The organism is Acinetobacter sp. P1(2023) (assembly GCF_028367635.1).
GTDB lineage: Bacteria > Pseudomonadota > Gammaproteobacteria > Pseudomonadales > Moraxellaceae > Acinetobacter > Acinetobacter pittii_E.
Genome location: NZ_JAQNDD010000001.1, coordinates 173,014 through 230,684 on the forward strand (window position 1 = coordinate 173,014; position 57,671 = coordinate 230,684).

Below are 57,671 nucleotides of genomic sequence, written 5' to 3' on the forward strand. Positions count from 1 at the left end.
ATGAGTTTTTTCCTTTCCCTGCAACTGCCGTCTGTCTAGGTGGAACTTGACGTGTCGTCTTAGCTGCTGCTGTACTCGGTAATGGGGGATGCATATTCAACATTTGATTAACTGTTTTTTGAATTTCTGCAAACGCAGAATTCATATATTTTGGAGCATCTTTTTTTACTTGTTGAAGCATACGAATTACTTCGTTTACTTTGGGTCTACCCATTACTTGTTTTGCCAACCAAGAATCAAGAACATCTACAAATTCATCAATCATTTTATTGAGTAAAGAAAGGCATTTGTTTTTAAGTTGATTCCAATCCATTTCTTTTAATGCTTTTTTAGGATCTATTTTGGCATATTTACGCATAGCATCAAATACACGCTCTGCATTTGCACCACTTCTTGCAAGCTTAAACCCTGCTTTGAATGCATCTCCAAAACCAGGAATACATCCAATTAAAGTTATAACTAAATCTACCCATCCCATTATATTAGCCGGATTTGTGGCTACTAAGATAATTCCCTTAATTAAATCACGTAAATCAAATAATTGTCCTACAACCGGAACACATCCTAAAATTGCTGTAACAATAATTTGACTAGGCCCCGTACCGCTCCCATCTAGTAAGCCTAAAAACCACTTTCCCACATCATCATCTGCTTTTTTTAACTGCTGAGGTGTTACTCTTTGTGTTACAGGTTGTTTAGTTGCTTTTGCTGGTACAGAAGGTAAAGTCGCCATTAAATATCACCTTCTTGATAACTACGCTCGGATTCAGCTTCTTCATCTGTTAAATCTTTCGAATGCATTTCTTTATATGGTTTTGTCTCAGGTGTAATTTCATTTTCTAAAATATAATCATCATAGTAGTCATGTATTATTTCACTGTTATTTTGCATTTCTTCAATTTCATCATCAAAAAAATTATCTTTTAGATAAGCATTGTATGTATCAGAAAATGTTGCCCTCGCAAATAACACATCTTCTTCAGTACGTATTTTTTGCTCAGCAATAGGATTTTTCAAAAGATCTATAAAATGTTCTGGTTTAACTCTAATATCTTCACCATATAAAACTTTGGCTTTCTTACCTAACTCGATATTGTCAATTTTAGCGTAACCATTTGCATCCAACATACCTTTTTTACTGGTCCCATCTTCAAATAAAAGTTCATATGTTGCTTGTTTTACAGGAGATAAATCTTCATAAACATAATTAAGCTCTATTGAACCCGTATTTTTTCCTACTGCTGGCAAAGCAGGCAAAGTAGCAGAAGCACTCCCTCCCCCCATAAACAAATGCTGCCCAGCCTTCACCTCAAACTTGCCGCCAGTGACAGGGAAAATTCCCGAGCCATTAATCTTGATTTGAGACCCGCCTGCCGTGATAACAATTTCTTTAGAAGCACTAATTTCAATTTTGTCTTCTGTAGAAATAATCTGCACAGCTTTACGGGCAATTAAATCTGCGCCATCGCCTTGTGCTTGTATCTCAACTTTGCCTTTGCCTGCATAGAGTCTTGCCCCTTCTTGAGCCGCAAAAAGGCTGATCTTGTTTTGGGCATGCGCGATTAAATTCTTTTGGGTAGACAGGTTAATGCTATCACCAGCAGTTTGACTTAACTGAGCATCTGCGCTGAGGTGAATGTCTTCATTACTGGCTAGAGCAATACTGTTAGGTGCAGTTAATATCATCAAAGCTTGCTTAAAAGCGGCAGCTTTGTCTTGATCTTTTTCTTCAATTTGTTCTATGAACGTTTTTAAGTTCTCAAGAACTTCCAATGGATCAGTTTGCTGATTTTTGGCAACTTCACTGAGTGCCTTGGCATTGCTAAAGCCTCCTTCAATTTGTTGTTTGGCCTCATTTGCATCAAGATGTACACCTTGAGCTTGGTCCTGTTTGTGAGTACTAACGAGTAAGCCACTACCGGCTCGAACTGCACCCCACTGGTCTGTTCTGAGTTCGAAACCTTCACCACGACCGTCACTTTCCGCTTTGTCTTTTGGATGGCTTAAGTTACCGAGGTTTAATTGGCTTGCCGCATGGCTGCTTTGTAGCTGGGCACTGATTTGTCCTGTAGTGTCGTCAAAGCGTAGCTGGTTAAAGCCTTTACCATCGACTTCTTCTGAACGGATACCACTGAGTTTTTTAGTATCAGGTAATTGACCTTTCTGGTCGAACTGGGTCGGGTAACGTTCGGCTTCGTGAATACGTCCCACCACAAATGGGCGGTCAATGTTACCGTCAAAGAAGTCGATGACGACAATCTCACCGACACGTGGTAAGAAGCGTGCTCCATAACCTGCACCTGCCCACGGAGTGAGCACATCGACCCAAGCCGAGTCAGTGTCATTGTCGTTACTGCCTGCTCCACCGTCATGGCTATGGTCGTCAGCTCGGGTAAACAGGAAGCGGACTTTAATACGTCCCCATTGATCGACATGAATGCTTTCACCTTCCAACCCCACCACTCTAGCGCGCTGTGGGTAAGCTGCTGGACGGTGCTCTAACGGGCTATATTCAGGCACAGCTTTAACATTACGTCGAACAACATTCAGCTCAGCAAAGTGGCGTTGCTCAGGATTTTGGCTGTCGAGTTGGGCTGCTTTGAGCTTATCCTTTGGCAACAGACGCTCAAGTTGCTGTTGTAATTCTTTCGGTAAATTATTCTGGTTATAGTAGTGTTTGCTTAAAATTAAGAACTCTTTATCAGCACTGTCGTGTTGGTCGAGTTCTGGGTGATCATTCAGCTCAAACCAGTAACCTACCTGTGCATCACGGACGTTGCCTGAAACTGTAAATTGTTTCGAACTCAAGTGATGATAAGCATTAATATGCTGGTTAAGCTGTTCAATCTGGCTATTGCCTGAAGCAGTGGCTTGGTCTTCGCCTTTTAAGTCCTGCATCCACGCGGGGCTAACATGCCATGCATCTTCAAGGTTTAAGCTGGCATTGTCATAGTGTTCGCTGTGCTTTTGTGTACCTTGTACGCTGCCACTACCCTCTTCTTGTTGCAGGACATCGGCTTGCCAGCGTTGCACATGTACAGACGTCGGCTGTAAGCGGCGCTCAGCTTTAACTTGAGTAATGGTATCGAACTGTTCTGTCGCACTACTGCGTTGATAGCGTAGGCTATGACGTTCAAGAGCTTGATAGTGCTGATTATCGTCAATTAAGCGTAAGACTTGTGGCTGAATGGACGCATTCGGGTCAGCGACAAAAAGCTGAGATTCATCAACTAGCCAGTTAATGCCCTCGCTACGCCATAGACGGGTTAAAAAGTCATAGTCGCTTTCGTTTGACTGCATCACAAACGGACGCACATCGTAGTCTTTGCTTAAACCAGATGTGTCGAGCGTTAGACTTGAGGCAAACAGCGGGCTTTTGCCCTGCCATTCTTTAAACAGAATTTCGCTAATATCGCGCACGCTTTTATTCATAAACACGCGGCTATTACGGCGTTTATGCCAGAGTGCAGTTGGGTCTTTTAAGGTTAAGTTATAAATGGTGAGTGAGCCGTCGCTTTGCCCCTGACTCGCTTCGGTAATAATACCTGTGGTTCTAAAGAACTGACCTGTGTCAGTGACCTGATCGACAGCCACCTGACAGCCAATAAATTGTTTTAATGCAATATGCGCGTTCGTCGACAGACACAGTAATTCAGCAACGCTACCTTGGTTGAGCGTATGCTCGCCCTCAACGCGTTGTAAGAAGACTTGGTTATTTAATGATGCGTTGGAGAATTGCACATGAAGAACGCGGTTCTGTGCGACTAAACCTAAACTATCTAAAATTTGAAATATTTTATGGGACATCATTATTATAAAAACTGAGTCATAATCATCGATATTTTATAAAAAACAGACAGAATTGTCTATTTATATAAAATTGCTTATCTTCCACAACTTACATACTTTTCAGTTTATCTAAAAGAAAGATGGACTATTAAATAGTCTATAAATGCCCTCGTTTTGGCCGGTAAATTAGAGGTATGAGGATAAAGTAATTGAATACTTTGTAGAGGTAATGAAAAGTCAGGAAATAACCGAATTAAGCGATTTTGTTGAATATCTTCATCAACTAACCATGCTGGACAAATAGCAACTCCTAAAGAAGATAGAACCATTTGATGAATTGCAGTAACCGAGTTTGATTCATACTGACTTCGAATAAATGGTAATGAATATTGCTCCCCTAAACTGTTTTGCAAAATATATTGTGAATCTTGCCAATTTAATAAGGTATGGCCAATCCAAGGAACAGCCGCTAAATCGGATATATTTTCTATAGGATGGTCTTTTATAAACTGCGGAGTAGCCACAAGATAAATTGGATATTCTCCGATTTTTCGAGTTTTTAGAGAGGAGTTTTTTAAATTTCCTAGCCGAATAACTAGATCTAATTTTTCAGTCACTAAATCATCGAGAGATGAATTAAACGAGTACTGTAAACGTAAATGTGGATAAAGCCGACAAAACTCAGGAAGCAATGGCAGAATAAAACGCTGTCCAAACTCATTAGTTGACGAAAACCGTAAAGTGCCTGTAATACTTGTTCCTAAATGCTGACTACGTTCCAAAGCCTCAGCAATATGAAGTTGAATTTGCTTAAAATCTTCATAAAACTGTTGACCTATTTCCGTCAATGCAATGTTGCGGGTGTTACGAATTAAAAGGCTTGTATTTAACTGCTTTTCTAATTGTTTTATATCAATACTTACCATTGATCGGCTTAAGCCTAAAGTTTCAGCAGCCTTAGTAAATGATCCAGAATCAACGACCTGTAAAAAACTGGTAATTTGCTTGAGATTTTTTTGCACAATTTAGCCGATTGTTTGAAATTATTAAACAATGATTTTACTTCGCCTGTATCGACAATAAAAGTGCTGGATCTTACCCTGCCTGCTCGGAGGTAGGTATGTCTTATCGATATAAAATAGCAACGGTGTTTTTACTTGGGTTCTTTATTGATTGCATTAATATTTTTATGTCAGCAATCGCATTACCCAATATTTCAGCGTCATTTTCAATCAGCCAGAGTATGGTCGCTTGGGTAACAAATGCCTATATTCTAGGTCTGATTCTAATCATGCCAATGAGCTTATGGTTAGCCAGCAAGTTAGGAAATCAAAAGTTATTGTCTTATTCAATGCTTCTATTTTCTTTAAGCATCTGGCTTATTGGCTCAAGTGAATCGATTTATAGCTTAATTTTTTGGCGATTTATTCAAGGCATAGCAGGTGGTTTATTAATTCCAGTCGGTCAAGCACTGGTATATGCCTTATTCCCAAACCAAGAACGCCAACGCATTTCTACAATGATTATGGCAATTGCGCTTATTGCCCCTGCATTTTCACCAGCGATTGGTGGAGCGATTATTGATTCATTAAACTGGCGATGGGTATTTTTTTCAAATCTTCCCTTTTCTTTAATTGCTGCGGCTTTAGCATGGTTATGGATTAAAAAAACAGAGAATGTACCTAGCGTAAAACCTGATATTCGGGGCTTACTTATTTTTAATATAAGCCTTTTATGTTTATTACTCTCCTTTTCGTTTTATGGGGATTATCATAATGCCACGTTGGCTATAGGCAGTTTTCTAATTTCGGTCGGAATGCTTACTTTTTATCTTCATCATGCAAAGAAAACCGATCATCCAGTTCTCAACCTACAATTATTAAAAAATAAAAATTTACGCAATGCATTTATTATTTATTACGCTGTTCCCGGTATTTTTACAGGCGTTAATTTACTCAATATTTTTAATTTACAGATCAACTTTGGCTTTAATGCAAAACAAACCGGCTTATTTATGTTGCTCTATGCAGCCGGTGCATTGGTGGCGATGGTCAACGGCGGACTGCTCTACCAAAAACTGGGTAAAAAATATTTACTTATCATTGGAATTATATTGCATAGTCTTGGTATTTTCTTTTTAGTTTATATTTCCAATAGCAATCAATTCAGCCTTTTAATTTTCGCTTATTTATTGATGGGAATGGGAGGCGGACTAAGTGCCAATATTGCCCAAATTAGTTCATTGATTGATTTCACTGGAAAAGATTTATTACAAGGTAGCGTGCTCTGGAATATTAATCGCCAAGTTTCATTTAGTGTCGGCACGGTTGTTCTTATTTCAATATATAACTTGATGTCTTCTTCAAACGGCATAATCCGTTATCAACATACTTTTTTAATTGCAGCTCTACTCTGCATCATTTCATTAATTCCCATTTTAAAGGAGAAAAATCATGTCTAATCAAATGGATCAAGCTATTCAAAGTGTAATTGACTTGCATGTGTTGATCGAAAATGTATTTACAGGCCAAAATGCAGAACAAAATCTTAACCCACTTTTAGATAGTTTTGATCAAAATTTTAAGATGGTAACGGTTCAAGGGCAGAGTATTGGTTTAACTGAAGTGAAGAGTTTATTCAGCCAAAATATGGGCAAGAAACCTTCTTTAAAAATTAGCATTCTTAAAAGTGCAGCTTTATACGAATTTGAAAATTATTGTTGGGTGCAATATCAGGAACATCAGCAAACGAGTGAAACCGAAACATTACGCACTTCGACAGCCTGCATTAAAGTAGAAGACGAAAAATGTTATTGGGTTTACTTACATGAAACTTTAGTTCCACTCGGCAATTAAAAATCGATGCCAAATTTTCAAAAGCCTCTTCACATTAGTAAGAGGCTTTTGGACGATTAGAAATGGAATGATAAGACTAAGCATTTTAAGGAAGCAGAATCACCTTACGGCAGTCCTCTTCTCTTTCATTAAAAATACGATATCCCTCTGCGGCATCTTCTAATTTCATTCGGTGGGTAATAATCGTTTCAGGTGATAATTCACCACGCTCAATCAGTTCTAAGAGTTGCGGTAAATATTGATGCACATGGGTTTGGCCCATTTTAAAAGTTAAGCCTTTATCAAAAGCATCACCAAACAAGAAACCATGAATCGGGCCTGCATATACACCCGGTACGCTGACCACACCACCACGGCGAACCGCGGCAATGCATTGACGCAGTGCTGCACCACTTGAACCTTCTAGTTTTAAATTGGTGAGAACTGTCTCAATGATACTGCCTTTAGCCTCGAAACCAATTGCATCAATCACGGCATCGACACCACGGTAATTGTCGGTATGTTGAATGATAAACTCGGCCGCATCGACTTCATCAAAATTTACTGGAATGGCGCCGTATGTTGCCACTGCATAGTTCAATCGATAGTCATTGTGATCGACCATAAATATCTTTTCAGCACCAAGCATCTTGGCACAAGCAGCACTTAATAGCCCGACTGGTCCAGCACCATAAATTGCAACAGTTGAGCCACGTTTCACTTGGGCATTGGTCACTGCCTGCCAAGCAGTCGGTAAAATATCAGTCAAGAAAAGTACTTTTTCATCTGACAGTGAAGTTGGCACTTTAAAAGGGCCTTTATTGGCTTTTGGCACACGCACATACTCTGCTTGCCCGCCCGGTATACCGCCGTAAAGATGACTATAGCCAAATAAAGCTGCACCTGGTGGAATTTGTTTTTTATTAATAATTGCGCCGCGTCCTGTATTGGTGGTTTCACATGCAGCGGTCAGATCAAGCTGACAAAAGAAACATTCACCACAGGCAATCACAAAAGGAACAATGACTCGATCACCCTTTTTCACTGCGGTGACGGCGGGACCCACCTCTTCAACCACGCCCATAAACTCGTGCCCAAAGATATCGCCCTGTTCGGTTCTAGGGATTTTGCCTCGATATAAATGTAAATCAGAGCCACATATCGCTGTGGCAGTCACTCGTAAAATAATGTCATCTGGTTCTTGAATAATAGGGTCCGCTACAGTTTCTACTCGAACATCTTCTGCACCGTGGTAAGTAAGAGCACGCATATTGTTATTCCTCTATTTTCTATCATGTCATTTGATTATGAGGAGGCTTTCTTTACGGTTTGCAACGTTTCTTACCTTTCACGTAAGGCATATAGTTCAAATGCAACGCGATAGAGATTTCAGTAACATTTAATGAATGTAAATTAGTTTTTGCGAGAGCTGTTTTTGTTATTTAACCCAGCAAAAAGCCAATCATCCATACACTAAAATGATTGGCTTTGTCTTAAAGATTTGACTTAATCAATTTTAAGTTGCTGTCTGAGCTTTAAGATATCGACCAGACCTTTGTCTCTAGTTTGGTATAAATCGACATCTTTATATTGGTTTAAAAGCTGATTGGTTTCTGCTTCCAATAAATCTGTTGTCTCGTCTGAATGTTGAAATGCGTGCATATCATTCCACCATTCTGTCATTGGTGGGCCTAAATGATGAATTGCCTCTTTAAACCCCTTTTGGTTTGCAAGCTGCATATTAATATAGGGACCAAAGAGCGCCCATCTTAAACCCGGCCCGCTGGTAATCGCGACATCGACATCTTCGGCAGAGCACACGCCTTGTTCAACCAATGAAAAAGCTTCTCGCCATAGCGCAGCCTGCAAACGGTTTGCGACATGCCCTTTTACTTCTTTATTTAAAACAATTGGATTTTTGCCCAGTTGTTTATAGAACTCAGAAGCCTGTTTCAAAATTTGGGGATCTGTCAAATTACCACCAACGATCTCGACCAAGGGTAAGAGATGAGGCGGATTAAAAGGATGACCTAATAAAACACGTTCAGGATGCCGCGCCTCTTTTTGAAAATCAGACACTTTTAAGCCCGATGAACTTGAGGCAATAATGGTATGTTCAGGGCAATATGCTGTGATTTCTTGATATAACTGTTGTTTTACATCGAGACGTTCAGGGGCATTTTCTTGAATAAAATCTACATCTGAAACTGCATCTTTTAAGTGATTAAAGATTTCTAGATGAAGCAGCACATCTTGCGGAGAATAACCGTGTTCAGCATTTTCATCTAAAGCCAATAAATCGTTTAAATTTGCAGATATTCTTTTTTTAAAGACCGCTTCATCGATCGGATACGGGTCATAAACCTTAACTTTAAATCCTTTATATAAAAATAAGGCCGTCCAACTTGCACCTATTACACCTGCTCCAACAACACCAACCGTTTTAATGACTTCCATATTTTCCTCGTAAAAATGTTGTTTTATTAAGAAATTTCTTTTGTTCCATTTCATGCATATAATAAACATAGCAGATTCTAAGAATCACTGCTCTAAATGGATATTGACGGTGAAAGATATGAAGAACTCATCTTCTCATGCTTATGATGAAGCATCTCCCTCTGAAGAAAGTCTCTCCTCGGTTCACCCGGATTTACGTGTTGGATTTATTCTGATGAATAAATTCACCTTAGCACCTATTTCCGGTTTCGTTGAATCTCTTAGATTTGCAGCAGACAAGTCTTTTCGTAGTTTGCAAATTTACTGCAAATGGGACTGGATGACTTTTAATGATGAGCCAGTTACTGCAAGTTGCGGATTATCCGTTAATCCAACAACCTCACTTAACCTAAAAGCTTTAAAAGAAAATTATGATTACATTGTCATTGCAGGTGGTTTACTCACAGAAACACGCAATCCCCCAGAAAAATTATTAGAAATACTCAACGAAATACATAACGCAAAAATACCAATTATTGCCTTTTGTTCAGGCTGTTTTGTGTTAGGAAATGCAGGACTCATGGATGGTCGGAAATGTGCAATTCACTTTACGACCAGAGAAGAGTTTTCAGAAAGATTTCCTAAAGCAATCACGGTGGTGGATAAAGCTTATGTTGAAGATCAAGGTATTTTCACTTGCCCTGGTGGAACTGCCATAGATTTAGCTGCGGATTTAATACGGCGTCATTGTGGTGATATTCGGGCACAAAAAAGCTTAGAATATTTACTCATTAATACTGACAAACAAATCATTGATGAAAAAGACGAGATACATTTAGATAGCCCAACTACCTATGAAAATAATATTGTCTCTAAAGCTATAGCTTTTATGAGTGAAAATTTAAGTGCGCACGTTACATTAAAAGAAGTAGCAGAGCATGCGAGAACTAACCCAAGACAACTGCACCGCGCATTTTTATCGAGTACCAATGAACCACCATCAAATTATTGGCGTAAATTAAGACTCGAACATGCCAGAAAATTACTTGCCAACACCAATGCTTACATCACCAATATTGCTATTGAATGTGGTTTTTCTGATGCCTCTCATTTTATTCTCTGGTTTAAAAAACAATATGGCGAAACTCCTTTTACCTATAGAAAACGTCGTCATGAAGTAGAAAAACTCAAATAATAATTCTATTTAACCACGCTACTAAAACGCGATATTTTATATAAATTGTCCTATATAACCTATTTTTTGACCTTAAATTCTTTTAACCTGTGATGCTTCATGCTTTTTCTACTTCCTGTTAGCAGCTCAGTCCATTATTTGAGTTAGTCAGTTTTCCTATGTCAAAAAATTTAGCAACATTGATTGGTTTAAGCGCCATTCTCATGTGGGCATCTATGGTCGGCCTTGTTAAGCATATTACTGCCGCAATTGGTCCCGATATGGGTATTACGCTGATTTATACTTTCAGTGCCGTGCTATTGCTTATTATTTTTAGAGTTCCAAATTTTAAGTTAATTTCTAAAAAGTATTTAATTTTAGGTACTGCTTTATTCATTGCTTATGAACTTTGTTTTTCATTTGCAATTGCTTATTCCAAGACAGCTCAACAGGCTATTGAAGTGAGTATTGTGAATTACCTCTGGCCAAGCTTAACAGTTTTAGCCTTTGTCATTTTTAAAGAACTAAAGTTTAATTTTATTATTATTTTAGGTTTACTCATCTCAATTTCAGGCATCATTTTTATTCAGACCGGAAATGGTGATTTTAGTCTCAATAGTATTGTTGATAATTTTCATAGCAATCCTTTAAGTTATATTTTGGCCTTTGCAGGCGCTGTCATTTGGGCTTTTTACTGCGTGTTAACCAAGAAAATGAGCAATGGACAAAATCCAATTTCTATTTTCTTTATCTGTGTAGCGCTCACCCTATGGATTAAGCTATTTATCATAGGTCACGCAACTCTACCCTCTATCGATCTAGCGACATTTATAACTTTAGCGGTCGCTTCTGTTGCTATTGGTTTAGGTTATGCAGCATGGAATATTGGTATTATTCATGGAAATATTACCATGCTGGTTGTTGCATCTTACTTTACCCCGATCATTTCATCTCTTTTGGCAATGCTCGTTTTGCAAACTCAATTGTCTATGAGCTTTTGGCAAGGAACTGCAATGGTGACAGCAGGTTCCTTTATTTGCTGGATGTCTACAAACTGGTCAGTTATTCGTCCTTTTATTAGAAAGATGGCTAGAGAGATTCAATATTTCTTTACTTCAAACCGTTAGAAATTGAACTCAATTTTGAAAACCCCACTATCGGTTTTTAACGCTTCTGCCGCGTGGCAAGCCAACATAAAACCGAGCCGATGCATACCATAGCTGCCCCCTGCCAAAACGACGTTGAAAGCGGTGTTTGTAAAACGATTGCTGCCAGAGCTGCTGAAAACACAGGTATAAAATAAGACGCACCTGCCAAAATCGTTACATTGCCATGCAAGATCCCGACATTCCATGCGGCATAGCCAAAACCCATTGCCGCAGCAGCAAGCACAAGATAGATCACAGCATGGAAATTAAATACCATTGGCGCCCCGCCAATGAGGAGGTATTTCACCCATAACACCAGAGCTGTAAGCATAAAAAAGAGTGTTACACCATTTTTTCCGTTGGCGATTCTTGCAGTTACTGTACAGTAAGTGGCCCAAATTAATGCACCGATAAAAGCCAGCCCATAACTGAGCGGATTATCTTTTATATTTTCGAGCATGCTTGCCAAATCAAGTCCTTGCTCACCCCCAAGTACCCAGCAGATTCCCAAAATGGCAATCACAAATCCAGGAATTACTAACCAGTTAGATTTTTGATTATTAAATAAAATAGCCGCGACCATGGTTAAAGCTGGCCATAAATAATTGACCATTCCCACTTCAATGGCTTGGCGATTGGTATTTGAATAACCAATAGATAAGGCAAGACATAACTCATAGGAAACAAATAATAGACTTCCCCAAACTAAATAGCGCTTAGGGAATTCACTCAGTTTTGGAAATCCAATGCTAATCAGGAGAAAGATAGAGGCAACACTATACATCATGGCTGCACCACCAGTTGCTCCCAAACTTTCGCTTACACTACGAATTAATCCAACAATAGAACTCCATAGCAAAACTGCGATGAGCCCTATTAACGTTGCATTTCTCTTGCTTATCATATCTTTAAACCACTTCTCAAATTGAGAGTCGCTCTATTGAACGACTAAAACCAAATCCATATTTCTAACTTGCTTACCTGCACTCATTAAAACCTCCTGAACCACGCAGTCCTGATCAGCTTTAATGGCAAGCTCCATCTTCATCGCTTCAATGGTAAATAAAGTATCGCCTTTCTTGACAGACTGTCCCAGTTTCACAGGCACTGTACTAATCATGCCCGGCATCGAAGCACCGATATGTTTCGGATTTGTCGGGTCAGCTTTCGGATGAGCCGTCACTTCTTTTTGGCTTGCCTGTTTAATCTGCACCAGACGTAACTGACCATTCAGCTCTACAAACAGATCAATCATGCCATCTTTGGCTTCCGAACGGCCCAACAGCTTTATTTCCAGTGTCTTGCCGCGTTCAAGCTCAATTTCGACAGGGCTTTGCTCTTTTAAACCATAAAAGAAAGCTGAAGATGGAATGCTTGATACCGTGCCATATTTCAGTTTGTGCTTCATAAAGTCGGTAAAGACTTTTGGATACATCAAATATGACGCCAGTTCCTGTTCAGACAGTTGTTTCCCGAACATATTTTCAAGCATTGCTTTCTCACCCACCAGATCGACTGGCGGCATCACTGCTCCAGGACGATCACTTAACGGGGCTGCACCTTTTAATACCTTGTGCTGTAACTCTTTTGGAAAACCATGTGCTGGGGTGCCTAGCTCACCTTTAAACAGTGAAACCACCGATTCAGGGAAATCAATCTCAAGTTTCGGTTTTTTAATATCTTCTGAATTCAGGTGATTCGACACCATATATAAAGCCATGTCACCCACCACTTTAGAGGTTGGAGTAACTTTCACAATGTCCCCAAACAATAAGTTGACTTGTGCATAGGCATCGGAAACTTCAGACCAGCGTTCTTCAATGCCTAGAGAGCGAGCCTGTTCACGTAAATTGGTATATTGTCCACCCGGCATTTCATGGTGATAGACATCGGCTGTACCCGCACGCATATCTGCCTCGAACGGTGCGTAGATATGGCGGACACCTTCCCAGTAAGTAGAAAGCTGCTGCAGGTTGTTAGGGTTGAGTCCTGTATCACGATCGGTATTTTGTAAGGCTGCAACCACCGAGCCCATGCTCGGTTGTGAAGTGAGTCCACTCATGGCATCCATGGCGGTATCGACTGCATCTACACCCGCATCAATGGCAGACAAAATGCTGGCCGCGGCAATACCACTGGTGTCATGTGTGTGAAAATGAATCGGCAATCCGGTTTCTTCTTTCAATGCCTTGATGAGTTCACGGGCTGCGGCTGGCTTACAAATACCGGCCATATCCTTAATGGCAAGGATATTCGCCCCTGCTTTTTGCAGTTGCTTTGCCATATCGACATAGTAGTTAAGGTTATATCTGCGGTTGTTGTCAAAGATATCGCTGGTATAGCAGATTGCTGTTTCACACAGCATGCCAGACTCTCGAACTGCATCAATGGCAACCCGCATGTTATCGACTGCATTTAGCGAATCAAATACACGGAACAGGTCAACCCCACCTTGTGCAGCCTGTGCAATAAAGTGACGAACGACATTATCTGGATAGTTGGTATAACCCACTGCATTGGATGAGCGAAGCAGCATTTGAAATAGAATGTTCGGCACCGCTTCACGAAGTTGAGCCAGACGCTCCCACGGATCTTCTTTTAAAAAGCGCATCGACACATCAAAGGTTGCCCCGCCCCAACACTCTAGTGAAAATAGCTCACTGGCCATATGGGAATAATAAGGTGCAATCGCTAGCATATCTGCGGTACGCATTCGTGTTGCAAATAAGGACTGGTGGGCATCTCGCATGGTGGTATCAGTGACCAATACACGCTTTTGATCAAGCATCCAGTTTGAGAAACCCTCTGCACCCAGTAATTTAAACTGGTCTCGGGTTCCACTCGGAAGAGGCTGGTTTAAGTTAAATGTCGGTAGCTGTGCCGGAGCTGGAACGGTTTCAGGCAATGAACGCCCTTTGAGTTCAGGTTGTCCATTGACGGTAATGTCCCCTAAAAACTCTAGTAACTTAGTCGCACGGTCCTGCTTAGGTTTAAGGTTAAATAATTCAGGTGTGGTATCAATAAATCGGGTGGTACAGGTGCCTTGTGTAAATAAAGGATGGGTTACCACATTTTCTAGAAATGCCAGATTATTTGAGACGCCGCGGATACGAAACTCCTGTAACGCTCGTAGCATACGGGCATTGGCTTCATCACCACTTGCACCGCGAACCGTGACTTTAGCGAGTAAAGAATCATAATATGGCGTAATGACTGCACCGGTATAAGCTGTACCACTGTCTACCCGCACCCCAAAACCGGTTGCACTACGAAATGCGGTCAGGCGCCCATAGTCCGGCATAAAGCCATTTTTAGGATCTTCGGTGGTGAGTCGACATTGCAATGCATGGCCTAAAAGTTTGATCTGCTCTTGTGGTGGAATAAAACTGCTGCCATCGCCAACCGCAGCTCCTTCGGTCACCCGAATTTGTGCCTTAACAATATCAATGCCAGTAATTTCTTCAGTAACCGTATGTTCAACCTGAATGCGCGGGTTAACTTCAATAAAGTAGAAGTCCTCTGTTTCAGCATCCATTAAGAACTCAACCGTACCCGCATGGGTGTAATCTACCGCACGGGCCAGTCTTAAAGCAGCGTCACAGATTTTACTGCGCTGTATTTCAGACAAATAAGGTGCAGGCGCACGCTCGACCACCTTCTGGTTGCGTCGTTGTACGGTACAATCCCGCTCAAACAGATGCACGATATTGCCATGGGTATCACCCAAGATCTGTACTTCAACATGGCGGGCATGGCGAATCAGTTTCTCTAAATAGACTTCGTCATTGCCAAATGCAGATTTGGCTTCACGACGTGCAACCGTAATTGCATCTTCGAGTTCACTTTCATTTTCAACCACACGCATGCCACGGCCACCACCACCCCAGCTCGCTTTGAGCATAAGTGGATAACCCACTTCAGCGGCCAGTAACTGACAGTCTTCAATACGTTCCGGTAGTGCCGATGTGGCAGGAACAACAGGCACACATGCAACCATTGCGACATTACGTGCCATTACCTTGTTGCCTAACTGACGCATCACTTCCGGTTTTGGACCGATAAAACGGATTCCCGCTTGGCTACAGGCCTCGGCAAACTCAGGGTTTTCGGACAAGAAACCATAGCCCGGATGGATGGCATCCACCCCTGCCTCAAGTGCAATACGGATAATATCTTCAATATCCAGATAAGCCGCGATTGGCTTTTTGCCTGCGCCTACCCGATAAGCTTCATCCGACTTGAAGCGATGCAGGGCAAATTTATCTTCTTCTGCATAAATTGCGACCGTGCGAATGCCCATTTCTGTAGCAGCACGCATCACTCGAATTGCGATTTCACCACGGTTGGCAACTAAGATTTTACGTATTGGTTTCATCTTTTTAACACTTTTAAATTACTCTCAAGCATTCTTGTCAGGTCTTCTTGAGAGCGTAGTTAATAGAAGTAATTGATCAGTTAAGGCGCAACTCTTAGAAGTTATAAACCAGCATCACATTTAAGAGCTTGTTCCACTTGCCATCATCACCCGCTGCAAGTGAGTTGCCCGTTCCACCCACAAATGGGTCATTTTTACTCATTAAATATTCGGTATAGAGCGAAACATTTTTGTAGTCCCATGCCACACCCACAATGTTGCGCTGTGAGTCATCAAAGTCTTGTTCTTTCTTGTTGAAACCACTGAACACTACATAAGGCGTAACATTGAGTGAATCTTTTACATTCTTAAAGGTGTAGCTCGTATCTACGGTGTAGAAATAGCCTTTATTGGCAATGTCGTATTCACTATCAAACGAACCAAAAGTAGAGCTTGCTGGACTTAAGGCATCTTTGTTGCTAATCGACTGTCTGCCACCTGTCAGTACCACATTCAGGTTTTTATAGTTGATACGGTTAAACACAGCCCATGTGTTTCGATTTCCATCGGCAGATGTCTTTTTATTTTCAATATCCGAATACCAGTAGCTTCCCCCAACCGATACTTTTAAATCATCTGTACTTAAAAACTTAAGGTCTTGATCAACACGTGCCATCCACATGTTTTTTTCATTGAGGTTGGTTTTAAGTGGATCGGATGAAGTGACTACATTGGCAGTATAGCGTGCAGAATCTTTACTTGTTCCGTGGTAGTTACCACCGTCAGTTGCGAAATATGCAAGATCAACTTTGGTCGCGGTTGGCATCTCAAAGTGATAGTTCACGCCTAAATCTAGAGCGTCTTGGAGGCCCATAGTATTATTAATACCCGCATAGAAGCTGCTATCCCAATAGCGGCCTGGACCAAAAGGAATTGGCTGTAAACCGACTGTAATATTATCGGTCGCATTTAAACGGTAACCTGCATAGGCCTGTACCAAGGTCGAGAAATCACAAAATTTATCGTATTGATAGCAGCGGTATTGGACCTTACCAAACCAGTCGGGTGATTCATAAGCCACATTTAGAATTGCCGCATCGAACTTAATTTTCTGATCAGAAGCAGATTCGCCGTAGTGTTTATCTTGATAGTTAGCCCGTAAAGTTCCAGAAACTGTAACTGCTCCTAGTTCAGTTTTTGGGTCACCGAAAGTTACACCAGCAAAAACAGGTATAGACATACCGACTACAAACAAGCCCATTCCCACTTTTTTGATATAGACATTATTCATTTACATTTCCTTATTTAAATGAATTTTGGATAAAACGATCCCTTCAAAAACTTTTTTGTTTTCGAATTAAAAGTTAACGTGTTTTTTTTAAACTCCCTTGGCTCCTAAGAACCAAGGGTTACAGAAGTTTTAAGACTCAGACACATCAATCCAGATGGTCTTTAATTCTGTGTATTGGTCATGTGCCCAAATCGATTTATCTCGGCCACCAAAACCAGACTCTTTATAGCCGCCAAATGGTGTCGTAATGTCACCTTCACCAAAACAGTTCACGGTCACTACCCCAGCACGAATAGCACGTGAAAGCTTGATCGCATTGCGTAAGTTACTGGTATAGACCGAACCTGCAAGGCCATAAACTGAATCATTGGCAAGTGCGATGGCTTCATCAATTGTATTAAATGTGGTCACCGACAAAATTGGACCAAACACCTCTTCTTTAAACAAGGTATCTGTCGCCTTAATACCATCTACTACGGTAGGCTGAACAAAAATATCTTGTTCTGTGTTGCCACCAAAAACGATGCTTTGTTTTTCAGCTTTTGCCTGATCGATATAAGACTTCACTTTTTCGTAGTGTGATTTGCTGACCATTGAACCTAGTTTATTGTTCGGATCAAGTGGGTTACCTATTTTCCAGTCATTTAGGTGAACACCGATTAAACCTAATAGTTCATCTTTAACATCAGAATGAACAATTAAACGTGAAGATGCAGAACAGTTTTCGCCCATGTTCCAAAAAGCGCCATTCACGATATGCTGTGCAACTTGATCTAAATCGTCGACATCATTCATCACAACAGCAGGGTTTTTCCCACCACACTCAAGAACAACACGTTTTAGATTCGATTCGGCAGCATATTGTAAAAATAGACGGCCTGTTTCAGTTGAGCCAGTAAAACTCACCATAGTGACATCCATATGTCTACCTAGTGGCTCACCGACTTCACGTCCACCACCCGGTAGAATATTGAATACACCAGCTGGAATGCCAGCCTCGGCAGCCAACTCAGCAACACGCAGCGCAGTTAAAGTCGTTTCCTTAGCGGGTTTAATCACCACCGAACAGCCTGCCGCTAAAGACGGCGCAATTTTCCAAGCCAGCATCAGCAATGGGAAATTCCAAGGTAAAACAAGCCCAACTACACCAATCGCTTCGCGCACCACAAGCGACAAAGTATCTGAACCTACAGGTGCTGTATTGTCATAAATCTTGTCGATCAGTTCCGCATGCCAACGAATGGTATGAATCATTTCTGGCACATCAGTTAACTGGCATTCACTGACTGGCTTACCACTGTCTAGACTTTCCATAACAGCCAGTTCAACTGTATTTTTCTCTAGAAGATCGGCAAATTTAAGTAAAACGTGTTTACGTTCATTCGGAGACAAACGATGCCAGCGACCATCCTCAAATGCAGCTTTAGCTTTAGCAACCGCAAGGTCCACATCTTGGCTGTTACATGCAGTAATTTCTGCAAGTAATTCACCTGTTGCAGGGTTGGTCGTTTTAAACGTTTTGCCTGAAACAGATGCCTGAAACTGACCATCAATAAAGGCTAAAGTCTGAAACGATAAGTTTTGGGCAATCGTTGCATATTCCGATGCAGTCAGAAGCTCAGACATTAAACACCTCCTGTAATGTCTGCAACTTCACGTTTAAGCTCTTCTACAATCACTTTGAAAGCTTGTTTCTTTTCTGCATCCATATCTTGTAACGGCGCACGAACACTGCCTGCTTTTAGGCCATTCAGTTCACAGCCATATTTAATGCACTGAATGAAATGACCAGTTTCGAGGAAATCCATTAATGGCATCATTGCAGCCATAATGCGGCGGCCTTTGTCGAAGTCTTTCTCAATCACACAAGCTTCATATAAGGCAATGTGTTCACGAGGTACAAAGTTTGAACCTGCACAAACCCAACTACGTGCGCCCCATGCAAAGAACTCAAGTGCCTGATCATCCCAACCGCAAGAAATTTCAAAAAATGGATAGTTACGCGCCAGCATATGTAACTGGTTCATATCGCCAGAACTTTCTTTAATACCGACAAAGTTCTTTGATTCGGCAAATACAGTGTCAAAAAACTCTTTACCCATGCTTACGCCCATACGAGCAGGATAGTTATAGAACATGATTGGTAAGCCTGCTGCTTTATCAATTGTTAAAGCATGAGCTGCAACTTCTTTTTCAGTTGGCAATGCATAAGGCGGAATAGTCACTAAAATACTATCGGCTTTAATTTCTTTAGCCACTTTTGCATATTCAACTGAATCTTCGGTACGAATTGCGCCTGTACCCACCATCAATGAAGTACGTGAACCAATAACATCTTTCGCATATTTAGCAAGGTCATAACGTTCTTCGGCAGTATGTGCGTAATATTCACCAGTTGTTGCAGCCACAATAATCCCGTGTACTTTTGCATCAATTAAATATTCTAAAACTTCTGCAAAAGCAGCTTTATCAATTGAACCGTCAGCAGCTAAAGGTGTGATTGCTGGTGTATAAATGCCTTCAAAAAATGTCATGATATTTTCTCCGTTTTAAAGTGTGTTGAGAGTTGCCATCATCAATTTGAGAACTTGGGATCATGGCAACTCGATCCATTGTTAATTTTTCAAAGAAGTTGCTTGTTCCAAACTCAACCCTTTGGTTTCTGGTGCCGTCATAATCGAAACAATCAATCCAAGTAGGGTGACGCCTGCTGCTACAAACATCGTGTTGCCAATACCAATCGTGTCTAATGACATCGGAACCAGCCATGTACCCACCGCTGCGCCGATTCGAGAAAATGAAGTTGCCATACCCACGCCAATCGCACGCATTTCTGTTGGAAAGAGTTCATTTGGATAAACCAATTCCAAGACTTGTGCCCCACCAATTAATACGGCGTATGCACAGAACAAAACCAAGACCAGCATTTGTGAACCATCAGCAAATGCACCCAGACCTAGCAATGCCAAACCTGACCATAAGAAACTGTGAATGATTAATTTACGACGACCCATCACATTGATCAGTTTGGTTGCAATGGCACAGCCCACCACGAACATTAAAGTAATTGCCACTGAACCATATTCAGCCCATGAGCCTTTGAGATTCATTGCATCTAAAACACGAGGTGCAAAGGAATACACTGCAAATACCGGAATCACGGCACACATCCAAAACATCGAGCAGAAAAATACGCGTTTGCCATAGCCCGAAGCCAAGATTTGACTAAGAGATAAATTTTTAACTTCTTTCTGAACAGGCACATTAGCAAGTGAAAAAGATGGTCCGTATACTTGTTTAATAATGGCTTCCGCTTCAGCATTACGACCTTTACTAATGAGCCAGCGTGGTGATTCTGGTGTACCTATTCGGATTAAAATTAAAATCAGACCAATCACGGCAGGACTCGCAAATACCCAACGCCAAGCTTCTGTAAGATCCATCTTTAAAATCATATTGCCGAAGAGATAAGCTAGCATCGCACCAAAAAACCACATGATTGTAAGCATTGCTAAACGAGGGCCACGTGCTTTGGTCGGTAGAAATTCAGTCAGTAATGACCCGCCTGCGGCATATTCAAAACCGACTGCGATCCCGATCATGAAACGACATAAAAATAATACCCATCCGGAATCAGCCCAAAGCTGAGCTACAGAACATAAAACAAATAAAGTTGGGGCAATGAAATACAGTTTCTTGCGCCCTATCAAGTCACTTAGCCAACCACCTAGAAAGCCGCCAAGAAACATGCCGAACAGAGCGGATGCCGCAATCATGCCTTGCCAAAAATTGGATAACTGTAATTGCGCAGCGGCCTGCATTAATGCAACGCCGATAATACTTAGAACATAGCCATCCAGTAGCCAACCACCACCTGTACGAATACTCAATAACTGATGAAATCCATTTACGGGCACATCATCAATTGACATATGATTCGTTGCCATTTTTATCTCCAATACTCGTCCACCGAAGTGGATGTGTTTCCTACACATTTAAGAAATTTAAGGTTGAATAGCCCCTGCGAAACTGAAAATTCAATTTCGCTACCTTCGCTGTTTAAAGCTGTTTACCTAATTAATCTGATAAAAAACCTATAAGCCTAATGCCACTTACATCACTCTTCCAATCCTGCTTTTTTTTGCCCCCACCACAAGGTTGCATTGACACCAATGGATAAGAATGGCTCAGGTGGAACTTTATTTGGACCTGAGGTTTCTAAAAGAAAATCAATCAAGTCACTACGCTGGCCTGCAATCCAGTCAGCTAACAACGTACCTGTGACTGTTCCGCGGGTAATTCCCAGACCGTTACAACACAATGCACCATAAACATTTGGAGCAAGCTGACCAAAAAAGCCTTTATGGTTTTGCGATAATGCGAGTGAACCACTCCATGTATATTCAAAGTTAACGTCTGGCAACATTGGAAAACGGTTATCAAACGAACGCTGATGTTTATAAATAAAACGCTCTAGACAATGCGGTTTCGGTTTTCCATTTGGGTTAAAACTAAAACTGTTGCGCATTAAAATACGGTTGTCGTGGGTACGGCGAACGGTACTACCAAACGGGTCTGATGGAATCACACCCCAGAAATCCTTACCGCCTAATTCAGCTTGCTCACTTGGTGTTAAGGGACGAGTCATACTTGCATATAAAAAGACTGGCAACATGGTGCGTTTTAACTGTGAAAAACCAAAACGTTGCCCAAAAGCATTGTTTGCCAAAATCAACTTATCCGCAGTGATTTGACCAAGGTCGTGCTTCAATACAACTTTATCGCCGTATTCAACTTCAGTGATTGCTGTATTTTCATATAGGGTCACATTCGACGGTAAACTGTCTGCTAAACCTTTGACTAACGCTGATGGTTGAAGCAGCATTGTTCCTGGTGTGAACAGTGCTTTTTTATAAAATGATGTTCCAATATGACTCGGTAATTCTGAACCATGAATGACTTGGTACTCTTGCCCAAGTTTATCTAAGCCACGTTGATAAGCTTCCAAAACCTTAATACCACGGTCTTCTACCGCACCTTGATATTTACCGCTTGGACGCATGTGACAATCGATTGCGTGTTTTTTTACCAAGTCATGCAAAATAGACTGACCCAACAAATTTAACTTCAATGTTGTTTTGGCAATGTCGATATCACCGATATAGTCTTCGGCACCAATATCATGTGGAAGATCAATTGCAAAACCCGCATTTCGACCAGCCGTACCAAAACCAACTTCTTGAGCTTCAATCAAGATGACTTCATCATTCGGAAAATTAAGTGCCAATTGACGTGCTGCCGCCAAGCCCGTATACCCTGCACCAATGACTGCCCAGCGCGCTGTACTTTTACCTCTATGGCTTGGTTTAACCATTCGTTTTGGGCTCAAGTGATACCATGCACATCGCTGGTCATCGGCAGGTAAGGCTGTAACTTTAGTCATTTCAAAAACTCCATTTATATTGTCCACTCACCTACTTTTCCTGTAAGTGAAAGTATTATTTGTAAAAGGTTTTTGCCTTTAATTAATAAGTCAGTGGAACATTAATACCTTCCGGAACAACATATTCAGTCATTCGACGGCGAGATAAATCCATGTGCACGCGGATTAGCTCACCGGCTTCACCTGCGTTGTGACGCTCTATGGCATCAATAATCTGGTCATGTTGAATAACCGCTGTATCAAGATCTTCTTGCATATCTGTTGAAGTCGGTTGGCGATAGAAAATCTTGCCCAAACGAGCATGATCAATCAGCAAACGCTCTAAACTCGGCATGAGATATGCGTTTTGGGAAATCTTTCCTATTTCCAAATGAAACTGGTTATTATAGTAAACACGGCCTTCCAAATCATTTTCATCAATGGCTTTACGAAATTGCATCTGGATTTCTTTTAACTGCTTAATATCAATTGAACTAGCATTAATTGCTGCCAATTGTGTCGTAGCGATATAAACCAATGGTGCAGCTAAAAAGAAATTACGTAATGATTGATGGCTCATCGAAGAAACACGAGCAGCACGATTTGCTTCAAGCTCAAGGTAACCTTCGGCGGCCATTTGGCGGATGAGTTCACGAACGGGTGATCTGGAAATTCCAAATTCTTCACTCAAGGATATTTCATCTACAATAGCGCCCGGCGCCAATTCCATACTAATAATGCGGCGTTTTAATGTTTCGGCTAAACGTATTTTCTTATCCATCTTCACCACTCCATCCTTAAGCCTGAGCTCGGTTCCTACCTGCTATGCAAGATGTCTACAATTTGTATAATTCTCCATTTCCCAAATAATACAATGTGTCTACAATCCAAAAAGATAAAGAAAAGGACAGAAAATATAATGGATTTACCTAAATGAATTTTTTTAGAGTTACCATAACTCCGACGAATTAGAATTCCGCCATTACACAAAGCGTGCTAGCATCCAAATTCTGACAATCACCAATGTCAAAATAATTTCTAGAGGAAATAAGATGTTTAAAACTCAAAAAATCAACATCGTACAAGAATTTGATGCACCCGTAGATAAGGTCTTTGCAACCTTAAGTGAACACGAAAACCTAAGTAAGCTTTTTGCCCCTGCTAAAGTGACTCGTATTAGCAACGGAAAAGACGCTCGTAATGGTGTTGGCTCTGCACGCAAGATGTCTATTCCGTTTACACCTTCATTTGTTGAAACAAATTTAGTCTATAAAGAAAATGAACTGATCGAATATGCAATCACGAGCGGCATTAGCCCAATTAAAGCTCACCGTGGTGTCATGAAATTTACTGACTTGGGAAATAATCGAAGTCGTTTAGATTACACCATTAGCTTTAAAGGCCGTGTGCCCTTCCTTGGTCTTATTATCAAAAAAGCTTTAGAAAATGGCGTGAGCCGTGGACTTAAAAAACTTAAGTTTTAGTCGTCACATCTAAAAGAAAAAGCCCTGTTACGGGCTTTTTTTTTAAGGTTTAAGTTGAATGCTCAGATAGCATAAATAAAAAGTAATCTAGTAATTTATCCCGTTCATCTACGCTATTGGCACTTAACAGCTGAACCATTGCCCCATCAATTGCAAATAGAAACATGTGCGCATCTTTTATTGAGGCGGTAGTTTTGACAGTAAGAAGTAGCTTATAAATCTCATTGATAAACCAGTTTCTATAATCAACAACCACCCGATAAGCCGTTGCATAACACTTTTCAATTTCAAAAATTGCTTTAAATGGTAAACGGTAAAACCCTTCTAAATTGGCATGTAAAAAGTAAATTTGCTTGAGTTTATCGAACACCATAAGTTCGCTGTATGAATTGATAATTGAAAGGACTTTTACTTTGAGCGCATCCGTTTGAAAGGTTAAACACATCTCGATGAGTCGTGCTTTTGAATGAAAGATGTTATAGAAAGTCGCTTTGGGAATTTTGGCCTCAGCAATAATTCGGTCAACCCCCACCGTGTTAAACCCATCTTGAGTAAATAAATCTTTTGCCGTGTGCAGCACTCGTAGTGCTCTAAACGAAGGTTCTAAATTGTTCGTATATACCGCTTAAAATAATTTTTTGTTGTATCTAAAAAAGATAGAAATGCCGTCACTCTTAAAATGAGTGCTAAAAACAGGCATGCAAAAGCCGCACAATAAAGATGTGCTTGCCTATCTCAGGTTTATTGTTGCTATGATTTTTGAGTCGTAATGATCTAAGGTTATAGAAAACTTAGAGTCGATTAAACCAATTTATAGACTGTTCAAACGGTATAAATAGAGAGATTTTGGCGTAGGCCAATAAATGAGAAGAATTAGTACGCATAGCGGACTCCTAGATGAAATAGAAGTTCTACCCAATCACTGTCAAATGATTATGGTGGCAGAACGAAGGCGGGTTGACAGACCAGTCATCTAGGAACCAGCACGCACAAGGCGTCCCACCTCCGTCCTACCGCTACAAAGGGGGACGAGCGAGTTCAACACCAAAAAATTACTTTTTTGATGTTCTAGATGATAGCAGCCTGTCAAAGCCGACTGGCGATGTAGGCCAGCACACAAAGGATAGTATTCGCACTTGTTGGCGTCAAGCACAGCAAATATAGTTTGTATTAAGTTCGAGCAGTTGGGAAATAAAAAGCTATTACGGTTTTGATTATGAAATATTGCAAATAATAAACATGATTATTTATTCTTTTCTTTATATGATATATAAAAATATTAATTTTATAGAAGTTCTTCATAAAATAGTTTTATCTAACTAGAACATTTTAGACATACAAATTTTAGATATTGAGGGAATTTAATGTTAATTTTTGAAGATGAATCTGACATATATTTATACCATTATACCAAAGCATCCACTGCGATAGATTACATCTTAAAAAACAAAAACTTACAACTAGGGAGTATGCTTAACACAAATGATCCAAAGGAATCAAAAAATTGGCTTTTTGAATTAGGTACCAATGAAAATGCTGATTTGGATAAATATGATCTATTTGACACCTCATCAAAGGTTGATTTTATTATTAAGTCTTCGACTTATATGCTTTGTTTCACCAAAGACAAGGAATTAACAGGTGATCATATTCAAGACATAACTAAAAGAGGATATGGTCATTCAAGGATGTGGGCACAATATGCAGCAAACCATACGGGAATATGTTTAATCTTTGATAAAAAACTTTTAGAAAAATCATTCATTGCAACTTTTAATAGTTATACATATTTTGCACAAGATGTAAAATATATAGATCGTTTTATTGGGGAAAGGGATTCTACTTATATTGTCAATGTTGACTATTTAGAAAAATTGGGTTTAGAAGACTATGCTTTGGCCCATGCAGAAACTTATAAAAATAGGCTTTTTTTTGAAAAATTAGAAGATTGGAAAAATGAAAATGAGTATAGGTTAATTCTTCAAGGATATAAAAATAAGCAAATCTTATTTCCATATGAACATTCTCTACAAGGTATCGTTTTCGGAGCGAGCTGTTCAGAAACAGATATACAGAATATAGTGGATCTTACTCACAATATGGGAATAGAATACATTCAATTAAAATGGCGTAATTGCAGTCCATGGTATGATTTTAGAAAAGTTTTTGTAAAATCAAATCATTTATAAAAAATAAAAGATAACCTGATTGAAGAAAAATCCAATCAGGTCTTTTGTTATAAATTCCGCACTAATCCATCAACTTTTTACGGCGATACAACCCGCAATTTCCAGAAAATAACGCTGCCAACAAACAAGTAATAATGGCATAAGTGGCAACATTCATTCCAAATAGCTCAATGGCTAAAATAATAGACGTCAACGGCGCCTTACTCGCGCCTGAAAAAAGGCTTACCAACCCTAGGCCTGCAAGCAATGAAATTGGTAGGTTTAAAACCGCCCCTAAAGCATTACCTAATGTCGCACCCACATAAAAGAGTGGCGTAATTTCACCACCTTTAAAACCTGAACCTAAAGTGATGGCGGTAAAAACGGTCTTGTTAAAAAAGTCGTAGAACTCAATCGGCACATAAAAAGATGAAATGATTTTATCTGTACCCAAACCGTTATATTGCTGATGTGCGGTGAATAAAGTAAGTAGCATAATGACAATACCACCGACCATGGTTCTTAAAGGCAAATAACGCACATATTTATAAAAGATGTCACTTGCAAAATGAATGGCGGCAATAAAGAAACGTGCAGCTAAACCAAAAATTAGTCCCGCCACAATTAAACTCATGAGTGTGCCAAAATGAATCGCTGGAAACTCACTAATCACATAAAAGATATGTGGATGAACAATATCGAATAGTTCAGGAATGGTCGAAGCAATCAACGCCGACACAAAACATGGAAAAATAGCTGAATATCTTAAATTACCTAAAGCTGTAATTTCTAAACCATAGATCGCGCCCGCCAAAGGCAAGCCAAACACACCTGCAAAACCAGCACCAATACTGGCGATTAAACAAATTTTTCGGTTATCTTCCGAGATTTTTAATATATGGCTCAAATGGTCAATTAAAGCACCCGAAAGCTGAACTGCTGGCGCCTCACGTCCTGCTGAACCACCAAACAACTGCGTTAAAATTGAGGTGATAAAAATGATAGGACTCATTCGTTTTGGAATAAACGACTTCGGCTGGTGAATTTCATCAATCAGTAAATGAGTTCCCCGTTCAATCGGCGATCCATATTTTTTAATGAGGTAACCAATACCAAAACCCACAAAAGGCAAAAAGTAGATGAGCCAGTGATGCAGACTTCGGACTTTGTTTGAAATATCGAAGGCAACGAAAATTAAGGTCGAGGCTAGCCCTGCTACGACTCCAATCACAATTGAGATGACGAGCCAATAGACGCTGTATTTTAGAATTTGATCATATTCAGATGAAGGTAGAATTTTCATTCGCTTTCTTCAATTCGCCTTTGAGTGGATGCCAAATTCTCAAATTATTTTTATGCTGCCAGCTCATTAAGTGAGAAATGCTTAAACTGGGCTAAAAATTAAAGCCCGCATATGCGAGCTTTCAATACAGTGATTAATTTTTGGTAACACCAAACTGTGACAAATATCTCATAATTGGCGCTATTTTTCAAGTTGAAAATGGTTAACGCGTATGATGAAAAGCGTTAACTCAGTTAATCAATAAGTATTAGATTTGACCACATTAAAGTCGCGCTCAATTAGGCCAAATCTCTTATTTAAATCTCAATTAATGCTAGCAATCACAGTTTCTGCATGACAGGTCGCGCCTTTCTCTGCACTAATCTGAATAACACCACTGCGATGCGCCAGTACCTGCACTTCCATTTTCATAGCTTCCATAATGGCAACCACTTGCCCTTCTGTCACTTGCTCACCATTTTCAACTTTCCAAGCGCTAATCACACCATTAATTGGAGCAAGTAAATGCTCGGCACTCACTTCTGGCTCGGCAGTTTGTGCCTGAACTGCGGTGGCTGGGCCTTGTGCAAACATGCCCGCAGGTAAACCTAAACGGTGTAACTTGCCATCAATTTCAATGTAGCTCAGCAACATCGGTTGTTGATGATTTGGAATGCCTCGTTTAGTTGGCTTTAACTCTTGTTTAAAATCGTTTTCGATCCAGCGTGTATGGACATTAAATTCATCAGTAAAGTCTGGTTCGTTGAGTACCGCGCGGTGAAAATCTAGAACAGATGCCACACCTTCAATTTTAAATTGCTTTAATGCACGTTTGGCGCGGGCAATTGCAACTTCACGGGTTGGACCAGTCACAATCAGTTTTGCCATCAGTGAATCAAAATGACTAGACACTAAAGAGCCAGTCCGAACACCTGTATCAACCCGTACTCCATGACCAAACGGCGCTTCAAATAAACTCAACACACCAAAGGCTGGAATAAAACCACGTGCTGGATCTTCAGCATTAATACGAAACTCAATTGCATGTCCTTGTGCTTTTGGTGTTTCCTTAATAGAAAGCACTTCACCTTGTGCTACGCGAATTTGCTCAACCACCAAATCAACTTTTGAGGTTTCTTCGGTCACTGGGTGTTCAACTTGCAAACGGGTATTTACTTCTAAGAATGAAAGCTTGTCATCACGACTCAGTAAATATTCAACTGTACCCGCACCCACATAGTTTGCGGTCTGACAAATGTTTTTTGCCGAGGTTAAAATTTGCTGGTAAATCTCATCGCTAATAAAAGGCGCTGGAGCTTCTTCGACTAACTTTTGGTTACGGCGTTGTAACGAGCAATCACGTGTACCCAGTACTACAATGTTTCCGTGCTGATCGGCAATCACTTGCGCTTCTACATGGCGCGGTTTATCTAAATATTGCTCGACAAAACATTCACCACGACCAAAAGCAGCTTTTGCCTCTCGTACTGCCGACTCATAAAGCTCTTTGACTTCTTCGAGTTTCCACGCGACTTTTAAGCCGCGGCCACCGCCACCAAACGCCGCTTTAATGGCAATCGGCAAACCAAACTGTTTAGCAAACTCTAAAGCTTCATCTGCATTATTGAGTGGATCTTGCGTACCTTGAACTAACGGTGCACCAACCGAAGCAGCAATTTTACGTGCTTCGATTTTATCACCTAGTTTTTCAATGGCACTTGGTGATGGCCCGACCCATTTTAAGCCCGCATCAATCACAGCTTGAGCAAATTCGGCACGCTCAGATAAAAAGCCATAACCTGGATGCACCATAGTGGCTTTCGACTTTTTTGCAACTTCGATAATCGCTGGAATATTTAAATAGGTTTCGCTGGCAGTTGCTCCCGCCAAGCCCCATGCTTCATCAGCAAGTTCGACGTGCATGCTGCCAATGTCGTCATCTGCATATAACGCGACCGAAGCAATGCCCATATCACGGCAAGCATGAATAATACGAACGGCAATTTCACCACGGTTAGCAATCAATAATTTTTCTGTATTCATCATTCATTCTCAAAATCTGTAAATTCGGCAATTTTTTTAAATTTGATACGGCAACCTGCCGGAATCTGTGCCACCAAGTCCCAATGGTGTTTAGCAATAGAAGCAATGACCGGATATCCGCCCGTTAAAGGGTGATCATTCATAAACAAAACTGGCTGCCCACTCGGTGGAATCTGTAAAGCACCAATGCATGTGCCTTCACTTTCCAGTTCATGGGTTATTTTGCGGGTCAAAGGCTGCTCACCTGAAAGTCTTAGCCCAACTCGGTTGCTTTCATTGGTCACGAGCCATTCTTGCTGACACAGTAGTTCAATACTGTCTTGTTCAAACCAGTCTGTGCGTGGCCCCATCACAATATCTAGCTCAACGACTTCGCCAGCTTGCGGCAAGTCACTTTTGCCCACTTCATTTACGCTAATGTTGGCTGCTTTGACCTGCCCTTGATAAATAGTATCTCCAAGCTTTAATGGTTCTGGGCCTAACACAGCCAAGCTGTCAAACGAAGCACTATTGAGTACTGGCTCAACGTCTATACCGCCACGAACTGCCAAATAGTTTCTTAAGCCTGCCGTCGGTGGCTGAATTTGAAATTCATCGCGTTCATCCAAATCAATCGGTTGATAGCTTGCAAAGTCTGCGGTTTGCCCGTCGGCAAATTTCACACGAATGTTTGAAATAGCACCTGCAACTGCAATAACACCTGCATGCTGCATTTTGGCTTTTAGGCCGCCATTTAAAACTTCAATGACAGGTGTGTCGGTTGGGTTACCCACGATACGGTTAGCACTATGCATGGCAGATAAGTCCATTGCACCCGCCACTCCAACCCCAATATTGGTCTGGTTTAAGCGCCCTTCATCTTGAATAAGCATTTGTAAACTTGGTGCAGTGATCGTAAATAACGGCACAGATTGTTTCGGCTCAACTGTACGCGTGATTTGCTGTGGTACATTTACAGTTGTTGGACTATGCGTGACATCTTCAAAATGTACGGTCATGCCCGGTAACAGCAAAGCTGGATTTTTCCGCTCTAAATCCCACATTTTTTCCGAGGTAGTACCAATGAGCTGCCAGCCACCTGGGCTGTCTTTTGGGTAAATACCAGAGTATTTTCCAGCCAAGCCCAAAGAGCCTGACGGTATTTTTTTACGTGGAACTGTTAAACGTGGAATATCGGTAAAAGGCTTATCGGGACTGCTCATATAAGCAAAGCCCGGCGCAAAACCAATAAAAGCCACATTCCACACGCTTTGGTGATGTTTTCTAATTACATCAGCCACAGACAAACCTTGTAGTTCTGCAACCTGTGCAAGGTCTTCGCCATCGTAACGAATCGGCACAATCACTTCTTGGCTGCTACGCTCAAATCCAGAATCAATTTTGAGCCTTTGAATTGAAGCAACCAGCGTTTTAAAGTTAGTTTCGATCTCGTTAAAAAAAACCAAAATTGTTTTTGCAGCGGGGACTAAGTCTTTAATTCCATTCAATTGCGTATTTTGCAATTTATTGTACAACGCCAAAGTTTCTTCAAGGCTCGTAAGCTCAATCAGAAAACAATCGGCGTTTACCGATAAAAAACGCATTTGCTTATCCTTTTAATTCTTCTTTAGCCCAATTAGCCAATCCAAGCACGGTCAGGAATGTCGGTAATAAACATGTGACCCGGTGCATGACTAATCGCAAAAGGAATTTTCGAGTTCATAACAGCTGCTTGCGGTGTTACCCCACATGCCCAAAACACTGGAATTTCACCTGCTTCAATACGAGAAGCATCACCAAAGTCAGGCTTGTTTACATCCAAAATTCCTAAGCTTTCAGGGTGACCAATATGTACAGGTGCGCCATGCACACTTGGCATACGTGAGGTAATTTTTACTGCTTCACTAATTTGATGCGATGGAATGGGCCGCATAGAAACGACCATGTTTCCTGAAATACGCCCTGCTGGTTCACACTTGATATTACTTAAATACATCGGCACATTGGTGTCGTCATGAATATGACGAACTTCAATCCCCGCTTCTTGCAAAGCAGTTTCAAACGAAAAACTACAGCCAATTAAGAAAGTCACCAAATCAGGATGGGCGTTGTAAATCTCGCTCGCATCGGTCACTTCATCGACCATTTCGCCATCTTTCCAAATACGATAACGTGGAAAGTCGGTTCGGATGTCTGAATCTGCCGCAAGCTTAGTTGCATAGATGCCTTCTTCGAGCACATCAAGTACCGGACAGCTTTGCGGGTTGCGATGTGCATAGAGTAAAAAGTCATATGCCCACTCTTTTGGCACCGAAATCATGTTGACCTGTGTCATGCCAGCCGCCATCCCTGCCGTTGGTTTATCAAAACCTGCACGGATTTTTAAACGTGCATCTAATGCGGCTTCGAGCTGAGCTGGGTCGACTTTAATATCCTTATACATTGTGCTCATCCTTATGCTTTATTTACAAACGGGCGTATTTCAATATTATTTTTTACAAGCTCGGCTTTAATGGCTGCCGACATCTCTAGCGCACCGTCGGTGTCGCCATGTAAGCAAATGGTGTCGGCTTGAATTGGGGTAAATACACCGTCAATTGACTCAACCCCACCATTTTTAAGCATAGACACCACACGGCTCGCAACAAATGCCGAGTCGTGTAAAACCGCACCTTCTAGACGGCGAGATACCAGTGAACCATCGCTGTTATAAGCACGGTCTGCAAATGCTTCTGACACAACTTTTAAACCAGCGGCACGTGCCTGCTCTACCAAATTCGACCCAGCTAAAGCCACTAAAACCAGCTCAGGGTTATACATTTTAATTGCGTCAATTACTGCTGCTGCCTGAACTTGATCATGTGCAATGGTGTTATAAAGTGCGCCATGCGGTTTAACGTATTGCACTTTTGAGCCTGCTACTTTAGCCAAGCCATCGAGTGCAGAAATTTGATAAAGCACATCGGCAATGAGTTCGTCACGCGACAAATCCATATTACGGCGGCCAAAGCCTACAAGGTCTGGATAAGACACGTGAGCGCCAATAGTCACACCCAGCTCAACAGCTTTACGAACCGTTTTTAAAATGCCGAGCGGGTCGCCAGCATGGAAGCCACAAGCAATATTGGCACTGGTCACGACAGGTAAGATCTGATCATCATTACCCATTTTCCATGAGCCAAAGCTTTCACCCAAATCACTATTTAAATCTACAAACATGGCATTATTCCTTTATCACTTCACGCAGTCTGGCTTAGAGCTTGGTCAAATAGTTAAACACTGTCGTAAACGACATATAGCCCATCCACCACGTCAACAGACATGTTAATCCACCCAAAATAAGCAACCATTTTGGATAGTTATAATTACCCATTAAATCTTTACGGCATGCAGCAACATACACAAAAATTGTAAGACCAATTGGCAACACCAAACCGTTAAAACCACCTACAAAAATGAGTAGACCTGCCGGAGTTGCACCCAATACCACATACAGCAATAAAGCCAATGCAATAAAGGTAATGGTCGTATAGTTGGTTTGCTTTGGGGTTAAGTTCTTTTTAAACGCAGTAAAGAATGACACTGAAGTATATGCTGCGCCAATGGTGCTACTAATCCCTGCTGCCCAGAAAATTAAACCAAATAATTTAAAGCCAAATGTACCCGCTGCATATTGGAATGCTTGAGCTGCCGGATTGGCGTCATGGCTGGCTAAATCAATCGTTGCACCGCTCACCACCACACCAAGAAAAGCCAAGAACAGCACATAGCGCATGATACCGACCACAACAATACCCTTGGTCGCAGCTCTAGCAACTTCATCAATATTTTCAGGGCCAACCGCGCCTTTATCGAGTAAACGGTGTGCACCCGCGTAGCAGATATAGCCACCCACTGTACCGCCGACAATGGTAGTAATAATGGCAAAGTCGATTTGATCTGGAGCGAAGGTTTGATGTACAGCTTGCCCCACAGGAGGCATTACAATAACGGCCACAATAATAATTAGTAGGATTTTAAGTAATCCCAACACAATCATGCTTTTATCCATGGCAAGCGTTGCTTTTCTTGATGCAAAAATCAAAATGGCTAACGCACCACTTAAAATACCGCCCCACTTTGTGTCTAAGCCAAAAAGTGCATTTAAGCCTAAAGCTGCACCTGCAATGTTACCGACACTAAAGAAAAAACCACCTAAAATCACCAAAAACGCCAGTAAATATCCACTACCCGGTAATGCTTTATTGGCAATATCCGATGCACGCATTTGGGTCAGTGTTACCACTCGCCAAATATTTTGTTGAACCACATAATCAATCAGAATGGAAACTAAAATGGCAAAGCCAAATGCCGCACCTAACTTGACTGTAAACACAGCAGTTTGGGTTAAAAATCCTGGCCCCATTGCAGAGGTCGCCATCATAAAGATCGAGGCCACAATGGCCCATTGGCGATCTGATAAAAAAGAAGATTTCAGTAAAGACATATTAATGCGTTCCTCATCCATTTGAGCTTAACAACGCTATTTTCAAGTTGAACCAAGAACACCATTTTTGTCCTAAACGATATTCTTTAATCCTTTAAAATGACAAAGATTCCCTGTTCCCCAATCAACACAATCGGTGATCAAATCTTGTAGCTAAAATAAAAACATAGCTAATCCCTACGGACAATAAGACTTTTTACCTTAATTCAAAAATACAAGTAATTGATTTTAAATATTTTATTCTTTAGTAAAAAATCAAGATAAGCTCTACTTATTGAAGTTAATAAGCTGCCTTTATTGTTTTACATACAAAACAGCTTATTTTTTTATTTGCTCATTGAGGCTTTTCATAGCACTTTCCGAGACCTTAACCGCCACATCAGTCAATTTTTCTTTCAAAGCCACATCGTTTCCTTGAATATAGATCGAGGTGAAATGAAAGGTTTTTAACTGAATAGGCGTATTTAATATTTCTAGTCGCCCATCGGTAATTTCTTTTAACGCCGTCAAGGTGGGCACCACAGCAATACCTAAGCCCTGCTCAGCTAAACGCAAAAGAGTTGCCAATGAATAACTGGTAATTGAAAGTGGTTCATCAATTCCCTGTTCTTTCATTCGGGCTTTTAATTCTTTATAGGGATAAGTAATTTTTGGATAAGTTAAAATGGTATGTGACATGAGCGTTTTAAAAGACATTTGAGCAACTCCGCCTTTAAATGACGGTGATGCCAAGAAGCTTAGTTCAAAGTCACACAAAGTCTGTTCAATACATTCAAAAGCTAAAGTTGGCCCAAGCAAGAATGCCATGTCTAAGTCGCCTGTCCGAACGCCTTCTTGTAAGTTAGGCGTAAGGTCTACCACAATTTCTACTGAAATTTTTGGGAACTCTTGTTGAACCTTTTCGATATATTCGACCAACCATGTATAAACAATAGTTTCGGAAACTCCCAAACGAATGGTGCCCGTCAGGTGCTGGTTTTCTGTTAGTTCTGCGACCAGATCTGTTTCTAGGCGCATAAATTTTTCGGCGTACTTAAATAAAGTTAAGCCTTTATGAGTCGGCTTAAACTGTCGATAGTTTCGATCTAAAACTTTAAAACCCAATTCATTTTCAAGAGATGTGATTTTTTGAGAGACCGCAGGCTGGGTGGTTTGTAATTTAGTCGCAGCCTTATTGAAGCTATTTAAAGTCACAACCCAATAAAATGCTTCCAGATTCTTTAAATTCACGTGTCATCCTGTCTTAAAAAACTTCCCTACTTTTATAGTATGGGAGTTGTTAGCGTGATTAGGCTACCCATTTATGCATTTTTATTTGAGTTTGGCCTATTTCACTCTCACAAAAATAATATCCAAATCTTTTTTAGGCACAAACTTGGTTTTGATCATTTGAAATTGAGTTCGGCTAATCTTTTTAACTGATCCATCCCAACAAAATGAAACCAGTTCATCTTTATCTCGCTCAATAGTGAGCTTAAAGTTTTCAATCGGCTTTGCCCAATTTGCACCCGTCGTCAAAATATAGCCCAAAGCACTAAACGGCGAATTTTCTGCACTGGCTTTTTTTAAGCCTTGCTTAAATTGTTTATCCATACAAAATTGCTGGTTATATTCATCTGGATAGAGAGCAACAGAACCACCCACCAAAGGTTTATATTCATGGTGAATTTTAGTCAAACTATTGGCTTTAAAGGTTTGTTTCCAGCTATAGATCACTTGAGATGACCAAGGAATTACATCATCTTTTTTAAAATTGGCTAAAATTTTCTGTATCTGTGGCTTATTACATCGTTTTAGCTTATCTACATAATATTCATAATCATAGTTATTACGTAACCACGGGTTTAACATATCTTTTTCACTAAACCCACACTGCTTAAATTCTTCTGTGGTATCAATCAGAGGTGATTTTTCATCTTTTTGAATAAACGTTCGCACATGCATCTCTGGTTTTATATTTTTACCATCTACCACAATCTTAAAACTTTTTAAAAGATGTTCGGTATGGGCAAAATCAGACTCAAAGAAATTATCAATACGCGGTAGCGGAAATAAGATCGTTTCTGTTACGTCCTTATTGCTTAAATTTTTATAGGCGTAGTCAACCTTAACCAGTTTTTTACTAATAAATAGATCTTCACTGTGCATGGCAATCTGCGAATTTTTGAGATATTGAATCCCACCTGTACCGACGTAACCGGTAGAATCATTGGCTAAACCATAGGTTGATAACTGACCCAAAACAGCAAAGGTTATTGCAAACTTTTTCATTTTAAAGTGCTCTATATCATTTTCTAATTATGAAATGTCGAACTGCAATAAAGCATAACTGTTTAAGCGTAAAAACTGTTAGTCTTTTAGTGATGACTCATATATCTCTATAAACTCTAATTTTTTAGTGAAAACTTAATTTCTGCCTCGTCATCTTTTTAGGCACACTAATTTTCCCAATAAAATTGGTTAGCCATAAAATGCATTCGTCACGGTATTCAAAATGAGGAATTAAACTGAGGTCAATTTTTATATCTCTATCGGCTACAGGCAAACTCAGACAATATTCAAAGTCGATAGAATTATATTTTAACTTCAGATCTTTTTCTTCAGCCTGTTTTTTGATTTCCGCCATAATACGGTTGAGATTAACAATCAAATTATTTGAAACTTGATTATTCTCATAAACACGTTCATAGACGTTCTCAGCAACGTCTATATATTTTATAAGCTCTGCGTTTTCATTCATATCGTTCATGCTCTCTTTTTTTAAAGATTATGAACAGCTAAATGTTTCATTGCGTTACGTGGCACATAGCTTATGTGAAAAATGTATATTTTTCTTTACCAAAAAATATAACTAAGATTTTGAAATTTAAAAACAATTAATCAGTATGTGCACATTTGTATACATTTAACATTTACTTAAAGATAGCTTTAGGGAAAGTAATAAATTGTGTTATAGCTATTTACAGGCAAAAAAAACCGCCCCAGAAGGCGGTCGCTGAGTTAAAACCAGCAGTATATAGAAGTAAGGTGGACATTCACTTCTATATTCTTTATGAAGGAGTTTTATTGGTTTTAATAAAATCCTCAGATTTAAAATAATTGATAATCATGTCTGCATGCTCTTCTTTTGGAGGAGTAACAGTCATAGGAAACGCATCTTTCGACATCTTAAAACCTGGTGGTAAAAAGTGTGAAATTGGCGGTAATTTAGGTTTTCCACCTTCTGTGATTCGCTCAATAAAACCAGCTAACCAAAGAAGATATTCCCCTTCATTTGCGAACTTTGGCATAACACTCAGATCAATTTGAACCTTGCACTCACTTAACGGCTTGGTTAAGTTTTCTTCAAAGTCTATATAGTTGAATTTGAGCTTAAACTCTGTTCCTTTAATAGCTTTTCGAATCTGACTAATTAAACAGTTAAGGTTCTGAGTAATGTCATCAGTGAATAAGCTATCTTTTTTTATATTTTTATAAACCTTTTCGGCTACAGCTAGATACTTTGGCATTAACCTCTCTCCGTACTATTGTTATAAAGTGCTGATCTATGAATGTTTTATGACTTTGATTATGCTTAAAGATATGTAAGTAAAGGTAACCTTATTAGCTTGGTTTGTAAGTAGTTAAAGCTTTATGTAAAGTGCACCAAAAAAACACCGAAAAAAATTATGGTTTTGATAACTCCTCCACAAAATAAACGCTTGAATAGAGATACTTTGAAATATTTTCTTTCATATTGATTTTTACCATTTGGTAAAATTAATATGTTTTCATCTGCTTATCACGTCGGACTAAACCAAGAACAGCTCTACGTACTCTTATTTCATCTTCGGAAAAAGGGAGATGGACTGTAAGTTCGTAAATTGAGAGAGAATTATTTTCTATCAAAAAGCAGTCTTGCTCTGTCGTCCAATGAGAAGTGGTTGTTGGAACTTGTTTAAGATAACGTTTCATATTTCCTAGCAGATCTGTTTGCACATATAAAAAGCCTGCCTTTGGGGCAAGCTTAGTTTAAATTTTGTGGTGATCATTATTATAGCAGTCTGTAGATAATATGTTCAGTTAATATTGTAGCTACCCTAACTAAATATTATAAAAAAGCCCACGCTCTGTGGGCTTCTTAATTGTTATTGCGCGGCATTTACCCCAACAATAAACTGGCTACAATGAGATCCTTCAGAGGCGTTACCTAATTGCTTTTCAGAGAATTTAAATTTAGAGGCAACTGACTCGTAATTTTTTTTAAGGCTTTGGCCTGTTAGCTCACCAAGTTCTTTCACTTGCTCTGGTTGCAAGATGCCATGTTCAACTGCTTGGTTTACCATGACACATGCTGTGGTCATTGCGTCATAACGTGCAGCAGTTTTAGAGTAGCCTAGAGCACCGATTACTCCACCCACAACCAAACCAATAATCACCGCTAAAGTTACGTGCATTTTATTCATTTTTTAAATACCTAAAAATCTAACTAAAAGAGGAACACTTCAAAAGGAGGTGTTCAAGTCCAATTAGGATAGCCGCATTTACAGGTTGTAAAAAGTTAGATTCTGTCACATTTATTGATAGAAAAAAATCAGTCCTTTCTACTTCGCTTTTGTTTTTTGCTTGGTACTTTTATAGGAATAGTCACCTTACCCGTACCTAATCCGCGGAAAAAATAATTAATGATATATAAGAATAAAAGCCCAAAATAAAAAATCGGGAAAATACTAAATAAGCTGACTGCTATTTCCCAGAACATCACCCCCACTCTGTAATTATAACTAAATGCTATAAGTCCACCTTTACGTCTAGGTCTGTGCTGAGTAATATCATCCTCAATAAAGTGAAAAATTCCCATGACAAAACAACCAGCAAATGTACTTGAGACTAAAGTCTTTTTAATTAGAGGCTTTTCTAACCACGGGTATTTTTTTGAAGATTCAAATTCGGCTTTAAAAAAGAATTTATAAATTTCTTCTTGATAAGCTTTGTTGATCCCGTGTTCTTTAATGAAAAAATAGCATACTGCACAGCCTAAAAAGAACATGACTATGGTTATGTAAATGCTATAGAGAATCGTAAAAAACGGTAATGGCCCTTTCGTACCAACAGTCACATGCATAATTTGTGTGATGTATTGATATAGCTCGTACTGCCATTCATTTTTTGGATAAGCAGGAAATACAAATAAAGGAATAATAAAAAGAATAGAGCATAAGACTATATTTCCTTTGTTTTCCTTACCTTTCAGTGCAAGCGTAGAAAGAAAATTTTTAGAAGCCATATCTATATCTTACAATTTGGAATCATGTGCTTAGCTTTATAAAACTCATCAAAAGCCTTCATATCATTTAACCATGGGGTTATAGTTTCTAGATAAAGTTGATTGATATTTTTTGATGCCGATAACCTTGGTGAAGAATAATTTTCTTGCTGAATTTTTTGATTATATTGTTGTACAAACATAAGCTTTAAACATAGTCCACGAATGCCCTTATTACCAAAATATGAATACTCAGAATATTTATTTAAGACATCTTTCATTTCTTTAGAGTCACCATTTCAAGTGTAAAATGAACTTAATCCATTCAGATCTTTAATATATATCTCATCATTAATTGGATTTAACTCTAGGCCTTCTTTTAAAATAATACTGTTTATTTCCACTTCATCAGATAAGTCCATCCAAAAAAAAGAAGCCATGACCTCTTCTGAAAATCTTATTCTGGCTTGCTCTGTATCCTTAGGATATACAATAAAAAAATAATACAATCCTAGAAAAATAATAAAACCTAATATGATAGAAAGTAATCTCCAAAAATTAGTACCTTTTATAATATTCATAACAATTCATTTGAATTAATAAATGTGAGTGAACTTTACTGCGTGTTTTAGATTAAATCAAAAAAGAGAGAGAGAAAAATTTCTTTGGATGAAATATATAATTATTTTATTTGTGCCCTTTCCTGTTGAAAAGAGCACTTTTAAAGGGAACTTTTAGATATTTCCAAGCTATCAAGTTAAAATTTAGTGACTGCCTAAGCCATAGAAAGATCGCTTATTTTTTCTGGGTAAGATGCTGAGTTACTGCATTAAAAAATAAGCTTTTTTCATTATCAAGTTGGGCAGAAGGCATTGCAGTTTCCCATGTACTCCACTGCATCATTACAATCTTATCTTTAGGGTTAATAGCTAGCATCTGCCCAAAGATACCCAATCCCCAAAAAGTGGCATCAGAATTTTGAGTCGTTAATGGTGAACCTTTTTTGGCGTGTGAGTTCCACCATTGAAAACCATATATTCCGTTTGGATAGTTTTCAGAGATAGAACCTTTCGCTTGATTCCATGCAGTTGCTTGTGCGGTCCAACCAGCAGGTAACATTTTTTCGCCATTAGAAACACGCCCTTCATTCAATATAAATTGTCCGAAACGTGCGTAATCACGCAAAGTTGCATTAAACCCATGGCCACCCATATCAACTTGATTGCGGGTATAGGACTGCCAAACACCTTCTCGCTCCATACCTACCCGTTTCCAGATAGTGTTTTCAAGATATTTAGCAATATTTTCATGGGTTGCAGCTTCTAAGACTTTACCCACCAGATATGCACCACCTGTGCTATATGACCATACCGTTCCTGGTTTATATTTAGATTTTAAATTTTTCACATTTTTATAGACACAAGCATCTGGATCCTTAGCTGCTTCACAATAAGTCATTTTTGCAAAATCTGAATTTGGATCTTTATAGTTTTCATTCCATTCAACACCTGAGGTGTGTTGTAACAGTTGTTTTAATGACACTTTTTCCCAAGCAGTTCCTTTCAAATCAGGTAAATATTGAATGATGGGATCATCTACCGATTTGATTTTACCTTGTTGAATAGCGACTCCTATCAGTGTTGCCACAATAGACTTAGCAACTGAACGAGAAGTCCATAGAGTTGTCTCATTATTGCCTTGGCCGTAGTATTCATAAGCAACTTTGCCATCTTTTAATACAATTAGACCTGCCACACTTTGGCTTTTTAAGTAATCATTTAAATTATAGTTTTTCCCGTCTACCGAATAATGAATATCCTTATTTTTTATACTGTTCTTTAATTTTGGTAGTTCAAGCACGTTTTTCTTATCAGGATGAAAAACACTGCCATCATAACTACGGAAGGTATTTCGAAAGCCAACCACCCTTTGTTGTTGTGTCCATGTCAACATATCATGTGGATCAGGTAATTTTTTATCAACTGTGGTTGGACAGTCTGTTAGTTCAAGCTGCTGACAACTATATTCAGCGCAAGCGACACTACTGACGAATAGACCTGTGAATAGCAGGCTCATTTTTGTAATCTTCATCTCTTTTTTCCCTTAGTAGAGCTTAATTTGAGTGACTAAACCCACAATCACATTATTGTTGAAGGTTTTTCCTGTAGAACGGTAGTAGTTATCTGGGTTCCAGATGTATTGTACGAATGGGCTTAAAGTTAAACGTTTGTAATTAATATCGGTATCTAAAGAAAGAAAAGAGGTTGTTTTATTATCATTACCATTAATTTTTTGGGTCATTAAAACATAATCATCATTGAGCTGAGACTGACCAAACTTCACACCTAAATGATTCTTACCTTGATTAATTTTATAGCTTAGCCCAAGTTCCCAATAATTTTTATAAGGTTGGTTTTTCTCATCAATATATGAATAAGCACCAAATACAGTTGGAATATTCTGATTACTAAAATCATGATTAAATCTAAAATTTAAACCATCTGTACCGTTATATTTTTCTTGAGTATATGCATTCCGATATTCAGAGTTATTATAAAAATATAATAACTCTGCTTTACTATTTTTGTCTTTATATCCCACACCATATACTTGGGTATAACCTAGTTGGTGATGAAAGGAGAAATCTAATCCTTTCTTCTTATAAACATAATCATCTGTGTTTACTTCAAAAATTCCTGCATGCATGTAGATATTATCTGAAAAATTATATTTGGCGTAACCGCCCCAATACGCATAGTTAGTAGGCAATGAACCCATTGCCCCTTTAATCGGGTCAGTACATAACAGAATATTTTGACAGTTGTTATAGAGGAAATATCTTCTTAGGTTAGTACGCCCAACAGAAGTATATAATGTCTTATCATTCCAATACTTATCCCAAGTGAGCAAACTAAGTTGGGATGAAGCCAAATCATTGGCAGCAATTGCGCCTCCGACATAACTTCCAACTCCTCCAAACCAATTGTTTGAGGTATTTAGCTGTGCATCATCATTTAAACCATTAAATACATACTGTGCTTTTAAAACGCCTAAATCATAATTTTCATTTGCTAATTTAATTTCAGTATTTAGAAATAAACCTGCTGAATTAGTAAAATTATCATCTACAGAACTTTCTTGGCTATACATGGCTAAATCAATAAAATTAGCTGTAAACTTAAAATTATCTTTTAGGTTAACTTCTGCATTTGCATTTATACTATATAAAAGCACGAGCGCACCTATACATCCTTGTTTAGGTATATACATAGAATCCTTTCCTTATGATTAATCCATTTTCAAGTCTTAGAACCTTCTAATTAATAACTTATTAAAATAATTACTTTTATCTCTCCTCGATATTTTAAAATCTTAGTATTTTTTTAAATATTTACCCCAATATATTAATAAATTATATTTAATAACTTTTATAATATTAGGGTTTATAATTCATTCCAATGACATCTGATAAATCTGATTTCAACATATTTATATATGGTCTAACTTGTGCATCAATGACATCAACTTTGTCTAAAAATGACATATCCTATTTAATAGTTAGGCATTAAGTAAGCAAAAAATTCTTAAATCCCTATCAAGAAATACTCAAGTAACCGCTCTCTTTCATCTGGTTTGTTTGGGTCTAAAAGTTGAACCATCGCCCCATCAATCACAAACAAGAACATGTGGGCATCTTGCTTTGTGGCAGTACTTTTTACTGTTAGAAGCAAGTTGTAGATTTCATTGATAAACCAGTTTCTATAATCAACTACAAGCTGATATGCCTTTGGATGTGATTTTGCAATTTCAAAAATGGCTTTAAACGGCAAATGATAAAGCCCATCTAAATCGGCATGTAAAAAGTAAATTTTTCGAAGTTTTTCAACCAATGTTAAATCTTTATCCACGTAAATAATCGAAATGACCGCATGTTTAAGCCCTTCCTTTTGAAAACTTAAGCTCATTTCAATAAGGCGCTCTTTTGAATGAAAGTAATTATAAAAAGTCGCTTTGGGTGTTTTTGACGACTCGATAATTCGGTCTATTCCAACATTGTGAAAACCGTATTTATTAAAAAGAAATCTTGAGGTGTGAAGCACGCTTAAAGCACGAAATGAAAGATCTGAATGTGGCATAGTTTTTACCGTTATAAATTCTTGTTGTTTCTAAATGAGATACTTTTTTGGGAGAAAAAAGGCATAGCAAAGCCCGTAAAGACTGTGCTTGGCACATCTCAAGTTTTATTGTTAGTTAAGTTTTTAAACGAAGCGATTTAAAGCCTGAAAACCTTACGGCGATCAAACTGCTTTAAAAGTTTAAGTTGTGTCGTTATAGCTTTTGGCAAAGGCTGCCAAGAAATAATGGATGTGCAAAACCAACTCCTTTTTAATTGGAGTCCTGCCAAAACATTATAAATTATGGTGGCAGAACGAAAGAGGGTTAGCAGACTGGTACGACAACCAGCACACCCGAGGGTGTCCCTCTCCCGTCCTACCGCTACGGGAGGAGACGAGGAGTCTACGCATAAGACTACCCCTCAGAAGGGATAAATTCTGATGCGGTCGTATACGGTCTGCTAAAACCGTCTGGCAATGTAGGCCAGCAAGCGCAGAATAATATTCACACCTCTTTCAGTCAAGCACACAAAATGACATTTGTTTTAAAATAGATCATTAAAAAGTAAGGATAAATAATTAAAATTTATTGTTAAATTGGGGTTTATAAAATTCCTATCAATCAAAGCTCTATCGATGTCTTAAGAGAGAAAACTTGCAAAAAATCATCTATGGCAATATTTTAGAGTAATTACTCTAAAATGAGATCTAATAATGAAAACTAAAAGAATTGGTTCGTATCACTGGATGCAAGCTACCAATGGTCAGCTCAGCTTCAAAGACAAAATTAAGTTAATTCAAAAAATTATGCTGCCAAGTGTTATGGCCTCTATAAAAATAAATTACTTTCGGTTCAAAACTTCTAGCGATTTTGATGTTAATCAGATCGTAATACCAGATACTCAAATGGTTAAAGTCGCGCTTGATGAACTAGGGGCTAAAGCAAATATATCTATCTACAATCATTCATGGCGGACTTATTTCTGGGGGGCTGCTTTAGGCAATATACAAAAACGGCAATTTGATGATGAGTCACTTTTAATAGCCTCACTTTTTCATGATATTGGATTAACTGAGCAACATATTCATAGTAAAGGTTGTAACTGTTTTACCTATGAGAGTGCTAATCAATTTGAGCAAAAGGCTAAAGAACATAGCTTCGATGAGAAAAAAAGTGAAGTTATTAAAGATGCTATCTGCTTACATATGAATGGCTATATAGATCATTCTGACCCAGCAGAAATTACGCTATTGCAGCAAGGTGCATCCTGTGATGTGATTAGCGACAGTCTATATAAACTCCCCCTATCTTTTCGAAAGGAAATTTTAGAAAAATATCCTAGAAAACAATTTAATAAAGAATTTATCGAGCTTATTAATTCAGAAACTAAGAATGTATCAAATTCTCGAACGAGTTTATTAAGTAGTCTTGGTTTACCCCTTATGATTAATTCAAACTTATTTAAAGAGTAGAAATATTAATATTTATAAAGTGTTTACACCAAGTATTGAAACGCCCTAAGTTGTATTCATTGTGACAAAGACAGATCTCTTATATTTAGAGTTTTGCCATAATATTAGGGTTGCCGAATTACCCTTTTATTTACTTTTTGAAATATGGCAATTGTTCCATAAAATCATTTAAAGACTTCGGGCAGCCCCATAAATAACCTTGAAACTCAGTGCAGCCATTATCTTTAAAAGTATTAAATTGTTCAGTCGTTTCAATGCCTTCTACCAACACTCGAAGGTTCAGATCTAGTCCAATTTTGATAATGCCTGTGACTAATTTATTACTGCGCTTATCCTCCAAAGCTGCCTGCACAAAGCTACGATCAATTTTGATTTGTTTAATCGGCATTTTCTGTAAATAGCTTAAAGATGAATAACCTGTACCAAAATCATCAAGAGAAAGTTGGATTCCATTTTTTGAGAGGAAATGCATTTTTTCAATCATGCTTACACAATTATTTAAAGCAATATTTTCAGTAATTTCTAAAATGAGCCGAGATGGATTTATGCCGTATTGCAGAACCAAATCAATCAACGTTTGCTCAAAGGTGGGCTGCATAAAATGATCAGCACTAATATTAATTGAAAGCGTAAGATCTTTGGTCTCGGCTTTTTTACTCCAATCTTGTAAAACTTTGCAGCCCTGAGTTAATACCCACTCCCCAATCTCTGGCATTAATCCATAATTTTCAGCTGCTGGAATAAAGTCTGGTGTTGGAACATAACCTAAAACAGGATGACGCCATCTGAGCAGAGCTTCCGCACCAATCAGCCTTTCGGAAGAATCTATTTGTGGTTGATAGAAAAGCTCAAATTGTTCTTTCGCAAGTGCTAAACGTAGGTCTTGCACCATCGAGTTTTCGGTTTGTATTTCTAATTGCATGGTATAGATTGAAATACAAATCATGAGTGTCGCTACACACGTTGCAATCCATCCCCCATGGTCACGAATATCTTCAGATAGCGGTATAGCACTCTCAAGATTAAAAGAGGTTCCACTAAAAAATATAAAACACCCAATCGACAATAAAATTAAAATAAATTGTAAATAGCTTGGATTTCTACGGTAATTTAAATACCCCAATATCGCTCCAGCAGGTAAAAACAATTGGGCCACTTGCGGACGGTCATTGGTTGCCACATCAAAAAATAAGCAAAAAATGACTGGAAAAACTAGCAAAACAACTTGAGATAAAAGAATGCCCGCTGAAATACGATTTATATAAATAAGACAAAGGCTAAATATGGAGATCAGTGTAAAAATGATATCCATACCCACAATTAACCACATTTGTGCGAATGCAAAATATATGGTCCAAAACAAACAAAAAATAATACAAATGAAGATATTTGCTTTTGCGGCGATTGTAAGCTGCTGATCCTTTACGGTACGGTAATTTTTTTTGCGTTTTTTAAAGTAAGACGAAGCTATCATAAATAAATCAACCATAAAATATTTTTTCATAGACCCCCATCTGGATCATTGATACCCCACTTCAAGATTCACCAATAAAACAAAATGTTTTATTCCTTGTTATTTATACGACTCATCTTGAGACTGTTGTTGTTTTATCGTGGTGGTATAGTTTGGTTGTTTAATTGAACGATGTTGCTTATCAAACACCTTATAATTTTAAAGGATCATCCCCTAACGATACATGTGTCTGCGACTAAGGTACAGGCCCTAAATAGCGAAAAATTAGAGCATAAGAATTTTTAGAATATAGATCTCTATTTATTGATATTAATAATAATTATCATTACTATTTAAGAATAATTTAACTGTGTGTTTAATTGTGCTACTCATTGCCAATTTGTGGACTCCGCTGCTATGAACCTCAATGTAGAGAAACAGGTATGGTTTAGCCAAATTTACCGTTCTCAGCAAACTACGCTTTTATCATGGTTTAAACACAAACTTCAGCACCATCATCAATCTGAAGACCTGAGTCAGGAAGTGTTTTATCGTGCTTTAAAAAGCGAATATTGTTTTCAAAAAATTAAGGAACCACAGGCATGGCTTATGGGGATCGCCAAGCACGTCATGATTGACTATTGGCGCCGTCAGCATATTGAAAACCTCTATCTAGACGCCCTACAGAACCTTCCAGAAGAATATTATCCCTCTGCTGAACATGAAGTTTATATTCAAGAAACCCTATATCAGGTTCATTTAATATTAGAAAAACTACCTCCCCGCACGGCTCAGGTCTTTTTGATGTCCCAACTAGACGGCATGACTTATCGAGAAATTAGTGAAAAAATGAATATTTCTGAAGCCACTGTGAAAAGAGATATGAAACACGCTTTTTTGGCTTGTATAGACCTCTATAATTAACCCCTTTAACGCGCTCAAATTTCTACTGTATGTCAGCTATTAAAAAAATCCCTCATCATGTTTTAGATGCAGCCGCAGATTGGTTGGTACTGTTACATTCGGGTGAAATGACAGCATTACAGCAGCAACAATTTGAGCAATGGAAAGCCGAAAAAAAAGAACACCAACTAGCACTCCAGCAAATGGAAAAATTTAGCCACGGTTTATCAAACCTTGCGGGTAACTTCCCTTCCGAAGCTTTAGTTCAGTCTAATCAAAAATTTAATCTTGCTGCAAAACGCAATATGCTGTTAAGCCTTTCAGGTTTGATGATCGTTGGCTTGTCTGCCTATTTCATACCTTGGGAAAAATGGCAGTCGGACTATCACACCAAAGTGGGTGAAATTAAAAAAGTATCGTTAAAGGATGGTTCTCAACTGATTATGGCAAGTGATTGCTATGTCGATGTAAATTTCACGCAAGAGAAACGTCAGATAAAGCTGATTGATGGAGAAATTTATATTGAAACGGCAAAGGATGCTCAACATCGGCCATTTATTGTCGAAACCAAAAATGGTTCAGTAGAAGCCTTAGGTACTCAATTTACTGTTCGCCAAGAAAATAGCAAACAAACCAAAGTTAAAGTTTATAAACATGCGGTAGCCATTGAGCCAGAGAACGCTTCTAAACGCCAAATATTAAAACAAGGTCAGCGTGCTTTTTTTGATGAAAAATATATCTCAAAAGCACTTCCTCTCGATAACGATCAGCCCTATTGGACCCAACAGCTTTTAGTCGTAGACCAATGGCCACTTCAAAAAGTGCTGGATGAGCTATTCCGTTATAAAAAAGGAACTTACCATCTCGACTCAGAATTAAAAAATCTAAAAATTTCTGGGGTATTTTCTCTAAAGAACCCCGAGCAAAGCTTAGAAACTTTGGCCTATAGTCACCAACTTGAACTGAATTATTACAGCCAATATTTGTTAAATATTAAAAAAAGATAAAAAATGTGACCCTTTTTTTGATCTGGTTCGACTTATAGAGAAATACACTCCCTGTCGAGAAGACCACATGAAGGATTATCAAGCAAAAAGTAAATTGGCTTTGGCTATACGTGCAGTGCTATGGAGTACGCCATTGGTGGTCACGGCGCTTACCTCAACGTCTATTTACGCTGCACAAACTTACAGTATTTCAATTCGCCAGAGCACGCTTGATCAGGCCATTAAACAACTGGCGATTCAAACAGGCACAACCATTAGCTACGATAATGCCAGTCTTTCAAAAACAAAAAGCAAAGGGCTACAAGGCAATTACGCTGTTGAAGATGCATTAAGTCTGTTATTACAAAGTCATCCATTTGAAGCTGTTAAGGTAAACAATGGCGGTTACAGCATCCGAGTGAAGGCTCCACCCGCTCCAATTGAACCCAAAGTTTTTCAGTTAGAAGCCATTAAAACTAAAGCAAATAACAATAATGAATTTGATACGGCAGGCAGTGAAACAGGTACGGCACATTTAGCAACGATTCATGTTAATGCTGATCATGGCGAAAATTTAATAACCGAAGGTTCTGGTTTATATACGGCGAAAGCGACCACTGCCTCTACTGGCTTAGCGTTAAGTTTGAAAGAAACCCCTCAGCTGGTCAGTGTCATCACCAATCAACAAATGAAAGATCAGAACTTAACGCAATTAACCGATGTTGTCAGTCAGGCAGCAGGTCTTTCTATTAAACAAGGTGGGAATATTGGTAGTGATAACTCACCTATTTATGCTCGTGGCAAAGAAGTAGATAGCTATTTACTCGATGGCGTGAAGCTCATGAGTTCATATGCAAGTATTTTCCAAAGTCAGGACATGGCTTTATTTGATCGTGTCGAAGTCGTGCGAGGTGCAAATGGCTTAATGACAGGTGCTGGCAGTGCAAGCGCAAGTATTAATCTGGTTCGGAAAAAACCATTACAGGACTTTAAGGCTTCGGTAAGTGCTGACATTGGTTCATGGGATTCTTATCGTACCGATATTGATGTTTCTACACCTCTTAATGAATCTGGAAGTATTCGTGGCCGTACTCTTTTTGCCTACCAAAAGTCAGACTCTTATATTGACCGCTACAACGAAGAACGTAAAGTTGCTTATGCAGTAGTAGAAGCTGATTTAACTGAACAAACCAAAACAAGTTTAGGTGCAAGTTACCAGCAAATTGATTTGACTGGGGTCGCTAGAGGTGGTTTACCAAGCTTTTATACAAATGGCACACTCATTAATTGGTCCCGTTCAGATTCAGCGGCAGCAAGTTGGACAGGTTCAGACCGCTCAACGACATCTTACTTTGCTGATATTGAACACCAGTTTAATGACCGCTGGAAATTAAAAGGTATGGTGTCTAGAACCATTACAGATTCGGATGAAATTGTAGGTTATACCTTCTCAAGTAAAGGGATTGATAAAGCTACTGGTAGCGGGGCAATGTTGTATGCAACCCGTTGGGATTATCGCCCTACTCAAGACTTATTCAATTTAACCTTAAACGGTTCATTTGATTTGTTTAATCAAATTCATGAGGTGGTGTTAGGCACAACTTACACAAAAAGCAAAAATAAACGTCCAACCTATTCGGGCTGGAATAACGGAATGACATGGGATGGAACTCTAAAAAATATTTTTGCTTGGGATGGCAGTACACCTAACCGCCCCGAAACAAAAATAGATGGTTGGTACAGTGGCGATGATCGTAGCCAATCTATTTTTGGTGCTGTTCGTCTTAAAGCAACCGACAATCTTGCAGTCATTTTAGGCACTCGAATTGAAGATTGGGAGCGCGTAACTGGCAACCATTCAGATGCTGATAATAAGACCACCTACACAACACAAGAAGAAAGTGGCAAGGTGATTCCTTATGTGGGCATTACCTATGATTTCACTGACAACTGGACTGCGTATGCAAGCTACACCAATATTTTTTCACCACAAGATAAGAAAGCTGTTACTGGCGAATACATAGACCCATTAATAGGTAATAGTACCGAGCTGGGTATTAAGGGTGAGTTTTTTGATAATCAATTAAATGTTGGCGCTGCTATTTATCAAACTAAAGAGGACAATACAGCGATTGCATTAGCAGATGTATTTGCTCCAGATGGTTCACAAGCCTATCGAACAGAATCTGGCACCAAAAGTCGCGGCTTTGAAATTGAAGCGACAGGTAAGTTGACTGATTTATGGCAAGTTTCCACAAGCTTTAGCCGTAACTTATCAAAAGATAGCCAAGACAACCGATTAAATACCGGTGTGCCAAATAACACAGTCAAACTGTTTACCACCTATACCCTGCCTTATCTTGATGAAGCCCTCACTATTGGTGGCGGTGTTCGTTGGCAAAGCGAAATTTATGAAAAAAATGCGGTCTCTGCAACAGGTCGGTTTACTCAAGAAAGTTACGCTTTAGTCGACTTAATGGCACGTTATAAGGTCAACAATAATTTAATGCTCAACTTTAATGTTAATAACTTATTTAATGAGAAATACCATTTAGCCACCACAAATAGCTATTACGGCGCTCCGACCAATTTCCGAGTGGGTGTTAAATATGAGTGGTAAATAAATTACCCGTCATTTAAAGACCTTACTTCAGAGGCAAATAATGTTCTTCTGAAGTAAGTCTAAGCTGGCTTAATAAATTGCAAGGGAATATTTTTGGGCTAAGCTCAGGCTATAATATTAGACATGCTCTATTATTTTATTTAATTCTCCTATGAAGAATGCGTTTTCTGACAGCAAACAAATTAGACAAGTGTCTAGTTTCCCTGAACTTGTAAATACAAAGTTTCAAGGAGAAACAAATGCGATTTGCTGGCACAGAAATTTGGTTGGCGACTTTAAAGAGATTGTGAATAAGCTTCAGTTAAAAGAAAATATTACAGAAGTTTCTGTTGAAGACCTTTTAGCGCTACAACTTTCAGAAAAAGGCAATCTGGCAAGAAAAACTATTTTAGAAGATATCGAGCAGTTAACTGATTTCGGCGCATCGCCAGTACTTAACTTACTTAAACATTATGAACGCGATGAAGAGTTAGATTTCATTTCAACAGATGTATATTCATTTCATGTTGATCGCTCGCCCATTGAAACCGATACATTCTTATGTACCTATCACGGCGCTACCAGTGATATTGTGCCCAATAATCAGGTTGAACAAAAAGTTTTAATTCCAGAAATTAGAGAAAAGCTCAAAGAATTACATGATGGCCCAGAAGCTGAATTTGAAGCCTTTTTGGCTGAGTATTTCTTTGATTTGCATTATCAGCCTAAACCGAATGCTCAACCTGTAAATTTAGGCACAGGACATATTTGGCGTTTGGCCGTAGATCATCCAACTCAAAAGGTTTTGCCTTGTGTTCATCGAGCGCCTGTTGAAAAAGATGGTGAATATCGATTGCTGTTGATTTGTTAAATGTTTAGGTGGCTCACTGGTCTTTAATGACTGAAATATATTGCCACCCCATGACTGGAATGGCTTGAAGTCACTTTATATCAACAATATTGGTTTTAAAGCCTCTTATCTGTCACCGAAAAGAGCAATCCCTAGACCTATCAGCATGACCAGTGTTCCACATAGTTTAAACATGGAAACTGGTCGTTCGGCCGCCCCTAATAATCCAAAATGATCAATCAACAATGACGAGATAATTTGTCCAGCAATTGCCAGCCCCAGCAGGGCAGATAAGCCAATTCTAGGCGCAAGGACGACATAGCTCAGTAATGCGCAAGAACCTAGAACCCCACCTAAAAGGGTCCACCACGGCTGGGTTGGAATAGCGATCAGCGAAGTAGCTATTCCTCCTCGCATTAGAGAATAAATCCCAAGGCATACGGCACCAGCAGTAAACGAGAATAATGCCGCTGCAACAGAATCTCCGCCTATACCTTTTGCCAGTTGGCCATTCAACGTGGTCTGTAGAGTAATTCCCAGCCCTGCAGCAAAGGCCATGAGGTAATAGATAACATTTATAGACATAGTGTTTGCTCCCTCTTATACAACTTACTCAAGAGGTAGAAACGTCTCGGCAAAAATATCTGGAGTATAACCAGCCGCAGCAAAAAGATGCTGGCGAGATTCATCAATCGCTGCACGTAGTCGCTCGCTGTCCACACCCAAAACTTTACCGTCTCGTTTAACGATTCGTCCGCCAATCATCACTGTATCAATATTGCTGCGCTCAGTTGCGTGAACTACCGTGCCAAATGCATTACCAGATGGATAAAGATTAATGTCGTCTGTTCGAATCAATATCAAGTCAGCCTGTTTACCAAGTTTCAGGCTACCGATTTTTTCTTGGAGACCTGCACAAGCGGCACCATCAGCCGTTGCAGCTTTTAGAAGGTTTTGCGCTTGAAAGGTCACTGGCGAATGTGCTGAGCCACAACATTTGTTTTGGTGCATGCCCATTACACGCTGTAAGTAAAATGCTACATGCATTTCCATAAACATATCGCCACTATAAGACGTTTCATTATCTACACTCAAACCAGGTCTAATGCCATGACGTAGAGCCGATTGCATGGCAAACATACCGTCTTCGATACCATAGTGAGCATCTGATCGTGGGCATACGTTTACTCGCACTCCAGCTTCGCGCAAAATTTCCCATCCAGCGTCTGGCAGCGAGGTACAGTGGTTAAAGATATTATCTGGTCCTAGCAGACCTTGTTGATGCAGACCCTCTAGTGCAGCAGCCATTTCCCCACCAAAAAATTCAGTAATGATTGGTAGCCCTAATCTGCGTGCCTCAGCCCATAATTCGGGTTCTAACTGAGCCATGGCAGCTAATGACACCAAACCGCTTTTACTATTTTTAAAATATTTTTCTTGAAGACGTTCGAGATTACTAGGCCAGTTCGCTCTATCCCAATCTCCTGTTACTGGTGCACCAGAAGCGTGTACAGCCCGAATACCAGCATCTAGTAAAGCTTCAACAGCCGCATCAGAGTGGGCCGCACTGCGACTATTGTGTGAGTTATCAATCAATGTTGTGATACCCGCATCTATACAACCTAGAGCTGTAAGCAAATTACCGATGTACATATCTGCTGGGCGATAATACTTGGCAAAAGAATAATGCGTCGCGTTGCAATAGTCTTCTAAGCTTTCGGCATTCGGATTAATCCGTCGTAATTGTCCTTCCCATGAATGTCGATGAGTATCAACCATACCCGGCATCGCGATCATATTGGATGCATCAATAATAGCTGCACCTTCGGCTTCTAAATTTTCACCAACGGCGATAATCGTACCGTTCTCGATAAGAATATCTCCGCGAACCATGTTCCCAATTACGCTATCCATGCTTAGGATCGTCGCCCCGCGAATCAGTGTTCTATTTGGCGAAGACTCAGTCAGCTGCACTATGTTTCTGTTGTAATCAGTCATCATTATTCCAACTTCTCAAATGTATGCTGAAAATCTATCTGAAGTGATAATGCTGAAAAAGCTGGTTAAACTGTTTTTATTATTCAGTAAAAACGAATAATCTAAGAGTGTGAGTATAGTATTGGGACAAAGGTATGAGATTAGATCGTATTCAGGCAATGCAGATTTTTGTTCGGGTGGCAGAAGCTGGGAGCTTTATCCACGCGGCAGAAGCACTTTCACTACCCGCTTCAACAGTCACCAGCACAGTTAAAAATCTTGAAAAGTATTTACAGGTACGCCTGTTAAATAGGACAACGAGACGGGTTAGCCTGACTCCAGAGGGAGCAGAATATCTCATCCAGTGCCGAGAAATTATCGACCTCATTGAACACACCGAATCCAACCTGACTAACGCCATCAAACAGCCACAGGGCCGATTACGAGTTGATATGCCTGCGGGCATTGCTCATTCGGTCATCATGCCCAATCTGCAAGAGTTTCAACAGCGTTACCCTGATATTTATCTCATGATAGGTGTCAGCGATAGACAAGTAGACCTGATTAAGGAAGGCGTGGACTGTGTAATCCGCATGGGAAATTTAGAGAACTCCACGCTGGTAGCCCGCCCTCTTGGTGAGTTTCACTGGGTCACATGCGCTTCAGCTGCATATTTAAAAGAAAATGGATTTCCACAAACTCCCAATGATTTGGAACATCACCGAGCTATTCATTATTTTTCAGGGAGCAACAGACACGCTGGTGAAATGCGCTTTGTACGAAATGAAGAAAAAAAAACCGTACAAATGAATGGTACTGTTGCCGTTAATGAAACTGAGCTTTATATCAAAATGTGCCTTGAAGGATATGGCCTCGCTCAACTTGCAGAAAGACTTGTGATAGATCACTTAAAAGAAAAACGACTAATCGCAGTATTACAAGACTGGTGTCCACCACCTGTTGCCGTGACTTTACTTTATCCACATCAGCGTTTTCTTTCACCAGCAGTACGGGTGTTTTCTGACTGGATAGACGAGCTCATTAGGAATTATTAAACCAACTCACTTTAAAAGACCTTTTTTTAAGATCTCGCAATGAAACTCAGGTAATTATTTAAATAAAGAGATAAATTCGAATATTTACTAAAGCGAAAATAATGAAAAAATATGATTTAAAGTAGTTGACCCTCACGTAACGTAAGCCCCTAGCATAAAACACGCCTAAGGAAGAAGGAGCTAAAAAGATGCTGTTAAAAGTTGGTGAATTGGCTAAGCAAACAGGACTTACTGTCCGTGCTCTTCATCACTATGACGATATCGGTTTACTTCAGCCTTCGGTCCGTTCCGATGCTGGTTATCGACTATACACCCGTAAAGACATTACTCGTTTGCATCAGATTCAAGCATTACGAGGACTGGGAATGTCGTTAGCCGAAATCCATACGGTTCTTGAAGACCCCAATCTTGCACTTTTACCGATTATTGATCAGCAGATTCAAGCAATTGATCAAAGGCTGACAGAGCAAAAGAAATTGCGAAATCAGCTCAGCAAACTTAAATCTCAGATCATAAGTGGTGAAGAGCTTGGTTTGGAGGATTGGCTAAAAACACTGGAGCTTATCGCGATGTTTAAAAAATACTTTACAAAAGAAGAGCTTGAAAAACTGACTTTCTTACAAGCAGGCACTAAAAGCCACCAAGAATGGCAAGGGTTAACTCAAGCAGCAAATGCACTATTTAATGCTGGCGAACCATCTAATAGCGAAGCCGCTCAAGACTTGGCTCGTAAGTGGATGAAAACTCTTGAGCACAATACGCGAGCTAACCCTGAATGGTTAGTTAAACTAAATGCCATAAACTCAGCCGAGCCTGAATTTCAGGAAAAATTAGGCGTAACGCCAGAAGTCGTTGAGTTTTTACTTAAAGCTTTTTCTGAGAGTAAGCTGAGTATATTTGCCCGTTATTTATCTGACGAGGAGTTTGCTTTTCTAAAAGAAAATTACATCCGTGAGATGAAAAAATGGCCTCAATTATTGGTCGATATTGAAAAATTGATTGATGCCGAGGTCCCTCCAGATAGTGAAGGAGCAAAGCGTTTGGCGCAACAATGGCTCTCTATGCTACAAGGCTATGCAGGCAAAAACCCAAGTACTCAAGAAAAAATCCGTAAAGCAATGCAAAATGAACCGAGCCTTGCTGACGGAACTTGGCTCAAACCAGTGACCCTACAATTTCTGGAAAAAGCAGTGGCAGCATTAATGCGTGGTGCTTAGTTTTATCGAAGCAGCTGGCTACACCATAATTTGGTGTAGCTTTAAAAAATTCTCCCTATCTCTGAAATAATGATTTTTTATCCATTACTTCGAATCATTGTTAATCTGCTTTTGAACCTTGCTTAATCATTCTGTCTATTCTCGCAATTGCATAAAAAAACTGATCAAAATAATATTCCAACAAATAGATTATAACTTCACATATTGTTTAGCTTATCGATTCAATATTAAGAAAACTATGAAGTTAAATTTAAAATGAATAATTCAGACCTTTAAAACCATCAATTTTTAATTTGAGAAAATATTGATATGAAAAAATATTTATACTTCCTTTTACTCAGCTTTTATTCAATTCATTCATTTGCTTCGGACAAACTACATGGCAGTGTTTGGAAAACGATTGATGACGCAACCAATCAACCAAGAGCACTGGTAAAATTTAGCGAAAATAAAAACGGCAACCTCTTTGCCAACATCGAAAAAATACTTGTTCCAAATGAAGCCAATAAATGTACGATGTGTGAAGGCACTTATAAAAACAAATCTTTAATCGGTTTAACTATCGTCAAGAATCTAAAATATGTGAGCCAAAATAAATATGACAAGGGATCTATTCTCGACCCACAATCAGATAAGACCTATCGCTTTAGCGTGACAGTATCACCAAGTGGTGAAAAACTTACCGCTCGTGGATACATTGGTATCTCTGCAATTGGCCGAAATCAAACTTGGTATCGCGTTAAATAAGCTTCGAGGGCTTTAAAACTCTTTATTTATAAATCGCATGGTTTTGATGTAATTCATTTATCTCATAGCCATGCAATTTTCTAAATTAATTTCAACTTTATCATTTAAAAATATTTAATCATTTAAGTGAACAATAGGCCTGTCCAATATCAATCTAGAAAAAAAACTACTAATCAAAAATTAATGAGGCGCAATTTATTTCGTTCTCTTATCAGTAATCAAGACTATCAATCTCAGATAAGAAATTAATGGTCCGTTGCCCTTCTCGTGCAATTGTTATCACTTGCGATTTCACCAGTTTTAGGTCTATACACGTGGATTTGCTCCACAATAAAGAAGCACTGTAAGAGTTATATAGTTTTCCTAAAAAATAAAAAATTCGATCTGTGCTTATCGTTAATGAAACTTTTTTAAACTATAGATATTAAAAAACCCGCTTCTCAATAAGAGAAACGGGCCACAAAAATAAAAACTTTCAGCGCAGTAATATATGAAATATATATTAAAAGTTTAAATATATAAATTCAATACATGTTTCATACTTTTTTAGAAAATTTAATTCCTTCTCATAGAAAGCTACACAAAACTCAGAGAAGCTTTTAAACCTCATCTTTATAGAAATATTGCCGAAGAATACTTTCTATAAATTCCAGTACAACTTTAAGATCAGATCCATTTGGTACTTCACTCCAAGTAATAAAGTTCTCGACAGTACTATTCAATGACACTGATTTAAAAGAAATACCTTTTAGATCGCTAACCACGGTTATAGTTGGTCCGTTATCACCAAATTCACTCCAACCTTCAATAAGTGGTAGTAAAATTTTTTCTATATCAAATGATTTTTCTTTGTTCAAAATAAAGTGATGAGCGACCAAAATTTTTGCAATATCTATAATTGCTTTATCTGCCATTTATTAACCTTTCATTATCTATATTTAATTTTAATACTCATTATTGAAAAAAAACCGCCCCAAGTGGCGGTAGCTGAAACAAATCAGCAGAATATAGAAGCATCATGGACTGACACTTCTATAATTTATGAAGGTACTTTATTTGTTTTAATAAAGTCCTCGGATTTGAAATAACTAATAATCATGTCTGCATGTTCTTCTTTTTGAACAACCTTCGCTAGAGGGATTGAATCATGAGAGAACT

General features: G+C 39.1%; 51 protein-coding genes (2 of these 51 only partly in view). 14 read left to right on the top strand and 37 right to left on the bottom strand.

What is annotated here, in order from left to right; genetic code table 11:
- The 3 genes from POD11_RS00770 to POD11_RS00780 all read right to left on the bottom strand — a co-directional run.
- Window positions 1-733, bottom strand: the start of a protein-coding gene (locus POD11_RS00770; RefSeq protein WP_262455972.1) for a hypothetical protein. It extends 839 nt beyond the left edge of the window; only the first 733 of its 1,572 coding nucleotides appear in the window; it begins with the start codon at window positions 731-733; its stop codon lies beyond the left edge, outside the window.
- Window positions 733-3,810: a DUF2345 domain-containing protein gene (locus POD11_RS00775; protein ID WP_262455973.1), complete on the bottom strand. Its 3,078-nt coding sequence runs from the start codon at window positions 3,808-3,810 to the stop codon at window positions 733-735. Before POD11_RS00775 ends, POD11_RS00770 begins: the two co-directional genes overlap by 1 nt.
- 104 nt (window positions 3,811-3,914) lie before the next feature.
- Entirely contained in the window at window positions 3,915-4,811 is an 897-nt protein-coding gene (locus POD11_RS00780) for a LysR family transcriptional regulator (protein WP_262455974.1), read from the bottom strand.
- Window positions 4,812-4,909: 98 nt separating this feature from the next.
- Here POD11_RS00780 and POD11_RS00785 point away from each other — a divergent pair, with 98 nt between their 5' ends.
- Both POD11_RS00785 and POD11_RS00790 read left to right on the top strand, forming a co-directional pair.
- Complete coding sequence (locus tag POD11_RS00785; RefSeq protein ID WP_262455975.1) at window positions 4,910-6,250, top strand: MFS transporter; 1,341 nt, start codon at window positions 4,910-4,912, stop codon at window positions 6,248-6,250.
- A complete protein-coding gene (locus POD11_RS00790) occupies window positions 6,243-6,644 on the top strand; it encodes a hypothetical protein (RefSeq protein WP_262455976.1) in 402 nt (133 codons plus the stop codon). The genes POD11_RS00785 and POD11_RS00790 overlap by 8 nt, the downstream gene beginning before the upstream one ends.
- Window positions 6,645-6,729: 85 nt before the next feature.
- On the opposite strand, the gene POD11_RS00795 is transcribed toward POD11_RS00790, so the two are convergent.
- Together POD11_RS00795 and POD11_RS00800 are read right to left on the bottom strand one after the other, a co-directional pair.
- Complete coding sequence (locus POD11_RS00795) at window positions 6,730-7,893, bottom strand: zinc-dependent alcohol dehydrogenase (RefSeq protein ID WP_262455977.1); 1,164 nt, start codon at window positions 7,891-7,893, stop codon at window positions 6,730-6,732.
- 236 nt (window positions 7,894-8,129) lie between these two features.
- Window positions 8,130-9,080 (bottom strand): 3-hydroxyacyl-CoA dehydrogenase NAD-binding domain-containing protein, encoded by a 951-nt coding sequence (locus POD11_RS00800; protein WP_262455978.1) that lies wholly within the window; start codon window positions 9,078-9,080, stop codon window positions 8,130-8,132.
- Window positions 9,081-9,198: 118 nt separating this feature from the next.
- Here POD11_RS00800 and POD11_RS00805 point away from each other — a divergent pair, with 118 nt between their 5' ends.
- Window positions 9,199-10,254: a GlxA family transcriptional regulator gene (locus tag POD11_RS00805; RefSeq protein WP_262455979.1), complete on the top strand. Its 1,056-nt coding sequence runs from the start codon at window positions 9,199-9,201 to the stop codon at window positions 10,252-10,254.
- 158 nt (window positions 10,255-10,412) lie between these two features.
- A complete protein-coding gene (yddG, locus tag POD11_RS00810; protein ID WP_262455980.1) occupies window positions 10,413-11,360 on the top strand; it encodes an aromatic amino acid DMT transporter YddG in 948 nt (315 codons plus the stop codon).
- Window positions 11,361-11,397: 37 nt separating this feature from the next.
- On the opposite strand, the gene yddG (POD11_RS00815) is transcribed toward yddG (POD11_RS00810), so the two are convergent.
- From yddG (POD11_RS00815) to POD11_RS00850, 8 genes are all read right to left on the bottom strand, one after another.
- Window positions 11,398-12,285 (bottom strand): aromatic amino acid DMT transporter YddG, encoded by an 888-nt coding sequence (yddG, locus tag POD11_RS00815; protein WP_271737513.1) that lies wholly within the window; start codon window positions 12,283-12,285, stop codon window positions 11,398-11,400.
- Window positions 12,286-12,318: 33 nt separating this feature from the next.
- Window positions 12,319-15,756: a pyruvate carboxylase gene (locus tag POD11_RS00820; protein WP_262455981.1), complete on the bottom strand. Its 3,438-nt coding sequence runs from the start codon at window positions 15,754-15,756 to the stop codon at window positions 12,319-12,321.
- Between the two features lie 94 nt (window positions 15,757-15,850).
- Window positions 15,851-17,026, bottom strand: coding sequence for a hypothetical protein (locus POD11_RS00825; protein ID WP_262455982.1), 1,176 nt, complete (start codon window positions 17,024-17,026; stop codon window positions 15,851-15,853).
- 129 nt (window positions 17,027-17,155) lie between these two features.
- A complete protein-coding gene (locus tag POD11_RS00830; protein ID WP_262455983.1) occupies window positions 17,156-18,652 on the bottom strand; it encodes an aldehyde dehydrogenase in 1,497 nt (498 codons plus the stop codon).
- Entirely contained in the window at window positions 18,652-19,560 is a 909-nt protein-coding gene (locus POD11_RS00835; RefSeq protein WP_262455984.1) for a dihydrodipicolinate synthase family protein, read from the bottom strand. The genes POD11_RS00830 and POD11_RS00835 overlap by 1 nt, the downstream gene beginning before the upstream one ends.
- 81 nt (window positions 19,561-19,641) lie before the next feature.
- Window positions 19,642-20,973 (bottom strand): MFS transporter, encoded by a 1,332-nt coding sequence (locus POD11_RS00840; protein ID WP_262455985.1) that lies wholly within the window; start codon window positions 20,971-20,973, stop codon window positions 19,642-19,644.
- Window positions 20,974-21,143: 170 nt separating this feature from the next.
- Window positions 21,144-22,469: an NAD(P)/FAD-dependent oxidoreductase gene (locus tag POD11_RS00845; RefSeq protein ID WP_262455986.1), complete on the bottom strand. Its 1,326-nt coding sequence runs from the start codon at window positions 22,467-22,469 to the stop codon at window positions 21,144-21,146.
- 82 nt (window positions 22,470-22,551) lie between these two features.
- Complete coding sequence (locus POD11_RS00850) at window positions 22,552-23,229, bottom strand: GntR family transcriptional regulator (RefSeq protein WP_262455987.1); 678 nt, start codon at window positions 23,227-23,229, stop codon at window positions 22,552-22,554.
- Between the two features lie 271 nt (window positions 23,230-23,500).
- Here POD11_RS00850 and POD11_RS00855 point away from each other — a divergent pair, with 271 nt between their 5' ends.
- Window positions 23,501-23,932, top strand: a complete 432-nt coding sequence (locus POD11_RS00855; protein ID WP_262455988.1) for an SRPBCC family protein — start codon at window positions 23,501-23,503, stop codon at window positions 23,930-23,932.
- Between the two features lie 49 nt (window positions 23,933-23,981).
- Here the strand turns inward: POD11_RS00855 and POD11_RS00860 are convergent, their stop codons facing one another.
- Entirely contained in the window at window positions 23,982-24,512 is a 531-nt protein-coding gene (locus POD11_RS00860) for a TetR/AcrR family transcriptional regulator (RefSeq protein WP_262455989.1), read from the bottom strand.
- A 784-nt stretch (window positions 24,513-25,296) separates the two neighbouring features.
- On the opposite strand from POD11_RS00860, the gene POD11_RS00865 reads away from it, so the two are divergent.
- On the top strand, window positions 25,297-26,121 hold the full coding sequence (locus POD11_RS00865) for a DUF2971 domain-containing protein (protein ID WP_262455991.1): 825 nt from the start codon (window positions 25,297-25,299) through the stop codon (window positions 26,119-26,121).
- 61 nt (window positions 26,122-26,182) lie between these two features.
- Here POD11_RS00865 and POD11_RS00870 read toward each other — a convergent pair whose 3' ends face one another.
- The 18 genes from POD11_RS00870 to POD11_RS00955 all read right to left on the bottom strand — a co-directional run bounded on the left by POD11_RS00870 (window position 26,183) and on the right by POD11_RS00955 (window position 43,271).
- Window positions 26,183-27,403 (bottom strand): chloride channel protein, encoded by a 1,221-nt coding sequence (locus tag POD11_RS00870; RefSeq protein WP_262455992.1) that lies wholly within the window; start codon window positions 27,401-27,403, stop codon window positions 26,183-26,185.
- A 303-nt stretch (window positions 27,404-27,706) separates the two neighbouring features.
- The gene (locus POD11_RS00875) at window positions 27,707-29,425 is read right to left on the bottom strand and encodes an acetyl/propionyl/methylcrotonyl-CoA carboxylase subunit alpha (RefSeq protein ID WP_262456279.1); all 1,719 of its coding nucleotides are present in this window, start codon (window positions 29,423-29,425) and stop codon (window positions 27,707-27,709) included.
- Window positions 29,425-31,008 (bottom strand): urea amidolyase family protein, encoded by a 1,584-nt coding sequence (locus tag POD11_RS00880; RefSeq protein WP_262455993.1) that lies wholly within the window; start codon window positions 31,006-31,008, stop codon window positions 29,425-29,427. Before POD11_RS00880 ends, POD11_RS00875 begins: the two co-directional genes overlap by 1 nt.
- 32 nt (window positions 31,009-31,040) lie before the next feature.
- A complete protein-coding gene (locus POD11_RS00885; RefSeq protein ID WP_262455994.1) occupies window positions 31,041-31,856 on the bottom strand; it encodes a putative hydro-lyase in 816 nt (271 codons plus the stop codon).
- 2 nt (window positions 31,857-31,858) lie between these two features.
- Window positions 31,859-32,623, bottom strand: a complete 765-nt coding sequence (locus POD11_RS00890) for a LamB/YcsF family protein (RefSeq protein WP_000496076.1) — start codon at window positions 32,621-32,623, stop codon at window positions 31,859-31,861.
- 34 nt (window positions 32,624-32,657) lie between these two features.
- Complete coding sequence (locus POD11_RS00895; RefSeq protein ID WP_224992589.1) at window positions 32,658-33,911, bottom strand: NRAMP family divalent metal transporter; 1,254 nt, start codon at window positions 33,909-33,911, stop codon at window positions 32,658-32,660.
- A 297-nt stretch (window positions 33,912-34,208) separates the two neighbouring features.
- Window positions 34,209-35,120: a LysR family transcriptional regulator MumR gene (mumR, locus tag POD11_RS00900; RefSeq protein WP_262455997.1), complete on the bottom strand. Its 912-nt coding sequence runs from the start codon at window positions 35,118-35,120 to the stop codon at window positions 34,209-34,211.
- Window positions 35,121-35,216: 96 nt separating this feature from the next.
- Window positions 35,217-36,161 carry a DUF4424 domain-containing protein gene (locus POD11_RS00905; protein ID WP_262455998.1) on the bottom strand — a complete coding sequence of 315 codons (945 nt, stop codon included), beginning with the start codon at window positions 36,159-36,161 and terminating at the stop codon, window positions 35,217-35,219.
- Window positions 36,162-36,285: 124 nt separating this feature from the next.
- Window positions 36,286-36,630 carry a hypothetical protein gene (locus tag POD11_RS00910; protein ID WP_032055899.1) on the bottom strand — a complete coding sequence of 115 codons (345 nt, stop codon included), beginning with the start codon at window positions 36,628-36,630 and terminating at the stop codon, window positions 36,286-36,288.
- A gap of 310 nt (window positions 36,631-36,940) precedes the next feature.
- Complete coding sequence (locus POD11_RS00915) at window positions 36,941-37,399, bottom strand: hypothetical protein (RefSeq protein ID WP_239969097.1); 459 nt, start codon at window positions 37,397-37,399, stop codon at window positions 36,941-36,943.
- 250 nt (window positions 37,400-37,649) lie between these two features.
- Window positions 37,650-37,844 carry a hypothetical protein gene (locus tag POD11_RS00920; RefSeq protein ID WP_224992585.1) on the bottom strand — a complete coding sequence of 65 codons (195 nt, stop codon included), beginning with the start codon at window positions 37,842-37,844 and terminating at the stop codon, window positions 37,650-37,652.
- 173 nt (window positions 37,845-38,017) lie between these two features.
- On the bottom strand, window positions 38,018-38,335 hold the full coding sequence (locus POD11_RS00925; RefSeq protein ID WP_262455999.1) for a hypothetical protein: 318 nt from the start codon (window positions 38,333-38,335) through the stop codon (window positions 38,018-38,020).
- Between the two features lie 128 nt (window positions 38,336-38,463).
- Window positions 38,464-39,156, bottom strand: coding sequence for a hypothetical protein (locus POD11_RS00930; protein WP_262456000.1), 693 nt, complete (start codon window positions 39,154-39,156; stop codon window positions 38,464-38,466).
- Between the two features lie 2 nt (window positions 39,157-39,158).
- Window positions 39,159-39,416 (bottom strand): hypothetical protein, encoded by a 258-nt coding sequence (locus tag POD11_RS00935; RefSeq protein ID WP_262456001.1) that lies wholly within the window; start codon window positions 39,414-39,416, stop codon window positions 39,159-39,161.
- A gap of 18 nt (window positions 39,417-39,434) precedes the next feature.
- Window positions 39,435-39,716 carry a hypothetical protein gene (locus tag POD11_RS00940; RefSeq protein ID WP_262456002.1) on the bottom strand — a complete coding sequence of 94 codons (282 nt, stop codon included), beginning with the start codon at window positions 39,714-39,716 and terminating at the stop codon, window positions 39,435-39,437.
- 214 nt (window positions 39,717-39,930) lie between these two features.
- Window positions 39,931-41,226, bottom strand: a complete 1,296-nt coding sequence (locus tag POD11_RS00945) for a serine hydrolase domain-containing protein (protein ID WP_262456003.1) — start codon at window positions 41,224-41,226, stop codon at window positions 39,931-39,933.
- A 12-nt stretch (window positions 41,227-41,238) separates the two neighbouring features.
- Window positions 41,239-42,405 (bottom strand): carbohydrate porin, encoded by a 1,167-nt coding sequence (locus POD11_RS00950; RefSeq protein WP_262456004.1) that lies wholly within the window; start codon window positions 42,403-42,405, stop codon window positions 41,239-41,241.
- Window positions 42,406-42,719: 314 nt separating this feature from the next.
- Window positions 42,720-43,271, bottom strand: coding sequence for a TetR/AcrR family transcriptional regulator (locus POD11_RS00955; RefSeq protein WP_262456005.1), 552 nt, complete (start codon window positions 43,269-43,271; stop codon window positions 42,720-42,722).
- Window positions 43,272-43,964: 693 nt separating this feature from the next.
- Here POD11_RS00955 and POD11_RS00960 point away from each other — a divergent pair.
- Complete coding sequence (locus POD11_RS00960; protein WP_262456006.1) at window positions 43,965-44,723, top strand: HD domain-containing protein; 759 nt, start codon at window positions 43,965-43,967, stop codon at window positions 44,721-44,723.
- A gap of 130 nt (window positions 44,724-44,853) precedes the next feature.
- Here the strand turns inward: POD11_RS00960 and POD11_RS00965 are convergent, their stop codons facing one another.
- Complete coding sequence (locus POD11_RS00965) at window positions 44,854-46,227, bottom strand: putative bifunctional diguanylate cyclase/phosphodiesterase (RefSeq protein ID WP_262456007.1); 1,374 nt, start codon at window positions 46,225-46,227, stop codon at window positions 44,854-44,856.
- A 366-nt stretch (window positions 46,228-46,593) separates the two neighbouring features.
- Here POD11_RS00965 and POD11_RS00970 point away from each other — a divergent pair, with 366 nt between their 5' ends.
- From POD11_RS00970 to POD11_RS00985, 4 genes are all read left to right on the top strand, one after another.
- Window positions 46,594-47,100 carry an RNA polymerase sigma factor gene (locus tag POD11_RS00970; protein ID WP_262456009.1) on the top strand — a complete coding sequence of 169 codons (507 nt, stop codon included), beginning with the start codon at window positions 46,594-46,596 and terminating at the stop codon, window positions 47,098-47,100.
- 29 nt (window positions 47,101-47,129) lie between these two features.
- Window positions 47,130-48,086: a FecR domain-containing protein gene (locus POD11_RS00975; RefSeq protein WP_262456010.1), complete on the top strand. Its 957-nt coding sequence runs from the start codon at window positions 47,130-47,132 to the stop codon at window positions 48,084-48,086.
- Between the two features lie 67 nt (window positions 48,087-48,153).
- Window positions 48,154-50,685 carry a TonB-dependent siderophore receptor gene (locus POD11_RS00980; RefSeq protein WP_262456012.1) on the top strand — a complete coding sequence of 844 codons (2,532 nt, stop codon included), beginning with the start codon at window positions 48,154-48,156 and terminating at the stop codon, window positions 50,683-50,685.
- 154 nt (window positions 50,686-50,839) lie between these two features.
- The gene (locus POD11_RS00985; protein ID WP_144731088.1) at window positions 50,840-51,538 is read left to right on the top strand and encodes a DUF1826 domain-containing protein; all 699 of its coding nucleotides are present in this window, start codon (window positions 50,840-50,842) and stop codon (window positions 51,536-51,538) included.
- Window positions 51,539-51,643: 105 nt separating this feature from the next.
- Here the strand turns inward: POD11_RS00985 and POD11_RS00990 are convergent, their stop codons facing one another.
- Window positions 51,644-52,102: a DMT family transporter gene (locus tag POD11_RS00990; RefSeq protein WP_262456013.1), complete on the bottom strand. Its 459-nt coding sequence runs from the start codon at window positions 52,100-52,102 to the stop codon at window positions 51,644-51,646.
- 24 nt (window positions 52,103-52,126) lie between these two features.
- A complete protein-coding gene (locus POD11_RS00995; protein WP_316249930.1) occupies window positions 52,127-53,515 on the bottom strand; it encodes an amidohydrolase family protein in 1,389 nt (462 codons plus the stop codon).
- A 134-nt stretch (window positions 53,516-53,649) separates the two neighbouring features.
- Between POD11_RS00995 and POD11_RS01000 the strand changes: the two genes are divergently transcribed.
- The 3 genes from POD11_RS01000 (at window position 53,650) to POD11_RS01010 (ending at window position 56,513) form a co-directional block, all read left to right on the top strand.
- Window positions 53,650-54,549, top strand: coding sequence for a LysR family transcriptional regulator (locus tag POD11_RS01000; protein ID WP_125739024.1), 900 nt, complete (start codon window positions 53,650-53,652; stop codon window positions 54,547-54,549).
- Between the two features lie 188 nt (window positions 54,550-54,737).
- The gene (locus tag POD11_RS01005; protein ID WP_262456015.1) at window positions 54,738-55,766 is read left to right on the top strand and encodes a MerR family transcriptional regulator; all 1,029 of its coding nucleotides are present in this window, start codon (window positions 54,738-54,740) and stop codon (window positions 55,764-55,766) included.
- A gap of 309 nt (window positions 55,767-56,075) precedes the next feature.
- Complete coding sequence (locus POD11_RS01010; protein ID WP_262456016.1) at window positions 56,076-56,513, top strand: DUF2147 domain-containing protein; 438 nt, start codon at window positions 56,076-56,078, stop codon at window positions 56,511-56,513.
- 599 nt (window positions 56,514-57,112) lie between these two features.
- Here POD11_RS01010 and POD11_RS01015 read toward each other — a convergent pair.
- Window positions 57,113-57,427, bottom strand: a complete 315-nt coding sequence (locus tag POD11_RS01015) for a hypothetical protein (RefSeq protein ID WP_262456017.1) — start codon at window positions 57,425-57,427, stop codon at window positions 57,113-57,115.
- 125 nt (window positions 57,428-57,552) lie between these two features.
- Window positions 57,553-57,671: the final stretch of a hypothetical protein gene (locus POD11_RS01020; protein WP_239969085.1), read on the bottom strand. The gene runs 340 nt beyond the window's last position; the window shows 119 of its 459 coding nt (coding positions 341-459); the start codon falls outside the window, past its right edge — the gene reads right to left on this strand; its stop codon occupies window positions 57,553-57,555.

Bases quoted from the DNA above. Each gene is read 5' to 3' on its own strand.
- POD11_RS00975 (WP_262456010.1), top strand. From the start codon at position 47,130: ATGTCAGCTATTAAAAAAATCCCTCATCATGTTTTAGATGCAGCCGCA.
- POD11_RS00930 (WP_262456000.1), bottom strand. From the start codon at position 39,156: ATGGCTTCTAAAAATTTTCTTTCTACGCTTGCACTGAAAGGTAAGGAA.
- POD11_RS00985 (WP_144731088.1), top strand. From the start codon at position 50,840: ATGAAGAATGCGTTTTCTGACAGCAAACAAATTAGACAAGTGTCTAGT.
- yddG (WP_271737513.1), bottom strand. From the start codon at position 12,285: ATGATAAGCAAGAGAAATGCAACGTTAATAGGGCTCATCGCAGTTTTG.
- POD11_RS00905 (WP_262455998.1), bottom strand. From the start codon at position 36,161: ATGAAAAAGTTTGCAATAACCTTTGCTGTTTTGGGTCAGTTATCAACC.
- POD11_RS00805 (WP_262455979.1), top strand. From the start codon at position 9,199: ATGAAGAACTCATCTTCTCATGCTTATGATGAAGCATCTCCCTCTGAA.
- POD11_RS01005 (WP_262456015.1), top strand. From the start codon at position 54,738: ATGCTGTTAAAAGTTGGTGAATTGGCTAAGCAAACAGGACTTACTGTC.
- POD11_RS00795 (WP_262455977.1), bottom strand. From the start codon at position 7,893: ATGCGTGCTCTTACTTACCACGGTGCAGAAGATGTTCGAGTAGAAACT.
- POD11_RS00865 (WP_262455991.1), top strand. From the start codon at position 25,297: ATGTTAATTTTTGAAGATGAATCTGACATATATTTATACCATTATACC.
- POD11_RS00790 (WP_262455976.1), top strand. From the start codon at position 6,243: ATGTCTAATCAAATGGATCAAGCTATTCAAAGTGTAATTGACTTGCAT.
- POD11_RS00980 (WP_262456012.1), top strand. From the start codon at position 48,154: ATGAAGGATTATCAAGCAAAAAGTAAATTGGCTTTGGCTATACGTGCA.
- POD11_RS00785 (WP_262455975.1), top strand. From the start codon at position 4,910: ATGTCTTATCGATATAAAATAGCAACGGTGTTTTTACTTGGGTTCTTT.
- POD11_RS00925 (WP_262455999.1), bottom strand. From the start codon at position 38,335: ATGAATAAAATGCACGTAACTTTAGCGGTGATTATTGGTTTGGTTGTG.
- POD11_RS00920 (WP_224992585.1), bottom strand. From the start codon at position 37,844: ATGAAACGTTATCTTAAACAAGTTCCAACAACCACTTCTCATTGGACG.
- POD11_RS00855 (WP_262455988.1), top strand. From the start codon at position 23,501: ATGTTTAAAACTCAAAAAATCAACATCGTACAAGAATTTGATGCACCC.
- POD11_RS00960 (WP_262456006.1), top strand. From the start codon at position 43,965: ATGAAAACTAAAAGAATTGGTTCGTATCACTGGATGCAAGCTACCAAT.
- POD11_RS00850 (WP_262455987.1), bottom strand. From the start codon at position 23,229: ATGGATAAGAAAATACGTTTAGCCGAAACATTAAAACGCCGCATTATT.
- POD11_RS00840 (WP_262455985.1), bottom strand. From the start codon at position 20,973: ATGGCAACGAATCATATGTCAATTGATGATGTGCCCGTAAATGGATTT.
- POD11_RS00885 (WP_262455994.1), bottom strand. From the start codon at position 31,856: ATGAGCACAATGTATAAGGATATTAAAGTCGACCCAGCTCAGCTCGAA.
- POD11_RS00890 (WP_000496076.1), bottom strand. From the start codon at position 32,623: ATGTTTGTAGATTTAAATAGTGATTTGGGTGAAAGCTTTGGCTCATGG.
- POD11_RS00895 (WP_224992589.1), bottom strand. From the start codon at position 33,911: ATGGATGAGGAACGCATTAATATGTCTTTACTGAAATCTTCTTTTTTA.
- POD11_RS00965 (WP_262456007.1), bottom strand. From the start codon at position 46,227: ATGAAAAAATATTTTATGGTTGATTTATTTATGATAGCTTCGTCTTAC.
- POD11_RS00870 (WP_262455992.1), bottom strand. From the start codon at position 27,403: ATGAAAATTCTACCTTCATCTGAATATGATCAAATTCTAAAATACAGC.
- POD11_RS00800 (WP_262455978.1), bottom strand. From the start codon at position 9,080: ATGGAAGTCATTAAAACGGTTGGTGTTGTTGGAGCAGGTGTAATAGGT.
- POD11_RS00995 (WP_316249930.1), bottom strand. From the start codon at position 53,515: ATGACTGATTACAACAGAAACATAGTGCAGCTGACTGAGTCTTCGCCA.
- POD11_RS00910 (WP_032055899.1), bottom strand. From the start codon at position 36,630: ATGAATGAAAACGCAGAGCTTATAAAATATATAGACGTTGCTGAGAAC.
- POD11_RS00775 (WP_262455973.1), bottom strand. From the start codon at position 3,810: ATGATGTCCCATAAAATATTTCAAATTTTAGATAGTTTAGGTTTAGTC.
- POD11_RS00880 (WP_262455993.1), bottom strand. From the start codon at position 31,008: ATGCGTTTTTTATCGGTAAACGCCGATTGTTTTCTGATTGAGCTTACG.
- POD11_RS00950 (WP_262456004.1), bottom strand. From the start codon at position 42,405: ATGTATATACCTAAACAAGGATGTATAGGTGCGCTCGTGCTTTTATAT.
- POD11_RS00935 (WP_262456001.1), bottom strand. From the start codon at position 39,416: ATGAAAGATGTCTTAAATAAATATTCTGAGTATTCATATTTTGGTAAT.
- POD11_RS00845 (WP_262455986.1), bottom strand. From the start codon at position 22,469: ATGACTAAAGTTACAGCCTTACCTGCCGATGACCAGCGATGTGCATGG.
- POD11_RS00820 (WP_262455981.1), bottom strand. From the start codon at position 15,756: ATGAAACCAATACGTAAAATCTTAGTTGCCAACCGTGGTGAAATCGCA.
- yddG (WP_262455980.1), top strand. From the start codon at position 10,413: ATGTCAAAAAATTTAGCAACATTGATTGGTTTAAGCGCCATTCTCATG.
- POD11_RS00940 (WP_262456002.1), bottom strand. From the start codon at position 39,716: ATGAATATTATAAAAGGTACTAATTTTTGGAGATTACTTTCTATCATA.
- POD11_RS00835 (WP_262455984.1), bottom strand. From the start codon at position 19,560: ATGACATTTTTTGAAGGCATTTATACACCAGCAATCACACCTTTAGCT.
- POD11_RS00875 (WP_262456279.1), bottom strand. From the start codon at position 29,425: ATGAATACAGAAAAATTATTGATTGCTAACCGTGGTGAAATTGCCGTT.
- POD11_RS00955 (WP_262456005.1), bottom strand. From the start codon at position 43,271: ATGCCACATTCAGATCTTTCATTTCGTGCTTTAAGCGTGCTTCACACC.
- POD11_RS00915 (WP_239969097.1), bottom strand. From the start codon at position 37,399: ATGCCAAAGTATCTAGCTGTAGCCGAAAAGGTTTATAAAAATATAAAA.
- POD11_RS00945 (WP_262456003.1), bottom strand. From the start codon at position 41,226: ATGAAGATTACAAAAATGAGCCTGCTATTCACAGGTCTATTCGTCAGT.
- POD11_RS01010 (WP_262456016.1), top strand. From the start codon at position 56,076: ATGAAAAAATATTTATACTTCCTTTTACTCAGCTTTTATTCAATTCAT.
- POD11_RS00830 (WP_262455983.1), bottom strand. From the start codon at position 18,652: ATGTCTGAGCTTCTGACTGCATCGGAATATGCAACGATTGCCCAAAAC.
- POD11_RS00990 (WP_262456013.1), bottom strand. From the start codon at position 52,102: ATGTCTATAAATGTTATCTATTACCTCATGGCCTTTGCTGCAGGGCTG.
- POD11_RS00825 (WP_262455982.1), bottom strand. From the start codon at position 17,026: ATGAATAATGTCTATATCAAAAAAGTGGGAATGGGCTTGTTTGTAGTC.
- POD11_RS01000 (WP_125739024.1), top strand. From the start codon at position 53,650: ATGAGATTAGATCGTATTCAGGCAATGCAGATTTTTGTTCGGGTGGCA.
- POD11_RS00970 (WP_262456009.1), top strand. From the start codon at position 46,594: ATGAACCTCAATGTAGAGAAACAGGTATGGTTTAGCCAAATTTACCGT.
- POD11_RS01015 (WP_262456017.1), bottom strand. From the start codon at position 57,427: ATGGCAGATAAAGCAATTATAGATATTGCAAAAATTTTGGTCGCTCAT.